We start from the raw sequence: 56,869 nt of genomic DNA on the forward strand, positions 1-56,869 counted from the left end.
CCGTTACTGTGCGCGATACTGGGATTGAACCAGTGACCCCTACCGTGTCAAGGTAGTGCTCTCCCGCTGAGCTAATCGCGCCTGATGTGGCGGTCCTGCAGCAAGCCCCGAGGGGCCTGACGTGCGCGATACTGGGATTGAACCAGTGACCCCTACCGTGTCAAGGTAGTGCTCTCCCGCTGAGCTAATCGCGCCTGGTGCGGCGGTGTTGCAGCAGACCCCGGAAGGCCCGTTACTGTGCGCGATACTGGGATTGAACCAGTGACCCCTACCGTGTCAAGGTAGTGCTCTCCCGCTGAGCTAATCGCGCCTGATGTGGCGGTCCTGCAGCAAGCCCCGAGGGGCCTGACGTGCGCGATACTGGGATTGAACCAGTGACCCCTACCGTGTCAAGGTAGTGCTCTCCCGCTGAGCTAATCGCGCCTGGTGCGGCGGTGTTGCAGCAGACCCCGGAAGGCCCGTTACTGTGCGCGATACTGGGATTGAACCAGTGACCCCTACCGTGTCAAGGTAGTGCTCTCCCGCTGAGCTAATCGCGCCTGATGTGGCGGTCCCGCAGCAAGCCCCGAGGGGCCTGACGTGCGCGATACTGGGATTGAACCAGTGACCCCTACCGTGTCAAGGTAGTGCTCTCCCGCTGAGCTAATCGCGCGGGGAGGCCTCCCGGAAGAACCGGGAGGACCTCTTGGAGGTGGAGACGGGATTTGAACCCGTGTACACGGCTTTGCAGGCCGTTGCCTCGCCTCTCGGCCACTCCACCAGGCAACACATGAAGAACGATCTTACACTGTTCTCCATCGAGCGGACGACGAGATTCGAACTCGCGACCCTCACCTTGGCAAGGTGATGCTCTACCAACTGAGCCACGTCCGCCTGTCTCCCGGGGGGCTTCACCGCTTTTCTTCGGCTGCGCTCCCTGGCGACGTGTTGAACTCTAGCGGATTCCCGGGCCAGCTAAAAATCCGTTCCCGCAGCATGCCGAGGGGATGGCCGGCGAGTGCCGTCCCGTCAGCCCTCCCGGCCGACCACCGGCCGCCACCTGCGCCGCTCCCGGACGATCATCCGCAGGCCACCCGGCGCACACCCGCACGACGCACGCGACTGCTCGTACGCGGGGGCGCGAGCCGGGCCGGGCCCACGCCCCCCGACCTACACTTCAGGCACCGCCCCCCAGCACCACCGCGCAGGAGAACCGTGTCCGGCCACCCCGCCCCCCGCACCCCGCTCGCCCGCTTCGGCGGCCGCCTCGCCACCGGACTGCGCGACGTCACCTCGGACCCGGCCGCCCTGGACTCCGCCGGCTACTGGGCCGTCGCCTACGACTTCGAGGGCCGCCTCACCTGCGCCCGCTTCGACGAGGTCCGCCCCGCCCCCGCCCCGCCCTCCGGCGCCGGCTGGCGCGGACCGGAGGCTGGCGGCTGGCACAGCTCCCTCGACCGCGCCGCCTACACCGCGGGCGTCCGCCGCATCCGCGAGCACATAGCCGCCGGCGAGGTCTACCAGGCCAACCTCTGCCGGGTGCTCTCCGCGCCACTGCCCGACCCGGACCGCAGCGACGTCGACGCCCTCACCGGCCTCCTCGCCCACGGCAACCCCGCCCCCTACGCCGGCACCGTCCGCCTGCCCGACCACGGCGTCGAGATCGCCACCGCCTCGCCCGAGCTCTACCTGCGCCGCACCGGCCGCACCGTCTCCTCCGGCCCGATCAAGGGCACCGGCCGCACCGAGGACGACCTCCTCGACAAGGACCACGCCGAGAACGTGATGATCGTCGACCTGGTCCGCAACGACCTCGGCCGGGTCTGCGGGACCGGCACCGTCACCGTCCCCGACCTCTGCGCCGTCGAGAAGCACCCCGGCCTGGTCCACCTCGTCTCCACCGTCGAGGGCACCCTGCGCGAGGGCGCCGGCTGGCCCGAACTCCTCGCCGCCACCTTCCCGCCCGGCTCCGTCACCGGCGCCCCCAAGTCCAGCGCCCTGCGGATCATCGACGCACTGGAGACCGCCCCCCGCGGCCCGTACTGCGGCGCCGTCGGCTGGGTCGACGCCGACCGCGGCGAGGCCGAACTCGCCGTCGGCATCCGCACCTTCTGGATCGACCGGACCGACCCCGCCGCACCCGTCCTGCGCTTCGGCACCGGCGCCGGCATCACCTGGGGCTCCGACCCCGAACGCGAATGGGCCGAAACCGAACTGAAGGCCGCTCGCCTGGTCGCGATAGCGTCGGGCGGCGAACCCGGTGGCGAGTCCGGCAGCGGATCCGACCCGACCGGGGCCTGAGCCCCCACCGCCTAGGAGCAGCACCCGATGCACAACCGCACCACGAGCTGGGTCAACGGGGCCCTCGTCGACTCCGCCGACGCGACCGTCTCGGTCCTCGACCACGGCCTCACCACCGGCGACGGCGTCTTCGAGACCCTGAAGACGGTCGACGGCCGGGCCTTCGCGGTCACCCGCCACCTCGACCGGCTCACCCGCTCCGCCCGCGGCCTCGGCCTGGCCGACCCCGACCACGACCTGGTCCGCGAGGCCTGCGACCAGGTCCTCGCCGCCAACCCCGCACCGCTCGGCCGGCTGCGCATCACCTACACCGGCGGCAACGGCCCGCTCAGCTCCGAGCGCGGCACCACCGGCCCCACCCTGGTCGTCGCCCTCAGCGCGATCGGCCACCGCCCCGACGAGACCGCCGTCGCCGTCGTCCCCTGGCGCCGCAACGAGCACAGCGCCGTCGCCGGCCTCAAGACCACCTCGTACGCCGAGAACGTCGTCGCCCTGGCCGCCGCCCACCGCGCCGGCGCCTCCGAGGCCCTGTTCGCCAACACCGCCGGCCTGCTCTGCGAGGGCACCGGCTCCAACGTCTTCGTGGTCCTCGGCGGCCGCCTGCTCACCCCCGCCCTCGTCTCCGGCTGCCTGGCCGGCATCACCCGGCGGCTCGTCATCGACTGGTGCGGCGCCGAGGAGGCCGACCTCCCGCTCACCGCCCTCCAGGACGCCGAGGAGGTCTTCCTGACCTCCACCACCCGCGACGTCCAGGCCGTCACCCGGGTCGACGACCGCGAACTGCCCGGCATCGGCCCCGTCACCGCCAAGGCCATGGCCGTCTTCGCCGAGCGCAGCGGCGACGACCTCGACCCGTGATCCCCGGCCGGGGAGCAGGCCGACCGCGTGGATAACCTCCCCCGCAACGGGAAGGGACCACCACATGACCACCACGCTGCGCCCCGAGGGCCCGGAGACACCCACCGCGGCCGGCGGCCGCACCAGACGCTGGCTGATCCTCTCGAACGGCCGCCCGGTCGGTGCGGTGCGCACCACCGCTGACCCGCAGGGCGGTCAACTCTTCGGGAGAATATCCGAGTTGGAAGTCACCGAGGGCCGCGGCCGGGGCCGCGGCACCTTCGGCGGGCTGGCCGCCGAGGAGGTGCTGCGCACCTGGGGCTGCACCCGGGTCGACGTCGCCGTCCCGGAGTCGGCCGCGGCGGCCCGGGGGCTCGCCGCGACCCTCGGCTACACCGAACGGGCCCTGGCCATGTCCAAGCCGCTGGTCGACGCCCCCGAGCTGCCCGTCGGGCTGAGCGCGCGCCCCTTCGACGACCCGGCCGAACTCCGGGCCTGGTACGAGGAGTCCGCGGACGACTACGTCCGCATGATGGTCGGTTCCGGCCTCACCGAGGAACAGGCCCGCGCCCGCATGGCCGCCGGGCCGCAGAGCCCGCCCCCGCCGGACCCGGAGGCCCCCGGCATGGTCGTGCGCCGCCTGTACGGCGCCGACGGCGGAGAGGGGCCGTACGGCCTGCTCTGGCTGCAGCCGCGCCTGCGCGACCAGCCGGACGGCGAACCGCTCGCCTGGGTGATGAAGGTCGAGGTGTCCCCGGCCCATCAGGGCCAGGGACACGGACGCACGCTGATGCTGCTCGCCGAGCGCGAGTGCCTGGCCGCCGGGGTGCGGCACCTCGGCCTCAACGTCTTCGCCGGCAACGAGGTCGCCATCCGGCTCTACACCTCGCTCGGCTACCGGGTCACCGAGCGCGTCTACGGCAAGCAGCTGTGACCGGGCGTGCGGTCAGGAGGACTTCGCCGCCTCGAGGACGGCCACGATCCGCTCGCGCAGCCCGTCCTGGCTCTGCCCGCCGTCGAGGCGCTTCCCGCCGATCACGTACGTCGGCGTGCCCGTGACCCCGATCGCCTTGCCCTCGGCCTGGTCGGCGTCGACGGTCAGCATGTGCCGGCCGTCGACCAGCGCGGTGTCGACCTCCTCGACGTCGGCCCCGACCTCCCGGGCCACCTCCAGCAGCACCTGATGCCCGCGCGCGTCCAGCTCCGCGGTGCGGGCCAGCAGGGCCTCCACGAAGGGCCAGCCCAGCCCCTGCGCGAACGCCTCCTCGGCCGCCTCCGCGGCGGCGTAGGCGTGCTTGTGCTTCTCCAGCGGGAAGTGCCGCACCTCCAGCGGCAGCGCGTCGCCGTACTGCGCGCGCAGCGCCCGTACGTCGTCCAGCGCGGTGTGGCAGTCCGGGCACTGGAGGTCGCACCAGAACTCGAGGCGGGGGAGGGAACCATCGATCATTCCCTCAGTGTTCCACTAGTGGGCGCCCGCTCCGGCCGGAGGTGCGCCCGAGGGCGGACCGAGAGGAAGGCACCGATGACCAGGACGACCGGACACGAAGGAGCGGCCCCGTGCTGAGCGCGGCGATCAGCTTCATCCTCACGGCGGGCGGAGTGGCCTTCGCGGGGCTGCGGGCCTACCGGCGGCGCTTCCTGTCGGCGACCCGCTGGTTCGCGGTGGCCCTGCTGCCCGCCGGGCTCTACCTCACCGGCCTGTTCCCGCTGGCGAGCACGATCGCCCGGGAGTTCGCGGACTGGGCGACCAGGCTGGTCTTCGACCCGCGGGTCTGGACCGGCATCGCCCTGCTCGGCGTCTCCGCGGTCCTGCTGGTCACCACCCGCTGGGTGGGCCGCCGGGGCGGTACGGCGGTGGAGAGCGCCCCGGAGCGCCCGGCCGCGGCCGGGCCGGCGCCCGAGCGGCCGGCGGTGGCGGCGCCGGCACCCAAGGCAGCGAAGAAGCCGGCCGCGGGCAAGCGGGAGGACGGCCTCGGCGACTTCGCCGACATCGAGGAGATCCTCCGCAAGCGCGGGATCTGAGCGGGACGGGTGGATCCGGCGGACCGGGCGGGCCCGGGCGGTCAGGCGGAGGGAACGGCCTCCGCCGACCGCTGCCGCGCCCGGTAGGCGGCGACGTGCAGCCGGTTGCCGCAGGTACGGCTGTCGCAGTAGCGCCGCGAGCGGTTCCGGGAGAGGTCCACGAAGACCCGCGCGCAGTCCGGCGCCTCGCAGCGGCGCAGCCGCTCCCGCTCGCCCGCCATGAGGATGAAGGCCAGCGCCATGCCCAGCTCGGCCGCCAGGTGGTCGCCGAGCGCGGCGTGCGGCGCGAAGTAGTGGATGTGCCAGTCGTGGCCGTCGTGGTTGGTCAGCCGGGGCGTCGTCCCGGCGGCCGCGACCATCGAGTTGACCAGCTCGGCGGCCTCCGCGGTGGACTCCGTCGCGAACACCTCGCGCAGCCGGGTGCGCAGCTCGTGCACCCGCCGCAGGTCGTCCTCGGTCAGCGAGTCGATCTCGCTGATCTCCTGGCGGACCACGAAGGCGTCCAGTGCGGCGATGTCCGGCAGCCGCTCGGCGCCGCACACCTCGGGCGCGGTGTTGAGCAGCTCCACGAGGAGGCTCAGCGCGCACTCGGTGTCATGGGTGATCAGCACGTTGGGGGCTCCTCGCACAGGGGGACTCCGATACCCCGCGTCCGCGGTTACCCCAGACCCTACCGGGCCTCGTACCGGTAGGGCGGTGCCTTCTTTCGAAGATGTGTGCGCAGTCCGGCAAGGCGTCCGAAACCGGACACCGCCCGGGCCGGACGGCCCCCGGGGCACCGTCCGTAGGGCCGCCGGAAGACGTCGGCGCCCGGCACCGAGGCCGGCCACCCGTGAGGATGACCGGCCTCGGTGCCGGGCGCCTGCGGTGCTGGGGCCCGCTCCGGGGGAGCGGGACCGCCTCACCGGCCCCGAGACCGCGTCGTGCGCGGCTGAGTCCGCTGCCGTGCCCCCGAGTAGGACGGCTGCGATGGCGGCAGGCGGTATGGCCCCGCCGACAGCGGGGCGTGACCGCCCTCCGGACGGGGTCAGCTTTCGGCGAGGATGTGGGACAGCTCCCGGTCGAGGTCGAAGTGACGGTGTTCGGTGCCGGGGGGCACCGCGGCGTCCGTCCGCTTGAGGAACGACTCAAGCGCTCGGGCCGGGGCCTCCAGCAGGGCTTCTCCTTCCGGAGAGCTCAGTGCGATGCAGACCACCCCTTGCCCGTGACTGCGGGACGGCCACACCCGGACGTCGCCGGTACCGGTGGGTCGGTGCAGCCCCTCCGCGAGGAGATCTCGGGCGAACACCCACTCCACGGTCTCGTCGGCGCCCGTGTGGAACGTGGCGTGCACGGCGTAGGGGTCGGCGGTGTCATAGCGCAGGCCCGCGGGGACGGGCAGTGAGGACTCGCTGGACACGATGAGGCGCAGGTGCAGCTCGCAGCTGACCGTGGTGTTCATAAGCGCCATGGCCTTTCGCTCAGTGTGCGCTCGGGGAATCGCACGTCGGCGAACGGACCATCCCACCCCCAAGACCGATGTAAACCCCTCTGTCCCGATTCGGGCGCGAGTCGTACCCCTTACGGCGCATTGCGGAATCGCCCCGCAGCGGCCGGGCCGGGCATTACCCGGGCGCTACTTGGTTAGTTTCCTGGCATGACTGTGCGAAACGACAAGAGGCGCGGGAACACGGGAACGGGTGAAGCGGCTGTGGCGGTTGACGCACCCGGTCCGGCGGGTGGTGATCTCCCTGGCCGGCCCCGCGAGGGTGCGCTCGGACCGGTCGCGCCGCCGCCCGGCTGGTGATCTTCCTGGGTGCGGGGACCGGCCCCGCACCGGATCCGCCGCGAGGTCACGGAGGCCGCCCGGCGGGCCGTGACCCGCGGGTGCGCCGCCGCGAACCGGGGCGGCCGGACGGGAGCCCAGGGGGCGACCGGGAGCGGGGTCGCGGGCGGGGAGGGTGGTCGGAGCACCCTCCGGGATGCGGTAATGTTTTCTCTGCACCCGGGCGATTAGCTCAGCGGGAGAGCACTTCGTTCACACCGAAGGGGTCACTGGTTCGATCCCAGTATCGCCCACCGGAATGCACAGTGATACGTGAGGCCCAGCCGATTATCGGCTGGGCCTCACGTGTATTTCCGGAATCCGCCCGAAGAGCCGTCGGTAATCGCCTGAGGCACAGTCATCTTCCGCGTGGGGCGCGAGTTCTGCGGAGGTGTCGGCAGTACCCGGAACGGGCGAGTTGTACGACCGGCCCCGAATGGTGCTACAGTTCTTCTCGTTGCCCGGGCGATTAGCTCAGCGGGAGAGCACTTCGTTCACACCGAAGGGGTCACTGGTTCGATCCCAGTATCGCCCACCCGGACAGCACGCAGGCCCTGACCAGGAAACAGGTCAGGGCCTGCGGCGCGTTCAGGCCCGGGATACCGGGGCCGCCCGTCTACGCCGCCGCCTCGCAGCCGTGCTCCGGCTCCAGCCGGCGCCCGCAGCCGCACCGGGCCGGCCGCAGCGGCCAGGACAGGTCCACCCGCTCCGCCTTCCCCGAGCGGTCGAACCAGTTCTGCAGCCCCCGCGCCTGCGCCGCGTGCCAGACCGCCTGCCGCAGGTGCAGCTCCGCCGCCGACAGCCCGCCCAGCGCCGCCGGGTAGCGGGCCCCGATCCGCCGGGTCAGCGCCAGCGCCGCCGCCGCGTCCGCCGCCGCGTCATGCGCCCCGGCCAGCTCCACGCCGTAGTGGGCGCACAGGTCGGTCAGCGTCCGGCGGCCCTTGCGGTAGCGGTCCACGTGCTTGTCCAGCACCCGCGGATCCAGCACCACCAGCCCGGCCGCCGCCGGCCCCCCGGCCAGCGTCAGCCCGTGATGACGGCGCAGCTCCCGGTCCAGCAGCGTCAGGTCGTAGGGCGCGTTCATCACCACCACCGGGTGCCCGGCCAGCGCCTCGGCCGCCAGCGCGTGGGCGACCTCCGCCACCACCGCGCGGGCCGGACGCCCGTGGGCGCGCACCCGCTCGTCGGTGATGCCGTGCACCGCGCGGGCGCCGTCCGGGATCGGAACCCCCGGATCGGCGAGCCAGGTGGTGGTCCGCGCCGGTGCGCCCGGCGCGAGCTGGACGACCAGGGCGGCGGAGACGATCCGGTCGTTCTCCACGTCCACGCCGGTCGTCTCGGTGTCGAAGGAGGCGAGCGGGCCGGTGTACCAGTGCTGCTGCATGACTGCCCCTCAGACGAGCGTTGCGCCCGGTTGATACCCGGTTCTGACGCCCCTTCAACCCGTTTGGCCCAAGCCCGACCGGGGATCCTGCCCATGACTGTCCCGATCGAATCGACCGACCCGTCCGGACACCGGGACGGGCCCGAGCCGGGGGAGGCCACGGGGCGATGGCACTGACCCAGCCGCAGCCCGAGGAGGCGGCGGCCGCACCGCGGGGGAACCTCGCGGTCACCGCCTGCATGGAGACGTTGCAGGTCGGCTACCTGCACGCGGTCGCCGCCGCGGCCGGCTGCTCGCTCTCCCAGCCGTTCCCGGACAACGGCATCGACTGGCACGTCAGCCACGGCTCCCGGGCGCACGAGGTGGACGACGAGGTCACCGTCAAGATCCAGCTCAAGGCCACCCAGCAGGTCGCGCCCGACCCGGCCGGACCGTTCTTCAGCTTCACCCTGGACAACGACCACCTGCGCAAGCTCGCCCGGCCCCGGGTCGCCGTGCCGCGGATCCTGGTCGTGATGCTGCTCCCGCGCCGGGTCGACCACTGGCTGCGGGCCCGCCCGGACGCCCTGGAACTGCGGCACTGCTGCTACTGGGTCAACCTGGCCGGCCACCCCGTCACCGGGCAGCGGCGCACCAACGTCCGGGTGCCCACCGACAAGGTCTTCGACGACCGCGCGCTCTGCGACATCATGGCCCGGATCGGCGCGGGCGGCAGCCCGTGACGGCCCGGCCGCGGCAGGGAGGAACCGGACCCATGACACCGCCGTACCCACCGGGCGAGCCGGCCCGGCCCCTGCCCGACCCGGCCGCCGTCGACCCCGCCGTGCTGGCCACCCTGCTCGCCCGGCACGGCTGGGTCCGCCGCGGCGGACCGGCCGCCCGGTACGGACGCTGGACCCCGCCCGACGAGGAGCCCGGCACCAGCCTGCTCGTCCCGGCCGGGGACGGCTTCGACGACGCCGTCGAACTCCTCACCGACGCCGTCGCCGCGCTCTCCCGCGCCCGTACCCCCTCCGCCCGCTCGATCCTGCTCGCCCTGGCCGTCCCCGGCGACGAACTGCGCTGGCACCGCGAGCCGCCCGGGCCCGCCGGGACCGTCTCCTGGGACGAGGCCGAGCGGCTCAGAGGGGCGGCCCGAGGGATGCTCGCCGCAGGCGCCAAGGCCGCCCGCACCAGGGTCGGCTACTTCGGAGCCCGGCTGGACGGCCTCGCCGGGGACTACCTGGACCGCGTCCTGCTGGTCGAACAGGGCGCCGCCCTCACCGCGCACACCCCCGCCCCCGAGGGCCGCGCCGCCGTCACCACCCTGGTCCGGGCCCTGGAGGCGCTGCGCGACGCGGTCGACTACCGGCGGGTCAGCGGCGGGCCCGAGGCCTTCGGGAACGCCGTCCGGGCCGGGGTCAGCCGCGAGCTCGTCCGGTCCGTCGAGGACCTGGTGCGCGACGCCACCGCCGCCCGGCTCAGCGTCGCCTGGTCACCCGCCGCCGGGACACCGGGCGGCTTCGGCGACCGCCGGATCGACCTCGACTTCTCACCCGGCGACCTGCCCGCCCTGGCGGAGGCCGCCGACCTGCTGGAACGGACCGAACCCGCCATCGCCGTCACCGTGCTCGGCGTGGTCACCCGGCTCAAGCGCGCCGACCCGGCCGGACCGGGCTCGGTACGGCTCCGGGTGCTGACCGGCGCCGACGTCCGCGAGCTCAAGCTCCGCCTGCCCGACCCCGACTACCGGCTCGCCGCCGAGGCCCACCTCGCGGGCCTGCCCGTCCGGGTCTCCGGCCGGCTGGACCGGCACGACGGCTTCCGCCGGCTCGTCCGCCCGCACGGACTGGAGCTCCGCGGCTGGGAGGACGGGGACCGCGAGCGGCTGCTGAAGTCGCTCGGAGAGAAGGCGGAGGAAGGGGGAGGAGGGGCGTAGGTGGACGGCAGGGGCGGCGCTCTCGGTACCATCGTCACGCGCAGCGCAGTGTTGCGTCCTCTGAAATCCAGCACGTCAGGAGAGACCGGTGACGGACGTCCGGGTAATCATCAGCCGCGAACCCGATCGGGAAGAGCGCGTGGTGACGACGGGCACCACGGCCGCCGAGCTCTTCGCCGACGACCGCTCGATCATCGCCGCCCGTGTCGGCGGCCAGCTCAAGGACCTCGCCTACGCCGTCCAGGACGGCGACGAGGTCGAGCCGGTCGAGATCGGCAGCAAGGACGGCCTCGACATCCTGCGCCACTCCACCGCGCACGTCATGGCCCAGGCCGTGCAGCAGCTCTACCCCGAGGCCAAGCTCGGCATCGGCCCGCCGGTCAAGGACGGCTTCTACTACGACTTCGACGTCGAGAAGCCCTTCCACCCCGATGACCTCAAGGCCATCGAGAAGCGCATGCAGGAGATCATCAAGCGCGGGCAGAAGTTCTCCCGCCGCGTGGTCACCGACGAGGCCGCCGCCGAGGAGCTGGCCGCCGAGCCGTACAAGCTGGAGCTGATCGGCCTCAAGGGCTCCGCCGCCACCGCCGGCGAGGGCGCCGACGTCGAGGTGGGCGCCGGCGAGCTCACCATCTACGACAACCTGGACGCCAAGACCGGCGAGCAGTGCTGGGGCGACCTCTGCCGCGGCCCGCACCTGCCCAGCACCCGCCACATCCCGGCGTTCAAGCTGATGCGCAACGCGGCCGCCTACTGGCGCGGCAGCGAGAAGAACCCGATGCTCCAGCGCATCTACGGGACCGCCTGGCCGACCAAGGACGAGCTCAAGGCCCACCTCGACTTCCTCGTCGAGGCCGAGAAGCGCGACCACCGCAAGCTCGGCAACGAGCTCGACCTCTTCTCCATCCCCGAGGAGATCGGCTCCGGCCTCGCCGTCTTCCACCCCAAGGGCGGCATCATCCGCCGGGCCATGGAGGACTACTCGCGCAAGCGGCACGAGGAGGAGGGCTACGAGTTCGTCTACACCCCGCACGCCACCAAGGGGAAGCTCTTCGAGAAGAGCGGTCACCTCGACTGGTACGCGGACGGTATGTACCCGCCCATGCAGCTCGACGAGGGCGTGGACTACTACCTCAAGCCGATGAACTGCCCGATGCACAACCTGATCTTCGACGCGCGCGGCCGCTCGTACCGTGAACTGCCGCTGCGCCTCTTCGAGTTCGGGACGGTGTACCGCTACGAGAAGTCCGGCGTCGTGCACGGCCTGACCCGGGCCCGCGGCTTCACGCAGGACGACGCGCACATCTACTGCACCCGCGAGCAGATGGCGGAGGAGCTCGACTCCACGCTGACCTTCGTGCTCAACCTGCTCCGCGACTACGGTCTGACCGACTTCTACCTGGAGCTGTCGACCAAGGACCCGGAGAAGTACGTCGGGACGGATGAGGCCTGGGAGGAGGCCACCGCCGTCCTGGCGAGCGTGGCCGAGAAGCAGGGCCTGCCGCTGGTGCCGGACCCGGGCGGCGCGGCCTTCTACGGCCCGAAGATCTCGGTGCAGGCGCGGGACGCCATCGGCCGGACGTGGCAGATGTCGACGATTCAGTTGGATTTCAACCTCCCCGAGCGCTTCGACCTGGAGTACACCGCCGCGGACGGCTCGCGTCAGCGGCCGGTCATGATCCACCGGGCGCTGTTCGGCAGCATCGAGCGGTTCTTCGCGGTGCTGCTGGAGCACTACGCCGGCGCCATGCCGCCGTGGCTCGCCCCGGTCACCGTCACCGGCATCCCGATCACCGACGAGCACGTGCCGTACCTGCTGGAGGTCGCGGCCGAGCTCAAGAAGCACGGGATCCGGGTCGAGGTCGACACCTCGGACGACCGCATGCAGAAGAAAATCCGCAACGCACAGAAGACCAAGACGCCGTTCATGCTGATCGCGGGCAACGACGATGTCGAGGCGGGTGCGGTGTCCTTCCGCTACCGCAACGGCGAGCAGAAGAACGGCGTGCCCCGTGACGAGGCCATCGCCGAGATCGTTGATGCTGTGGCGCGTCGTATCCAGGTGTGAGGTGGGCCCCGCCTGAGCGGGGGTAGTCCGAAGATTCGGAACGCGCACCGGAGGAAGGTGCCGTAGGCCCCGCGTTCGCGGGGTTGCGCGGGGCAGGCTCTCGATGAGTCTGCCCCGCGCGGCTTTGCAAGCCCTGTCGGGCGAATATGCTGATCAGCATGACGACTGAGCCGGAACTTCAGCGGGGCGTCGGCGAGCCGGACGGCTTCCGCCGCTTGTGGACGCCTCATCGGATGGCGTACATCCAGGGTGAGAACAAGCCCACCGGCCCGGCTCCGGACGACGGTTGTCCGTTCTGCTCGATCCCGTCGCTGAGCGACGAGGAGGGGCTGGTCATCGCCCGGGGGAGTGCCGTGTTCGCGGTGCTGAACCTGTACCCGTACAACGGTGGGCACCTGATGGTGGTCCCGTACCGGCACGTCGCCGACTACACGGACCTGGACGAGGCCGAGACGGCCGAGCTGGCGGACTTCACCAAGAAGGCGATGACGGCGCTGCGGGCGGCCTCCGGGGCGCACGGGTTCAACATCGGGATGAACCAGGGCGCGGCGGCCGGGGCCGGGATCGCGGCGCACCTGCACCAGCACGTGGTGCCGCGCTGGGGCGGGGACACCAACTTCATGCCGGTGGTCGGCCACACCAAGGTGCTGCCGCAGCTGCTGGCGGACACCCGGAAGATGCTGGCCGAGGTCTGGCCGCAGGGCTGATCCACAGCACGAGCGCAAGAGGGCCCCACCGAAGAGATCCCGGTGGGGCCCTTCCGCGTTCCGCGGGTCAGCCGGCGTTGAAGGTGTCGACGTCGTACGGGCGGGGGCTCTGCGCCTCGGACTTGATGATCGAGGTGCGGTTCTTGAAGAAGCGGTCGGCGTCCAGGTCGTGCTCCTCCAGGAACTCCAGGGTGGCCGCGTGGACGGCGGCGAGCACCGGGACGGAGGCGTTCTGGGCGTTGTCGACCATGGAGCGGTTCTCCCAGGCCCGGCCGGCCCAGATGTGCCGCAGCCCGAACGGCTCGGGCAGGCCGAGTCCGCCGCCGAGCCAGGTGAGCAGCCCGGGCATCCGGTAGAACGGGGCGCGGACGGCCTGGCGGACGACCTCGTCGTTGTCGATCAGGGGGAGCTTGACGGTGCGCTCCTCCCAGAACTTCACGGTCTTGGCGACCGACTTCTCCTTGTCCTTGGGCTTGTCGAAGAAGACGCCCTTGACCGGGCCGAGCGCGTAGCCGGACACGGTGATGTTGAGGACGTTGGCGAGCAGGGTGACGGTGACGGTGAAGGTGAGGACCAGCTTGCCGTCGTGGGTGATGAACTGGGTGGCGAGGTAGTGCCGGGGGCCGCCGGAGAAGGTCTGCTTGTCGGCGACGCTCTGGACGGCGAAGTCGCGCATCCGGTCGCCGTCCATGTCGGCGTTGCCGGGGCGGCTGATCTCGTCGGCGCCCTCGCCGATGTCGAAGACGACCCACTGCTTGATGGCGACGTTGGGCATGCCGCTGTTGGCGACGTGGCTGACGCCGAGGCCCTTCAGGTGGGAGGAGATCCGGCGGATCAGGTCCCAGGGGTGGAAGGCGCGGAAGTCGACGTGGCCCTCGGCGGGGTGGAGGGTGTCGGCGAGGCGCCATTCGCCCCAGCGGCGGCCGGCGCCGAGGATGCCCTTGGGGCCGGCGTAGTGGTGGATGTTGGTCTCCTGCTCGGCGTCCAGGCGGCCGAGCTTGTCGCGCAGGTCGGCGGCCTTCTTGTCGAGGTCGTCCCGGGGGACGGCCTTGGCGACGGTGGCGGCGACGGCGCTGCCCTCGACCAGGGCCTGCCAGCGGCTGCGCAGGTCCTTGGCGGAGCGCTCGACGATCCGGCGGGCGAGGTACCAGCCGATGACCGGCGCGAGCATGGTGACGCGCAGGTAGACGCCGATGAAGCCGGTGGCCGGCGGGCGCAGGGCGAGCAGGACGGCGAGGGCGGCGGCCGCGGCGAGCACGATGCCGCCGTAGACGGCCGCGTTCTTCGGGTTGTCCCGCTTGAGCCAGGCGCGGAGCTGGAAGGCGCCGAGCCAGACGAGGGTGCCGGGGAGGAAGAGCACGCCGGTGGCGATGGAGACGGTGCTGAGCTGCCGGTCGCGGGTGTTGCGCAGTTCCTCGGCGGCCAGGCAGTGCTCGACGACCTGGCGGGTGTCGACTCCGAAGGCCGGGACGAGGGGTTTGCGGGCGCCGCCCAGGGCGCGGGAGACCAGCGCCTTGCTGAAGGCCTCGCCGAGGTTGGGGCGGAAGAGCGCGAAGCGGCCCTTCTTCGCGGTGGCGTCGGTGACGGCGCCGACGAAGCCCTGGATCTCGCCGTCGCGGTAGGCGGTCGAGGAGAGTCCCTGGGTGATGGCGGTCTGCGGCCCGGTGTCGGTCCGGGGTATCTGCGCACCCGGGGTCATGTCGAGTGTGGTCACGGTGGCGTCCCCTCCTCCCCTTGTCAGCGGCAGGTTACCGTGCCGTGGCACCCCCGCGCGGATGATCGTCTGAAGTACCGTCACCGGAGGCCTGAGGGGCATGATGCCCAGCTTCGGGCGGGTCGATGCCCGCCGTGGGAGGGATGGGGGCGGTGGGGCAGGATGGGTGGTGGGAGTGACGAAAGGGGCGCGGCCGTGAAGGATCCGGTGCTGGTCTTCGACGGGGACTGTTCGTTCTGCTCGTCCTGCGTGCGCTGGGCGGAGCGGTACCTGCGGCAGACGCTGGCCTCGGGGGGCTGGGAGGCGGTGCCGTTCCAGTTCGCGGACCTGGCGGGGCTGGACGGGCGTGCGGGCGGGCGGGGCGAGGTGTCGGCGGAGCGGGCGGAGCGCGAGGTGCTCTGGGTGACGCCGACCGGCCGGGTGTACGGGGGCGCGCAGGGGGTTGCGCGGCTGCTGATGCGCTCCGGCGGGGCGTGGGCATATCTGGGCGCGGTGTTGACGGCGGCGCCGGTGCGGCCGGTGGCGGGGGTGGTCTACCGCTGGGTGGCGCGCAACCGGCACCGGATGCCGGGGGGTACGGCGGCGTGCGCGCTGCCGGCCCGGAAGCCCGTCCGGCCGTAGACCCGTCCGGCCGTGGTCGGGCGCGGTGCCGCTCAGTCGGTGTAGCGCTCGGCCAGGGCGGCGGGCATCGGCTCGTGGCGCAGGTAGGCGCGGGAGAACTCGGCGGTGCCGTGGGTGAGCGAGCGCAGGTCGACCGGGTAGCGGACGAGTTCGAGCTCGGGGACCTCGGCGCGCAGCAGGGTGAGGCCGGTGCCGCCGGTCTCGCTGCCGAGGACGCGGCCGCGGCGGGCGGAGAGGTCGCCGAGGACGGCGCCGAGGTAGTCGTCGGGGAGCAGGACGCTGACGGCGGCGACGGGCTCGAGCAGGCGGATGACGGCGTGCTCGGCGGCGTCGCGCAGGGCGAGGGCGGCGGCGTTCTGGAAGGACGCGTCGGAGGAGTCGACGGAGTGCGCCTTGCCGTCGGTGAGGGTGACCCGGACGTCGACGAGCGGGTAGCCGGTGGCGACGCCCTTGGCGAGCTGGGCGCGGACGCCCTTCTCGACGGAGGGGATGAAGTGCTTGGGGACGGCGCCGCCGACGACGTGCTCCTGGAACTCGAAGCCGGAGCCGGCCGGGAGCGGTTCGACCTCCAGGTCGCAGATGGCGTACTGGCCGTGGCCGCCGGACTGCTTGACCAGGCGGCCGTGGCCGGCGGCGGCGGTGCCGAAGGTCTCGCGCAGGGCGACCTTGGGTTCGACGGTGTCGACGTGGACGCCGTGGCGGGTGCGGAGGCGGTCGAGGACGACCTCGGCGTGGGCCTCGCCGGTGCACCAGAGGACGAGCTGGTGGGTGTCGGGGTTCTGTTCGAGGCGTAGGGCCGGGTCCTCGGCGGTGAGGCGGGCGAGGGCCTGGGAGAGCTTGTCGTCGTCGGCCTTGCTGTGGGCTTCGACGGCGATCGGGAGGAGCGGTTCGGGGAGGGTCCAGCCGTCGAGTTCGACGGGGTGGCCGGGGTCGTGGACGGTGTCGCCGGCGCGGGCGGTGGTGAGTTTGGCGGCGCAGACGAGGTCGCCGGCGACGGCGTGCGGGACGGGGCGCTGGAGTTTGCCGAAGGGGCTGGTGAGGGCGGTGACGCGTTCGTCGCCGTTCTGGTCGGCGGTGTGGGCGGTGCCGGTGAGGTGGATCCGGGTGTCGGGGCGCAGGGTGCCGGCGTAGAGGCGCAGCAGGCTGATCCGGCCGACGTAGGCGTCGCCGGTGACGCGGACGACCTGGGCGGCGAGCGGGGCGTCGGGGTCGCAGGCGGGGGCGGGGCGGGTGCGTTCGGTGGGGTCGGGGAAGGTGTGGGCGATGAGGTCGAGGAGTTCGGCGGCGCCGAGGCCGTTCTCGCTGGTGGGGACGGCGGGGTGGAGGGTGCAGGAGAGGACTTCGCGGCGCAGGCCGGCTTCGAGGGAGTCGGTGTCGAGGGGGTCGCCGGAGAGGTAGCGCTCCATGAGGGTGTCGTCCTGGCCGGAGATGGCCTCGACGAGGCTGTCGTGGGCGGGGGTGGTGTCGGGGAGGGGGTCGGTGTCGCCGTAGGTGTCGCCGGTGAGGAGGTCGACGCTGCCGTCGGGGTGTCCGTCGTGGAGGACGGGCAGGAAGAGCGGGCGGAGGGTGTCCGGGCCGAGGTCGAAGGCGTCGTGGCAGGCGGTGAGGATGTCGTCGAAGCCGGTGTGGGCGAGGTCGAGTTTGGCGACGGCGATGGCGCGGGGGATGCCTTCGGCGGCGCATTCGCGCCACAGGGCGCGGGTGGGGGCGGTGACCGGGTCGGTGGCGGAGACGACGAAGACGGCGGCGTCGGCGGCGTGCAGGGCGGCGCGCAGGTCGGCGGTGAAGTCGGGGTGGCCGGGCGGGTCGATCAGGTTGATCTTGACGCCCTTCCATTCGAGGGGGAGGAGCGCGAGCTGGACGGAGCGCTGCTGCTGGTGCTCGATGTCCTCGTGGTCGGAGACGGTGGTGCCGTCGGTGACGCGGCCGGCCCGGCCGGTGGCGCCGGAGGCGAGGGCGAGGGATTCGGCGAGGGTGGTCTTGCCCACACCGCTGGGGCCGATGAGGACGACGTTGCGCAGGTCCTTCGGGCCGTTGACGGGGGGTGCCTGGCCGGCTCGTGCCGTGCTGCGGTCGGGCATCGGGGTCTCCTCCCGTGGCGCCGAGGCTGTCTTTGGCAGTCTAGGGTCGGGTTCTGCTGGGCGCGTGTCGTAGGGGCCGGTCGGTGACGGTCCGTGTGTGGGTGGTGGCGGGGGCGCCGACCCGGCGGTGCGTGCGCCGGAGCGTGTCTCCGGCGTGGCTACGATGGGTGGGCCGGACGGGCTGATCCGCCCGGCCGTCTGCCGCGCGTTCCGCGCCAGGCGGTATCTGGGAGATCGGAGCGGCTGGGAAGGCCATGCTCAACAAATACGCGCGTGCCTTCTTCACACGTGTCCTGACCCCGTTCGCCGCGTTCCTGATCCGCCTCGGTGTGAGTCCGGACGCCGTGACGCTGATCGGTACCGCCGGTTCGGTGGCCGGTGCGCTGGTGTTCTTCCCGCGCGGGGAGTTCTTCTGGGGCACCATCACGATCACGCTGTTCATCTTCTCGGACCTGGTCGACGGGAACATGGCCCGCCAGTTGGGCCGGACCTCGAAGTGGGGGGCGTTCCTCGACTCCACCCTGGACCGGGTCGCGGACGCGGCGATCTTCGGTGGTCTGGCGATGTGGTACGCGGGCAAGGGTGACGACAACCTGCTCTGCGCGGTGGCGATCTTCTGCCTGGCGAGCGGTCTGGTGGTGTCGTACACGAAGGCGCGGGCGGAGAGCCAGGGTCTGCCGTGCGACGTGTCGGGGCTGGTGGAGCGGGCCGAGCGGCTGGTGGCCAGCCTGGTGGCGGCCGGGGTCGCGGGTCTGCACACGTTCGGTGTGCCGTACGTGGAGTGGCTGCTGCCGGTGGCGCTGTGGCTGGTGGCGGCGGGCAGCCTGGTGACGGTGTTCCAGCGCATGCTGACCGTGCGCCGGGAGGCGTTCGAGGCCGACCGAGCGGCGGCCGGGAGCTGATGGGGGGCGTCCTGCGGTGACGGACCGACTGGTGTACTGGGCGTACGCGCTGGGGTGGGGGCTGCTGAAGCACCTGCCGGAGCGGGTGGCCGCGGGGCTGTTCGACCGGCTGGCGGACTACGCGTGGCGCAAGCGCGGCAAGCGGGTGCTCCAGTTGGAGGCGAACCTGCGCCGGGTCCGTCCGGGCTTGGACGAGGCCGCGATGCGGGAGCTGTCGCGGGCCGGGATGCGCTCGTACCTGCGGTACTGGATGGAGTCGTTCCGGCTGCCGGTGTGGAGCCGGGAGCGGGTGGCCCGGGATGTCCAGGTGGACGGCTTCGAGCACCTGCGGGAGACGCTGGAGGCCGGTCGGGGCGCGGTGATAGCGCTGCCGCACATGGGCAACTGGGACCTCGCGGGGACCTGGGTGGCGCAGCAGGGCTACCCGTTCACCACGGTCGCGGAGCGGTTGAAGCCGGAGCGGCTGTTCGACCGGTTCGTGGAGTTCCGGGAGGGCCAGGGCATGGAGGTCCTGGCGCTGACCGGCGGTTCGGTGAACGTGATCGGGACGTTGGCGCGGCGGCTGCGCGAGGGCCGGCTGGTCTGCCTGGTGGGGGACCGGGACCTGTCGGAGGCGGGTATCGGGGTGACGTTCTTCGGTGAGGAGACCCGGATGCCGGCCGGTCCGGCGGCGCTGTGCCAGCGGACCGGGGCGGCGCTGATGCCGGTGACGCTCTGGTACGACGGTCCGGTGCTGCGGGGCCGGATCCACCCGGAGGTGCCGGTGCCCGAGGAGGGCGACCGCAAGGAGCGCACCCGGGCGATGACCCAGGCGATGGCGGGGGTGTGGGAGCGGGGCATCCGCGAGCACCCGCAGGACTGGCACATGCTGCAGAGGTTCTGGCTCGCCGACCTTCCGGTCCGTGAGACGGTGAAGGCGGCGCCCGCGGAGCGCGCGGAGGGGGCCCCGGAGCCGGTGGCCGAGGCCTCCGGGTCCTGATCCGTTCCGCCGTCCCGCCCGCACGACCGTCCGAAGGAGCTTGAGGAACCCGTGAAGATCGGCATCGTCTGCCCGTACGACTGGGACGTCCCCGGTGGGGTGCAGTTCCACATCCGGGACCTGGCCGAGCACCTGATCGGCCTGGGGCACGAGGTGTCGGTGCTGGCGCCGGCCGAGGACGACGAGGCGCTGCCGCCGTACGTGGTCCCGGCCGGGCGGGCGGTGGCGGTGCCGTACAACGGGTCGGTGGCGCGGCTGAGCTTCGGCATCCTGTCGGCGGCGCGGGTGCGGCGGTGGCTGCACGACGGCCGTTTCGACATCCTGCACGTGCACGAGCCGGCCGCGCCGAGCCTGTCGATGCTGGCCGCCTGGTCGGCGACCGGGCCGATGGTGGGGACGTTCCACACCTCCAACCCGCGGTCCCGGATGATGATCGCGGCCTCGCCGATCCTCCAGCCGGGGCTGGAGAAGATCCGGGCCCGGATCGCGGTGTCGGAGTACGCCCGGCGCACCCTGGTGGAGCACCTGGGCGGGGACGCGGTGGTGATCCCCAACGGCGTGGACGTGGGCTTCTTCGCCGAGGCCGAGCCGGACGAGCGCTGGACGGGCGGTGCGGCGAAGGGGGAGCCGGGCACGATCGGCTTCATCGGCCGGATCAACGAGCCGCGCAAGGGCCTGCCGACGCTGCTGGCGGCGCTGCCGAGGATCCTGGCGGAGCGGCCGGGGGTGCGGCTGCTGGTGGCGGGCAAGGGCGACGAGGAGGAGGCGGTCGCGGGCCTGGCGCCGGAGGTGCGCCGGCAGGTGGAGTTCCTCGGCATGGTGAGCGACCGGGACAAGGCCCGGCTGCTGCGCAGCGTGGACCTGTACGTGGCGCCGAACACCGGGGGCGAGAGCTTCGGGATCATCCTGGTCGAGGCGATGTCCGCGGGTGCGCCGGTGCTGGCGAGCGACCTGGACGCGTTCAAGCAGGTGCTGGACGGCGGGGACGCGGGCGAGCTGTTCCCGGTGGAGGACGCGGACGCGCTGGCCCGTACGGCGCTGCGGCTGCTGGGTGATCCGGCGCGGCTGGAGGAGCTGCGGGAGGCGGCTTCGCGGCACGTGCGGCGGTTCGACTGGTCGACGGTCGGCGCGGACATCCTGGCGGTGTACGAGACGGTGACGGCGGGCCAGGCGGCGGTGGTCGAGGAGGACGTGCGCAGCGGTCGGCGCGGCCGGTTCGGGCTGGCCCGGGACTGATCCCCGGGGCCGGTGGGGTTAGGGTCGGGCGTCCGTACCACTGCGATCCACGGGGGCGACGATGCCGCAGATCTCCGTCGACTACTCGGCCGACCTGGCCGGAACCTTCGACCGCCGGGGCCTCGGCCTGGCGATCAACCGGCTGGCCGAGGCGACGATCGACGCGAAGCCGGAGTCCTGCAAGACGGTGTTCCGGCAGAGCGAGCTGCTGGTGGTCGGGACCAGCGGGGCGGCCGGCGACACCCAGGTGTTCGTGGAGTTCCAGATCTTCCCGGGTCGTTCGCCGGAGGCGAAGGCGGCGCTGAGCGAGGGCGTGCTGGCGCTGCTGGCGCGGTTCGTCCGGCCGAGGCCGGGCACCCGGCTGTTCACGGCGGTGAACATCGCGGACATCGACCGGGAGAGCTACCGGAACGCGACCGCCCGGGGCTGAACCGGTGACACCGGGTAACGTAGCGGCCCGTGACTACCTGGATCTGGGCCGGCGTGGCCGTGGTGCTGTTCGGCATGTACCTGAGTTGGACGGCCGGTCGGTTGGACCGGCTGCACGCCCGGATCGACGCGGCGCGGGCGGCGCTGGACGCGCAGCTGGTGCGCCGGGCCTCGGTGGCGATGGAGCTGGCGACGTCCTCGCTGCTGGATCCGGCGGCCTCGCTGCTGCTGCTGGACGCGGCGCACGCGGCCCGGCAGGCCGATGACGAGCAGCGCGAGGTGGCGGAGAGCCAGTTGAGCCTGGCGCTGCGGGCGGTGTTCGAGGAGCCGGAGCAGATGGCGGCGCTGGTGGCGGAGCCGGGTGGCGAGGACGCGGTTCGTGAGCTGACGGCCGCGGTGCGGCGGGTGCCGATGGCCCGCCGGTTCCACAACGACGCGGTGCGGGCGGCGCGGGCGGTGCGCGAGCACCGGCTGGTGCGGTACTTCCGGTTGGCGGGGAAGGCGCCGTTCCCGTTGGCGTTCGAGATGGACGATGCACCGCCGCCCGCTCTCACGCCCGAAGGGGCGCCTGCTTAAGGTGTCACCCGGATACGGCCCGTTTGTCGTGTCCCGTCGTCCTGGCTGGACTTGGTGGCGCATGAGTGGGCCATCCGGTCTGCCTACCATAGGGCGATAGCACTGATTCATCTTCGAGTGAGGTCTCACGTGTCCACGACCCCCACCACCGCAGACCAGCCGCAGATCGGCACCGCCCGGGTCAAGCGCGGCATGGCCGAGCAGCTCAAGGGCGGTGTGATCATGGACGTGGTCAACGCCGAGCAGGCCAAGATCGCCGAGGACGCCGGCGCCGTGGCCGTCATGGCCCTGGAGCGGGTCCCGGCCGACATCCGCAAGGACGGCGGCGTGGCCCGCATGTCCGACCCCAACATGATCGAGGAGATCATCGAGGCGGTCTCCATCCCGGTGATGGCCAAGTCCCGCATCGGCCACTTCGTCGAGGCCCAGGTGCTCCAGTCGCTGGGCGTCGACTACATCGACGAGTCCGAGGTGCTGACCCCGGCCGACGAGGTCAACCACTCGGACAAGTGGGCCTTCACCACCCCCTTCGTCTGCGGCGCCACCAACCTGGGCGAGGCCCTGCGCCGCATCGCCGAGGGCGCGGCCATGATCCGCTCGAAGGGCGAGGCCGGCACCGGCAACGTCGTCGAGGCCGTCCGCCACCTGCGCCAGATCAAGAACGAGATCGGCAAGCTGCGCGCGCTGGACAACAACGAGCTGTTCGCCGCCGCCAAGGAGCTGCGCGCCCCGTACGAGCTGGTCAAGGAGGTCGCCGAGCTCGGCAAGCTGCCGGTCGTGCTGTTCTCCGCCGGTGGCGTGGCCACCCCGGCCGACGCCGCGCTGATGCGCCAGCTGGGTGCCGAGGGCGTCTTCGTCGGCTCCGGCATCTTCAAGTCGGGCGACCCGGCCAAGCGTGCCGCCGCGATCGTGAAGGCCACCACCTTCTTCGACGACCCGAAGGTCATCGCGGACGCCTCCCGCAACCTGGGCGAGGCCATGGTCGGCATCAACTGCGACACCCTGCCGGAGACCGAGCGCTACGCCAACCGCGGCTGGTAACCACCCGCAGTTTCCGAGCCGGCCCGCCGCCGCGCCGCGGCGCGCGGCGGGCCGCGCCACGTAGTCCGTCGTAACGATCGATAGAGGTTGAAGACCGTGAGCACTCCTGTCATCGGCGTCCTCGCCCTCCAGGGCGACGTCCGCGAGCACCTGGTGGCGCTGGCCGAGGCCGACGCGCTCGCCCGTCCGGTGCGCCGCGCCGAGGAGCTGGCCGAGGTCGACGCGCTGGTGATCCCCGGCGGGGAGTCCACCACCATGTCCAAGCTGGCGCTGCTGTTCGGCGTGATGGAGCCGCTGCGCGAGCGGGTCGCCGACGGGATGCCGGTCTACGGCACCTGCGCGGGCATGATCATGCTGGCGGACAAGATCCTGGACGGCCGCGACGACCAGCAGACCGTCGGCGGCATCGACATGACGGTGCGCCGCAACGCCTTCGGCCGCCAGAACGAGTCCTTCGAGTCCGGGATCGAGTTCGCGGGCCTGGACGACGCGCCGGTGCACGGCGTCTTCATCCGCGCCCCCTGGGTCGAGGGGGTCGGCGCGGGCGTCAAGGTGCTGGCCGAGCTGCCCGCCGCGGACGGCCCGGAGAGCCGGATCGTCGCCGTGCGCCAGGGCAACCTGCTGGCCACCTCCTTCCACCCCGAGCTGACCGGCGACCACCGGGTCCACGCGTACTTCGTGCGGATGGTCGAGGAGCACCTCGCCGGTCGGTAGACCGCCGCCCACCGTGTGCGCCCCACCGCCGGCGACACCGGTAAGATCTCATCTGTTCATTTCCCTTTGGCGACGTAAAGGAGCTGGCGATGTCCGGCCACTCTAAGTGGGCTACCACCAAGCACAAGAAGGCCGTGATCGACGCCAAGCGCGGCAAGCTCTTCGCCAAGATGATCAAGAACATCGAGGTGGCGGCGCGCACCGGCGGACCCGACCCGGCGGGCAACCCGACCCTCTACGACGCCATCCAGAAGGCGAAGAAGAGCTCGGTCCCGATCGACAACATCAACCGCGCCGTCAAGCGCGGTGGCGGCCTGGAGGCCGGCGGCGCCGACTACCAGACCATCATGTACGAGGGCTACGGCCCGAACGGTGTCGCGGTCCTGATCGAGTGCCTCACCGACAACCGCAACCGCGCCGCCTCCGACGTGCGCGTCGCGATGACCCGCAACGGCGGCTCGATGGCCGACCCGGGCTCGGTCTCGTACCTGTTCACCCGCAAGGGTGTCGTCATCGTCCCCAAGGCCGACGGCGTGGACGAGGACAAGCTGTTCGAGGTCGTCCTGGACCAGGAGCCGGAGGAGATCAACGACCTCGGCGACTCGTTCGAGATCGTCTCCGAGGCCTCGAAGATGGTCGCCGTGCGCACCGCGCTGGTCGACGCCGGCGTCGACTACGACTCGGCCGAGGCCAACTTCCTCCCCAGCATGCAGGTCGAGCTGGACGTCGACGGCGCCCGCAAGATCCTGAAGCTGATCGACGCGCTCGAGGACAGCGACGACGTGCAGAACGTCTTCGCCAACTTCGACATCTCCGACGAGGTCGGCGCGCAGCTCGACGCCGAGTGATCACCGCCCAGTGATCGTCGGTGGGTGACCGGTCCCACTGCCCGGCCCGGTGGTCCCTGGACCACCGGGCCGGTGTCGTCGGCGGGGTTGTCGGACCCGGGCGGTAGCCTGCGGAGGTCCTTCGTGGCGAGTGGCAGGGAGACGGGCGAGTGGTGCGGGTACTGGGCGTGGACCCGGGGCTGACCAGGTGCGGGGTCGGCGTGGTCGAGGGCGCGCCGGGCCGGCCGCTGCGGATGGCCGGGGTCGGTGTGGTGCGCACCCCCGCCGAGGCGGAGATCGGGGAGCGGCTGCTCCAGGTCGAGCAGGGCATCGAGGCCTGGCTGGACGAGCACCGGCCCGACCTGGTCGCCGTCGAGCGGGTCTTCGCCCAGCACAACGTCCGCACCGTGATGGGCACCGCCCAGGCCAGCGCCGTCGCGATGCTCTGCGCCACCCGGCGCGGCATCCCCGTCACCCTGCACACCCCCAGCGAGGTCAAGGCCGCCGTCACCGGCTCCGGCCGGGCCGACAAGGCGCAGGTCACCGCCATGGTGCAGCGCCTGCTGCGGCTGGACGCGCCGCCCAAGCCCGCCGACGCCGCCGACGCGCTGGCGCTGGCCATCTGCCACATCTGGCGCGGCGGGGCGACCAACCGGCTGGAGGCCGCCGTCCGGGCCGCCCGCGCCACCTCCCGCTCCACTCCTCCGAAAGGCACCGTCCGATGATCGCCTTCGTGCAAGGGCCCGTGGCGGCCGTCTCCTCCGGGATCGCGGTGGTCGAGGTCGGCGGGGTCGGCATGGCCGTGCAGTGCACCCCGAACACCCTGGCCGGGCTGCGGCTGGGCGAGCCGGCCCGGCTGGCCACCTCGCTGGTGGTCCGGGAGGACTCGCTGACCCTGTTCGGCTTCGCGGACGACGACGAGCGCGCCGTGTTCGAGATCCTCCAGGCCGCGCCCGGCGTCGGCCCCAAGCTGGCGCAGGCGATCCTGGGCGTGCACAGCCCCGACGCGCTGCGCGCCGCGATCGCGGGCGGCGACGAGAAGGCGCTGGTCGCGGTGCCGGGCATCGGCAAGGCCAAGGCGGCCAAGCTGCTGCTGGAGTACAAGGACAAGCTCGGCGCCCCGCACGGGGCGGTGCCCGCGCAGAAGCCGGTCGCGAGCGGCCCGGCGCCGTGGAGCGAGCAGCTGCACTCCGCGCTGACCGGCCTCGGCTACGCCCCGCGCGAGGCGGACGAGGCGGTCGCGGCCGTCACCCCGGAGGCCGAGGCGCAGGCGGTGACGGACGTCGGCGCCCTGCTCAGGCTCGCCCTGCGCGGCCTCAACCGCGCCCGCTGACCAACTGACGATCTGTCCTTTTGTCGACACCGGAGACTCTGGAGCCCGCGACGATGTACGACCCGGAACCCACCGACCGGCTGGTCACGGCCGCCGCCGACGGTGAGGACCAGGCGGTGGAGGCGGCGCTGCGCCCCAAGCTGCTGGACGAGTTCATCGGCCAGGAGCGGGTGCGCGAGCAGCTGTCGCTGGTGCTCCAGGCTGCCCGCCAGCGCGGCAGCGCGCCTGACCACGTGCTGCTGAGCGGCCCGCCCGGGCTCGGCAAGACCACCCTGTCCATGATCATCGCCGCCGAGCTGGGCGCCCCGATCCGGATCACCTCCGGCCCGGCCATCCAGCACGCGGGGGACCTCGCGGCGATCCTCTCCTCGCTCACCGAGGGCGAGGTGCTCTTCCTCGACGAGATCCACCGGATGTCCCGGCCGGCCGAGGAGATGCTCTACATGGCGATGGAGGACTTCCGGGTCGACGTGATCGTCGGCAAGGGCCCGGGCGCCACCGCCATCCCGCTGGAGCTGCCGCCCTTCACCCTGGTCGGCGCCACCACCCGGGCCGGCCTGCTGCCGCCCCCGCTGCGCGACCGCTTCGGCTTCACCGGGCACATGGAGTTCTACGCCCCGGCCGAGCTCCAGCGGGTGGTGCACCGCTCGGCCGCGCTGCTGGACGTGGAGATAGACCCGGCCGGCGCGGCCGAGATCGCCGGGCGCTCGCGCGGCACCCCGCGCATCGCCAACCGGCTGCTGCGCCGGGTCCGCGACTACGCCCAGGTCCGGCACGACGGCGTGGTCGACGCCGGGATCGCCGCCCAGGCGCTGGAGGTCTACGAGGTGGACGCCCGCGGGCTGGACCGGCTGGACCGCGCGGTGCTGGACGCGCTGCTGCGGCTGTTCGGCGGCGGTCCGGTCGGTTTGTCGACACTAGCGGTCGCCGTGGGTGAGGAGTCGGAGACGGTCGAGGAGGTCGCCGAGCCCTTCCTGGTCCGCGAGGGCCTGCTCGCCCGCACCCCGCGCGGCCGGATCGCCACCGCGGCCGCCTGGCAGCACCTCGGCCTGACCCCGCCGGTCCAGACCACCCGCGGGCGTGTTCCGGCGCAGCCGGAGCTGTTCCCCGCCGACGAAAGTTGACCGCCATCGGCTGAACGGGTGAGTCGGGCCGGTCGGTTCCCGGCCGGTGCTCCCGTGGTGGCGCACGGGAGAGCCGGGAGTGGCGTCCGGGGAAACTGTGCAGGCGGAGGGTCGCCACTTTCGGCGGCATGATGCGATGCTTGGCGTTGTCCGATCGATTCGGGGTCGCCTAGACTCCGCCGGACCGCCCCTCTCACCTGACGGGCCGACCAATACCACACAGGCCGCCGGCCGGCGGCCCGTAAAGGACCCTGGCTGCAGTGAACCTCATCATCCTTCTCCTCCCGATCATCGCGATCGTGCTCATGTTCCGGTCGCAGAAGAAGCGCCAGTCGCAGATGCAGCAGATGCAGACGGCGCTGGAGCCGGGGGCCGGTGTGCGCACCATCGGCGGTCTGTACGCCCAGGTGAAGGCGGTCAACGACGAGACCGTCGAGCTGGAGATCGCGCCCGGCGTGGTCACCCACTTCACCAAGAGCGCCATCGCGGCCGTCCTGGACCCCCAGGAGTACGACGCGATCATCAACGGCCGCCCCGCCGATGACGAGCTGCCCGAGCCGGAGGCCGAGGAGGCCGACGCCGAGCCGGTCGAGGACAAGCCGCTGTCGCTCTCCAAGGACAGCGCCGAGAAGGGCGACGTCGAGGGCGGGGCTCCCGCGAGCAAGTAGTACGGACGGGCAACCCGCCCGGCCGCGCGGCACAGTGCCGCGAGCCCACAGGACCTCAGGGCCGCAGAACCGCCGGACCCCTGTCCCGCCACGAGCCGGACGGGGGTCCGGTCGGGGAAGTGGCATGGACAGGGAGAAACGAGCAAGGTGGCAACACCCAAGTCGCGCCCGCGCGACGGCTACCCAGGGCGGGCGCTGGCCCTCATCCTGGTCGTCACCGTCGGACTGGTCGCCCTCATGTTCGGGACGGGCACCACCAAGCCCCGGCTCGGGATCGATCTCGCCGGTGGCACCAGCATCACGCTGACCGCGAAGTCGACCGACCCCAAGGCGATCACCAAGTCCAACATGGACATCGCCACCGGGATCATCGAGCGCCGCGTCAACGGTATGGGTGTCTCCGAGGCGGAGGTCCAGACCCAGGGCGACAACACGATCATCGTGAACATCCCCAAGGGCGGGAACCAGCAGAACGCGGCGGACCAGGTGGGTACCACCGCCAAGCTGTTCTTCCGTCCGGTCCTGGCCGTGGCGCCCAGCGGCGTCACCGCCCCGGCTCCCACGGGCACCCCGTCCGCCGCCGCCACCGGCACCCCGGGCGCGACCCCGCCCGCCGCCACGGCCGGCTCCCCGTCGCCGGGCGCGAGCGCCACCAAGCAGGGCCGCCCCGAGAGCGAGGCGCTGGCCGCCGAGGGCGCCAGCCCGACCGCCGCGGCCACCGGCGCGAGCACCGCGCCCACCGCCCCCGCCACCGGCGCCCCGAGCGCCGCGGCCACCCCGCCGAGCGCCGCCGACCTCAGCGCCGCGATGACCCAGGGCACCGTGCCGCCGGAGCTGAGCGCCGCGTTCGCCGCCCTCGACTGTTCCAAGCCCGAGGTCCGCACCGCCCAGACCGGCCCCGACGACAAGGCCGTCGTCGCCTGCTCGCAGAAGCCCGAGAACGGCTACTACGAGAAGCTCGCCCTCGGCCCCGTCGCCGTGAAGGGCTCGGACGTCTCCAAGGCGCAGCCGACCCTCGACACCCAGACGGGTGCCGGCTGGCAGGTCCAGCTGCAGTTCAACGGCAACGGCACCGACGACTTCACCAAGGTCACCGGCCAGCTCGCCACCCAGGCCCCGCCGAACAACCAGTTCGCGATCGTCCTGGACAACCAGGTCGTCTCGCACCCCGAGGTCAAGAACGCGATCCCCGGCGGCAGCGCCGTGATCACCGGCCGCTTCACCCAGGCCGAGGCGCAGGACCTGTCCAACGTGCTCGGCTACGGCGCCCTGCCGCTGGAGTTCGTCAAGAGCGACATCACCACCGTCTCCCCGGCGCTCGGCAGCGACCAGCTCAAGGCCGGCCTGGTGGCCGGCGCGATCGGCATGCTGCTGGTGGTCGCCTACTCGCTGGTCTACTACCGCGGCCTCGGCCTGGTCTCGATCGCCGGTCTGCTCGTCTCGGCGGCCCTGACCTACTCGATCATGAGCCTGCTCGGCAACGCGATCGGCTTCGCGCTGAACCTGCCGGCGGTCTGCGGTGCGATCGTCGCGATCGGCATCACCGCCGACTCCTTCATCGTGTACTTCGAGCGCATCCGCGACGAGGTCCGCGAGGGCGCCCCGCTGCGCCCGGCGGTCCAGCGGGCCTGGCCGCGCGCCCGGCGCACCATCCTGGTCTCGGACTTCGTGTCCTTCCTCTGTGCCGCCGTCCTCTACGTGGTCTCGGTCGGCAAGGTCCAGGGCTTCGCCTTCACCCTGGGTCTGACCACCGCGCTCGACGTCGTGGTGATCTTCCTCTTCACCAAGCCGCTGATCACGCTGCTGGCCCGCCGCAAGTTCTTCCTGAACGGCCACCCGTGGTCCGGCCTGGACCCGAAGCGACTGGGCGCCCGCCCGCCGCTTCGCAGCAGCCGTCGCCGTAACCCCTCCTCTGCCGCCGTGAAGGAGGCCTGACACCGTGTCACGCTTCTCCAACCTGGGCCACCGGCTCTACCAGGGCGAGGTCAGCTTCGACTTCGTCGGTCGCCGCAAGCTCTGGTACTCCATCTCCGGCGTGATCGTGCTGGTCGCGGCGATCGGCCTGGCCATGGGCCTGCACCTGGGCATCGAGTTCAAGGGCGGCTCGGTCTACACCGTGGCCAAGCCCGGCCTGACGGTCTCCCAGGCGCAGGAAACCGCCGACGGGGTCGTCTCCTCGCACCCGTTGGTGCAGTCGACCGACAACGGCAAGATCCGCATCCAGGTCAGCACCGAGGAGCCGAAGAGCTCCGACGAGATCCGCTCCGAGCTCTCCCAGAAGCTCGGCGTGCCGCTGGACACCGTCGAGGCCCAGGTGATCGGCCCCAGCTGGGGCAAGCAGATCTCCCAGAAGGCGCTCACCGGCCTGGTCGTCTTCATGGTCCTGGTGACGGTCTACCTGGCGATCGCCTTCGAGTGGCGGATGGCGCTGGCCGCGCTGGTCGCCCTCATCCACGACCTCCTGATCACCATCGGCGTGTACGCCCTGGTGGGCTTCGAGGTCACCCCGGGTACGGTGATCGGCTTCCTGACGATCCTCGGTTACTCCCTCTACGACACGGTCGTCGTCTTCGACACCGTGAAGGAGAACACCAAGGGGATCACCAAGCAGAACAAGCTCACCTACAGCGAGGCCGCCAACGCGGGCCTCAACCAGACCCTGGTGCGCTCGCTCAACACCACCGTGGTGGCGCTGCTTCCGGTCGCCGCGCTGCTGTTCATCGGCGGCGGCTTCCTGGGCGCCGGCACCCTGAACGACATCTCGCTCGCGCTGTTCATCGGTCTCGCGGCCGGTGCCTACTCCTCGATCTGCGTCGCCACCCCGCTGCTGGCGCAGCTCAAGGAGGAGCAGCCGGAGATGAAGGCGCTGCGCAAGCGGGTCCTCCAGCACCGGGCCTCGGCCGCCGCCAAGGCGGAGGCCGGGGACGCCGTCACGGCGGACGGGGAGCCGGACGACGAGGAGCAGCCTGCGGGTATGGTCGGACAGCGTGGCCGCTCGGCCGGCACCCGTGCCAAGGGCCGTCCGTCCACCAAGCGCTGAACCCGACCACGAACCCGAGGAACCCACCGTGACCACCGCCGACACCGCACTGGCCGAGCTGCTGAACAGCCGGATCCGGGACGTCCCGGACTACCCGAAGCCGGGTGTGCTGTTCAAGGACATCGCGCCGCTGCTCGCCGACGCCGAGGCCTTCGGCGCCCTCACCCGGGCGCTGGCGGACCGGGCCGCGGAGCTCGGTGCGACCAAGGTCGTGGGCCTGGAGGCGCGCGGCTTCGTGCTGGCGGCCCCGGCGGCCTTCGCGGCCGGGCTCGGCTTCGTGCCGATCCGCAAGCAGGGCAAGCTGCCCGGCGAGGTGTTCCGGCGCTCGTACGAGCTGGAGTACGGCTCGGCGACGCTGGAGGTGCAGTGCGACGCCTTCACGCCCGGTGAGCGGGTGCTGGTGGTGGACGACGTGCTGGCCACCGGTGGCACCATCGGCGCCTCGCTGGACCTGGTGAAGGAGGCCGGGGCCGAGCTGGCGGGCGTCGTGGTGCTGATGGAGCTGGGCTTCCTGGACGGCCGCGAGCGGCTGGCCGGGCACCTGGGCGGCGCTCCGCTGGAGACGCTGGTCACGGTCTGAGGGACTCGTCGGGAGGACGGCGGTCGGGACATCCGACCGCCGTCCTTCCGTTTCCTGGCCCGGCCGGATGAACACCCCGGCGCCCGGCTCGGTACCATGAAGATTCATCCCCTCCCGGTTGTCCCGGACCGTTCGGGCCTCGGCAGGGGTCGGCCCCGGTGCCCCGAGGAGTAGTCCTTGCCCGACGAGGTTGTGCCCACGGCCGAAGCGGCCACCCCCGAAAACCGTCCCACGCCCTCGGGGGCCACCCCGGCACGCCCGGCGCCGACCTCCTCGCGTTCGCTCGGCCCCTCCGGCCGCGGTTCCACCGGTGGCATGCGGGCCCGGCTGGCCCGCCTGGGCGGCCAGCGCTCCAGCGTGCTCAACCCCGTCCTGGAACCGCTGTTCCGCTCGATCCGGGCCAACGACCCCAAGGCCGACCCGGCTCTGCTGCGCGACATCGAGAAGGCGTACGCGGTGGCCGAGAAGTGGCACCGCGGGCAGAAGCGCAAGAGCGGCGACCCGTACATCACCCACCCGCTGGCCGTCGCGACGATCCTGGCCGAGCTCGGCATGGACGCCCCGACGCTGATGGCCGGGCTGCTGCACGACACCGTCGAGGACACCGACTACGGCCTGGAGACCCTGCGCAAGGACTTCGGCGACTCGGTGGCCCTGCTGGTGGACGGCGTCACCAAGCTGGACCGGGTCAAGTTCGGCGAGGCCGCGCAGGCCGAGACCGTCCGCAAGATGGTCGTGGCGATGGCCAAGGACCCGCGGGTCCTGGTGATCAAGCTGGCCGACCGCCTGCACAACATGCGCACGATGCGCTACCTCAAGCGGGAGAAGCAGGAGAAGAAGGCCCGCGAGACGCTGGAGATCTACGCCCCGCTGGCGCACCGGCTGGGCATGAACACCATCAAGTGGGAGCTGGAGGACCTCGCCTTCGCGATCCTCTACCCCAAGATGTACGACGAGATCGTCCGGCTGGTCGCCGAGCGCGCCCCCAAGCGGGACGAGTACCTGGCGACCGTCATCGACCAGGTCCAGGGGGACCTGCGGGGCGCCCGGATCACCGCCTCCGTCACCGGCCGGCCGAAGCACTACTACTCGGTCTACCAGAAGATGATCGTCCGGGGCCGGGACTTCGCCGAGATCTACGACCTGGTGGGCATCCGGGTCCTGGTCGACACCGTCCGCGACTGCTACGCGGCGCTGGGCACCATCCACGCGCGGTGGAACCCGGTGCCGGGGCGGTTCAAGGACTACATCGCGATGCCCAAGTTCAACATGTACCAGTCGCTGCACACCACGGTGATCGGCCCCGGGGGCAAGCCGGTCGAGCTGCAGATCCGCACCTTCGACATGCACCGGCGGGCCGAGTACGGCATCGCCGCGCACTGGAAGTACAAGCAGCGCGCGGTGGCCGGGGCCTCCAAGGTCCGCACCGACACCCCGACCCAGGTCCGCAAGGACGACAAGGCCGGCGCCGTCAACGAGATGGCCTGGCTGCGGCAGCTGCTGGACTGGCAGAAGGAGACCGCCGACCCGGGCGAGTTCCTGGAGTCGCTCCGCTTCGACCTGGCCAGCAACGAGGTCTTCGTCTTCACCCCCAAGGGCGACGTGATAGCCCTGCCGGCCGGGGCGACCCCGGTCGACTTCGCCTTCGCGGTGCACACCGAGGTCGGCTACCGGACGATAGGCGCCCGGGTCAACGGGCGGCTGGTGCCGCTGGAGTCGACCCTGGAGAACGGCGACACCGTCGAGGTGTTCACCTCCAAGGCGGAGAACGCCGGCCCGTCCCGGGACTGGCTGGGCTTCGTCAAGTCGCCGCGCGCCCGCAACAAGATCCGCGCCTGGTTCTCCAAGGAGCGCCGCGAGGAGGCGATCGAGCACGGCAAGGAGGCGATCGTCCGGGCGATGCGCAAGCAGGGCCTGCCGATCCAGCGGATCCTGACCGGCGACTCGCTGGTCACCCTGGCCCACGAGATGCGCTACCCCGACATCTCCTCGCTCTACGCCGCGATCGGCGAGGGCCACGTCGCCGCGCCGAACATCGTGCAGAAGCTGGTCCAGGCGCTCGGCGGCGAGGAGGGCGCGACCGAGGACCTGGCGGAGACCGCCACCCCGACCCACGACAACCGGCGCGCGGTGCGCCGCCGGGCCAAGGGCGACCCGGGCGTGATCGTCAAGGGCGTCGAGGACGTCTGGGTCAAGCTCTCCCGCTGCTGCACCCCGGTGCCGGGCGACCCGATCGTCGGCTTCGTGACCCGCGGCAACGGCGTCTCGGTGCACCGCGCCGACTGCGTCAACGTGGAGGCGCTGAACCAGCAGCCGGAGCGCATGATCGACGTCGAGTGGGCGGCCACCCAGTCCTCGGTCTTCCTGGTGGCCATCCAGGTCGAGGCGCTGGACCGCTCGCGGCTGCTGTCGGACGTCACCCGGGTGCTCTCCGACCAGCACGTCAACATCCTGTCGGCGGCGGTGCAGACCTCCCGGGACCGGGTGGCGATGAGCCGCTTCACCTTCGAGATGGGCGACCCGAAGCACCTGGGCCACGTGCTCAAGGCGGTGCGTGGCGTCGAGGGCGTGTACGACGTCTACCGCGTCACCTCCGCCCGCAAGTAGCGGCGGGCCCCCGCCGGCAGCACGGCGGGGGAACGCGGAAGGCCCCCGGGAACGGTCCCGGGGGCCTTCGCCGTCCAGCGTGCCGGGGCGATCAGCCGCTGAACTCCTCCTGGCTCTTGTGCGCCTGGTCCAGCAGGGTCCGCACGCCGTCCAGCTCGGACTCCAGCTTGGCGATCCTGGAGGCGTTGCCGGCCGCGCGGGCCTTGTCCAGGTCGGCCTGGATCTTGTCGGCCTTCGCCTGGAACAGGCCCACCATGCCGGCCGCGCGGGCCTTGGCCTCCGGGTTGGAGCGCGACCACTCGGCCTCCTCGGCCTCGCGGATCGCCCGCTCGACCGCGTTCAGCCGGCCGTCCAGCTTCGGACGGACCTCGCGCGGCACGTGCCCGATCGCCTCCCAGCGCTCGTTGACCTCGCGCAGCGCGGCCTTGGCGGCCTTGAGGTCGGTGATCGGCAGGATCGTCTCGGCCTCGGCGGCCAGCGCCTCCTTGAGCTTCTGGTTCTCCACCTGCTCGGCGTCCCGCTCGCTGAACACCGCGGAGCGGGCCTGGAAGAAGACGTCCTGGGCGCCGCGGAACCGCGCCCACAGCTCGTCCTCGATGTCCCGCTGGGCCCGGCCGGCGGCCTTCCAGCGCGCCATCAGGTCGCGGTAGGCGGCCGCGGTGCTGCCCCAGTCCGTGGACGAGGACAGCGCCTCGGCCTCGGACACCAGCGCCTCCTTGGTCTGCCGGGCCTTCTCGCGCTCGGCGTCCAGGGTGGCGAAGTGCGCCTTGCGGTGCTTGGAGAAGACCGAGCGGGCGTGCGAGAAGCGGTGCCAGAGCTCGTCGTCGCTCTTGCGGTCCAGCCGCGGCAGGCCCTTCCAGGTGTCCACCAGGGCGCGCAGCCGGTCCCCGGCCTCCCGCCACTGGGTGGACTCGGCGAGCTGCTCGGCCTCGGTGACCAGGGCCTCCTTGGCCGCACGGGCCTCGTCCTGGGCCTTGGCGCGGGCGGCCTTGCGCTCCTCGCGCCGGCTCTCGATCTCGCCGGTGAGCGTGTCCAGCCGCTTGGCCAGACCCTCCAGGTCGCCGACCGCGTGCCCCTCGACCACCTGGGCGCGCAGGTGCTCCAGCGCGGCCAGGGCGTCCTTGGCGGCCAGGTCGGTGGTCCGCACCCGCTTCTCCAGCAGGCCGATCTCCACCTCGATGCCCTGGTACTTGCGCTCGAAGTAGGCGAGGGCCTCCTCGGGCGAGCCGGCCTGCCAGGAACCGACGACTCGTTCGCCGTCGGCCGTCCTGACGTAGACCGTGCCCTGCTCGTCCACACGGCCCCACGGGTCGCTGCTCATAGCGCGTCCTCCACATGACGTCGCGCCCGCGCCGGGGCGGCGCGCGTCCGTCGTCCACAGTTGATGTGCGACGGACCGAAAGAGTCCGCCGTCCCCGTCCGCCGTGCCTTGCTGCCGAGGGTGACGGCTAGGCGGGTCCGGGCACCCTATACAACGCCAACATAGGCGACCAGGCCCGGTGCTGTCCGCATCCGGGCCGGGCGATTTCGGTCCGGGGCCGTGCGGGGGCGGCGCGCAGGCCACCCGCCGACGACCCCGGAGTCGGTCAACCCTTCGCCACCGTAACGGAGTTGAAGGTGACGTCGGCCATCGGGTGGCCGTCCGACGAGCCCTCCAGGGTGCCCGCGGCGGCGATCTTCTGCACCACGTCCAGGCCGCCGGTGACCTTGCCGAAGGGGGTGTAGTTCGGGGGCAGCTTGGTGTCCTTGTAGACCAGGAAGAACTGGCTGCCGTTGGTGCCCGGACCGGAGTTGGCCATCGCCACGGTGCCGGCTGGGTAGGTCGCGCCGGTCAGGTTCTCGTCCGCGAACTTGTAGCCGGGGCCGCCGGAGCCGCCCGGGACGGTCGCGCTGGCGGTCGGGTCGCCGCACTGCAGCACGAAGATGCCGTCGGTGGTGAGGCGGTGGCACTTGGTGTGGTCGAAGTACTGCTCACCGGCCAGGAAGGCGAAGGAGTTCACGGTGTGCGGGGCCTTCGCCGCGTCCAGCGCGATCGTCACCTTGCCGCAGTTGCTGTCCAGCGTCATGGCGTACGAGCCGCCCGCGTCGATCGTCATGGCCGGCTCGGCCTGCCACTGCTTGCCGTTGGGCGCGCCCGGCGCCGGGGCGGCGCAGCCCTCGACCGGCTTGCGGGTCGGGGCGGACGGCTCCTCGGTACCGGTCGGCGCGGCCTGGGCGCTGTTCGAGGCCTTCTTGTCGCCCTTGTCGTCCGAGCTGAACGCGCCGGTGGCGATCAGGGTGCCACCGCCGGCCAGGACCACGACGGCGAGCGAGGCGCCCAGGATCGTGTTGCGCCGCCTGCGCGCGGCCTGGGCCTCGACCCGGCGCTCCAACTGGCGCTCGTACTTCTCTCGGGCGAGCTGCCGCCGCCGCTGTTCGCTGCTGACCACCGGCCGTGTCTCCTACGGATGTGCGGGAAAAGTGGATGGATTCCGGAGCGGATCATCGCATCCCTCGGCGGCCAAGTGTAGGGACCGGGCCTGTAAGAACCCGGTGAACCTGCCGGGCCGCGGCGCCCCGCCGCCCGTATCTGGTTCGCAACCGGACCCGCGGCGCCGGTAGGCTGCACCTGAATCACCACTGGTGGCATCACCACTGGCAGCCGCCGCAGCCGACCGCCACACACCCGAAGGACGCGCGTGTTCATCGCCGGATTCCCCGCTGGAGCCTGGGGCACCAACTGCTACCTGGTCGCTCCGGCGGCCGGCGAGGAGTGCGTCATCGTCGATCCCGGCCACCAGGCGGCCCGCGGCGTCGAGGAGATGGTCCGCGAGCACCGGCTGAAGCCCGTCGCCGTGCTGCTCACCCACGGCCACATCGACCACGTGGCCTCGGTGGTCCCGGTCTGCGGCGCCCGCGGCGTCCCGGCCTGGATCCACCCCGAGGACCGGTACATGATGTCCGACCCGGAGAAGGCGCTCGGCCGCTCCCTGGGCACCCAGCTGATGGGCGAGCTCACCGTCGGCGAGCCCGACGACGTGCGCGAGCTCACCGACGGCGGCGTGCTGGAGCTGGCCGGCCTGAAGCTCACCGTGGACCACGCCCCGGGCCATACCGGGGGGTCGGTGACCTTCCGGACGCCCGGTGCCGAGGACCTCCCCCCGGTGCTGTTCTCGGGCGACCTGCTGTTCGCCGGCTCCATCGGGCGTACCGACCTCCCGGGCGGGGACAGCGAGGCGATCATGAACTCGCTGGCCCGGGTGTGCCTGCCCCTCGACGACTCCACCGTGGTCCTCTCCGGCCACGGCGGTCAGACCACCATCGGCCGCGAGCGCGCCACCAACCCCTACCTCCGACAGGCAGCAGGGGCGGCAGGCGCCCCGGCTTTCCCGCGACGAGGAATGTGACGGAAGAGAAGTTGAGCACCTTCACCGCCCCCAAGGGCACCTACGACCTGCTGCCCCCCAGCTCCGCGACCTTCCTGGCGATCCGCGAGCGCATCGCCGCGCCCGCCCGCCGGGCCGGTTACGGCTACGTCGAGACCCCGGTCTTCGAGGACGTGAAGCTGTTCTCCCGCGGCGTCGGCGAGTCCACCGACATCGTCTCCAAGGAGATGTACACCCTCACCACCAAGGGCGGCGACGAGCTCGCGCTGCGCCCCGAGGGCACCGCCTCGGTGCTGCGCGCCGCGCTCCAGGCCAACCTCCACAAGCAGGGCAACCTGCCGGTCAAGCTCTGGTACTCGGGCTCGTACTACCGCTACGAGCGCGCCCAGAAGGGCCGCTACCGCCAGTTCTCCCAGGTCGGCGCCGAGGCGATCGGGGCCGAGGACCCGGCGCTGGACGCCGAGCTGATCATCCTGGCCGACGACGCCTTCCGCTCGCTGGGCCTGAGCGACTACTCGCTGCTGCTCAACAGCCTCGGCGACAAGCAGTGCCGCCCGGTCTACCGTGCCGCGCTGATCGACTTCCTCTCCGGCCTGGACCTGGACGAGGAGACCCGCCGCCGCGCCGAGATCAACCCGCTGCGCGTCCTCGACGACAAGCGCGAGTCGGTGCAGGCCCAGCTGGTCGGCGCCCCGATGCTGCGCGACTACCTGTGCGAGGCCTGCAAGGCGTACGACGAGAAGGTCCGCGAGCTGCTCACCGCGGCGGGCGTGGCCTTCGTGGACGACCCCAAGCTGGTGCGCGGCCTGGACTACTACACCCGCACCACCTTCGAGTTCGTGCACAACGGCCTCGGCGCCCAGTCCGCGATCGGCGGCGGCGGCCGCTACGACGGCCTGTCCGAGATGATCGGCGGCCCGGCGCTGCCGTCCGTCGGCTGGGCGCTCGGCGTGGACCGCACCTACCTCGCACTGGAGGCCGAGGGCGTCGCCCTCGACCTGCCGGCGGCCACCTCCGTCTACGCCGTCGCGCTCGGCGAGGAGGCCAAGAACACCCTGTTCGCCAAGGTGGTCGAGCTGCGCCGGGCCGGCGTGGCCACCGACCTCGCCTTCGGCGTCAAGAGCATCAAGAACGCCATGAAGTCCGCCGACCGGTCCGGCGCCCGCTTCGCCCTGATCGCCGGGGACCGGGACCTCGCCGAGGGCGTCGTCCAGCTCAAGGACATGAGCACCGGCGAGCAGACCCCCGTCGCCCTCGACGCACTCGTCACCACCCTGAAGGAGAAGCAGCTGTGATCCGCACGCACGACGCGGGCACGCTCCGCCCGGAGCACGCAGGCACCACCGTCACCCTGGCCGGCTGGGTCGCCCGCCGCCGCGACCACGGCGGCGTCGCCTTCATCGACCTGCGCGACGCCTCCGGCACCGTGCAGATCGTGGTCCGCGACCTCGACTCGGTACACGGCCTGCGCGCCGAGTACTGCGTCAAGGTCGTCGGCGACGTCCGGGTCCGCCCCGAGGGCAACGAGAACCCCGACATCCCGACCGGCGCCGTCGAGGTCGTCGTCAGCGCGATCGAGGTGCTCTCCGAGGCCGCCCCGCTGCCCTTCCCGGTCGCCGAGTACGAGCCGGGCACGGTCAACGAGGAGGTCCGGCTGCGCTACCGCTACCTGGACCTGCGCCGCGAGGGCCCGGCCAAGGGCCTGCGCCTGCGCTCCAAGGTCAACAACATCATCCGCCGGGTGATGGAGGAGAACGACTACCTCGACATCGAGACGCCGTACCTCACCCGCTCCACCCCCGAGGGCGCCCGCGACTTCCTCGTCCCGGTCCGCCTCCAGCCCGGCCACTGGTACGCCCTGCCGCAGTCGCCCCAGCTGTTCAAGCAGCTGCTGATGGTGGCCGGCATGGAGCGCTACTACCAGATCGCCCGCTGCTTCCGCGACGAGGACTTCCGCGCCGACCGGCAGCCGGAGTTCACCCAGCTGGACATCGAGGCCTCGTTCGTCGACCAGGAGGACGTCCTGGCCCTCGGCGAGAAGATCGTCGGCTCCATCTGGCGCGAGGTGCACGGGTACGAGATCCCGAACCCGCTGCCCCGGATGACCTACGCGGACGCCATGGGCCGCTACGGCTCGGACAAGCCGGACGTCCGCTTCGGCCAGGAACTCACCGACCTGACCGAGTACTTCAAGGGCACCGAGTTCCGCGTCTTCCAGGCCCCGTACGTCGGCGCCGTGGTCATGCCCGGCGGCGCCTCGCAGCCGCGCAAGCAGCTGGACGCCTGGCAGGACTGGGCCAAGGCGCGCGGCGCCAAGGGCCTGGCCTACGTGCTCATCGACGCCGAGACCGGCGAGCTGCGCGGCCCGGTCGCCAAGAACCTCTCCGCGGAGCACCTGGCCGGCCTCGCCGCCGCCGCGGGCGCCAAGAACGGCGACGCGGTCTTCTTCGCGGCCGGCAAGGAGCGCGCCTCCCAGGAGCTGCTCGGCGCCGCCCGCCTGGAGATCGGCCGCCGCTGCGAGCTGATCGACGAGTCCCAGTGGGCCTTCCTCTGGGTCGTCGACTTCCCGATGTTCGAGCCGATCGAGGACGACAAGGGCCAGTTCCAGGGCTGGCACGCGGTGCACCACCCGTTCACCGCCCCGACCGCGGAGTCGCTGGCCACCTTCGACACCGACCCGGGCTCGGCGCTCTCCAACGCCTACGACCTGGTCCTCAACGGCTCGGAGCTGGGCGGCGGTTCGATCCGTATCCACCAGCGCGACGTGCAGAAGCGGGCGTTCGACGCGATCGGCCTCTCCGAGGAGGAGGCGGCCTCGCAGTTCGGCTTCCTGCTGGACGCCTTCAACTACGGCCCGCCGCCGCACGGCGGTGTCGCCTTCGGCCTGGACCGCATCGTCACCCTGCTGGGCGGGTACGACACCATCCGGGACGTCATCGCCTTCCCGAAGACGTCCACCGGCGGCGACCCGCTGACCGGCGCCCCGACCCCGATCACCCCGGCGCAGCGCCGCGAGGCCGGCGTGGACGCCAAGCCGAAGGTCCGTGAGGACGCCAAGGGCGAGGCCCAGCCCCAGTCCTGACACCGCGTCATCCGCTAACCTGCAACGGCCCCGGACGGCTCACCCGCCGTCCGGGGCCGGTCCACAACGGTGTGTGACACAGGGAGGGTTGACTCTTGCAGGTGACCACAAGAATCGAATGTCCGGAGGACGCCCCGGCGACCAGACGCGTCCACATGGCCGCGTTCCCCGGCCCGGACGAGGCGGACCTGGTGGACGCGCTGCGCCGCGATCCCGCCTGGCTGCCCGGGCTGTCCGTGGTGGCGGTCGACGGGGCCGGGCTGGTGATCGGCCACGCGCTGCTCACCCGGCTGCTCGTCGGCGACGGCAAGGCGCTGGCGCTCGGGCCGGTCGCGGTGGCGCCCGAGTGGCAGCGCCGGGGCGTCGGCGAGCTGGTCGTCCGGGCCGCGCTGGCGGCGGCCGAGGACGCGGGCGAGAAGCTCGTGGTCGTCCTCGGCGACCCGGAGTACTACGCGCGGTTCGGCTTCGCGCCGGCCGGGCGGCACGAGGTCACCGGCCCGTTCGAGGTGCCGGAGGCGTACTTCCAGGTGCTGCCGCTGCCGTCGTACGACGGCAGCCCGCGCGGGCTCTGCCGCTACCCCGAGCCCTTCGTCGCCGTCTGACCTCTCCCGGCACCTCTCCCCAGGGCCGGTCCACGAGACCGGCCCCGGTTGCCACGCCCCCCGCCGACCTGCGGAACCGGCCGTGGGCGCCTACGGTGAGTGCTGATCAGCATTCAGCCGGACGGAGGAACCGAGGGTGGCCGAGCAGCAACGGACCGGGAAGCCGGAGCGACTGGCCAGGAAGCCGTACGAGCGGGAGCTGCTGCGCCTCCAGGAGGAGCTGGTGAAGCTCCAGGAGTGGGTGCGCGTCGAGGGCGCCCGGCTGGTGGTGGTCTTCGAGGGGCGCGACGCCGCGGGCAAGGGCGGGGCGATCAAGCGGGTGACGGAGTACCTCAACCCCCGCATCGCCCGGGTCGCGGCGCTGCCCACACCGACCGAGCGGCAGAAGACCCAGTGGTACTTCCAGCGGTACGTCGAGCACCTGCCGGCCGCCGGGGAGATCGTCCTGTTCGACCGCAGCTGGTACAACCGCGCGGGCGTCGAGCGGGTGATGGGCTTCTGCACCGACGAGGAGTACTGGCAGTTCCTGCACCAGTGCCCGACCTTCGAGCGGATGCTCACCGAGTCGGGCGTCCTGCTGCGCAAGTACTGGTTCTCGGTGAGCGACACCGAGCAGCAGCGGCGCTTCCGGGACCGGCTGGAGGACCCGATGAAGCGCTGGAAGCTCTCCCCGATGGACGTCGAGTCGATCACCCGCTGGGAGGACTACTCGCGGGCCAAGGACGAGATGTTCATCCACACCGACACCCCGGACTCGCCCTGGCACGTGGTGGAGAGCGACGACAAGCGCCGGGCCCGGATCAACATGATCGCCCACCTGCTGTCCACCGTGCCGTACCACGAGATCAGGGAGCCGCGGGTGCAGCTGCCGCCCCGCCCCGCCTCGCGCGGCTACGAGCGGCCCCCGCGGGACCTCCAGAAGTACGTCCCGGACCACGCCGCCGGGCTGGAGTAGGACGGGCCCCGCGCAGCTCTTGGCGGGCTGTCCGAGCCCTCGCATAGGCTTCCGGTGTGGACGAACCGGACCTCTTCACCGCCGCCGCCGAGGAACGCCAGACCAGGGAGCCCGGCCGGGCGCCCCTGGCCGTACGGATGCGTCCGCGCACCCTGGACGAGGTGGCCGGGCAGCGGCAGCTGCTGAAGCCCGGCTCGCCGCTGCGCCGCCTGGTCGGGAGCTCGCGCGGCCCGGCGGCGACCAGCTCGGTGATCCTCTGGGGCCCGCCCGGCACCGGCAAGACCACCCTGGCGCACGTGATCAGCCAGGCGGTCGAGGGCCGCTTCGTGGAGCTGTCCGCGATCACCGCCGGGGTCAAGGAGGTCCGGGCGGTGATCGACGGCGCCCGGCGGGCGGTCGGGATGTCCGGCCGGGAGACGGTGCTCTTCCTGGACGAGATCCACCGCTTCTCCAAGGCCCAGCAGGACTCGCTGCTGCCCGCCGTGGAGAACCGCTGGGTCACCCTGATCGCGGCGACGACCGAGAACCCGTACTTCTCGGTGATCTCCCCGCTGCTGTCCCGCTCGCTGCTGCTCACCCTGGAGTCGCTGACCGACGAGGACATCCGGGCGCTGCTGCGCCGCGCGGTGGCCGACGAGCGCGGGCTGGAGGGCGCGCTGGAGCTGACCGCGGAGGCCGAGGACCACCTGGTGCGCCTGGCCGGCGGGGACGCCCGGCGGGCGCTCACCACGCTGGAGGCGGCGGCCGGGGCGGCGCTGGAGAAGGGCGAGCCGAGCATCACGCTGGCCACCACCGAGACGGCGGTCAACCAGGCGGCGGTGCGCTACGACAAGGACGGCGACCAGCACTACGACGTGGCGAGCGCGCTGATCAAGTCGATCCGCGGCAGCGACGTGGACGCCACCCTGCACTACCTGGCCCGGATGATCGAGGCGGGGGAGGACCCGCGGTTCATCGCCCGCCGGCTGATGATCTCGGCGAGCGAGGACGTCGGCCTGGCCGACCCGACGGCCCTGCAGACGGCGGTGGCGGCGGCCCAGGCGGTGGCCCTGATCGGCTTCCCGGAGGCCCGGATCATCCTCTCCCAGGCGGCCATCGCGCTGGCCCTGGCGCCCAAGTCCAACGCCGCCTACCTGGCGATCGACGCGGCGCTGGCGGACGTCCGGCAGGGCCTGGCGGGCGCCGTCCCGTCCCACCTGCGGGACGCGCACTACGGCGGCGCGGGCAAGCTCGGCCACGGCAAGGGCTACCGCTACCCGCACGACCTGCCGGAGGGCATCGCCGCCCAGCAGTACGCGCCGGACGCGGTGCACGGCAGGGAGTACTACCAGCCGACCAGGCGCGGCGGCGAGGCCCGGTACGCGGAGGTCGTGGAGTGGACGCGCGGGCGGCTGCGCGGGGAGCGCAGGGTGGAGAAGAAGGCCGAGCAGAAGCCCGAGCAGAAGCCGCGGAAGGCGGCGGCGGGGGCCGAGGAGCAGCCCGGGGAAAAGGGCGAGTGATCCACCGGTATACTCGATCGGAGTGCCATGTCCCGGGACGGCGGCGGGGGAGACCCCACCGACCGGCCGCACCAGCGGGACACCGGCCGTAGGCCCCCTCGAGGGGCCCGCACCAGGAGCGTCGCGCACCGTTTCGGTGTCGCGGACGGGCCCGGATTCCGGGCCGGTCCGTGTGACCAGCACTTCCGTGCCCGGCTCCGGAGAGCGGCTGACCGCATCGCCTCGGCGATGGGTTGTCTCCGGGTCGCGAGATGCGACCTCCGTCAACACCTGGTGAAGCCGTATTCGTAAGCAAGGAAGGTTTGGTTCATGGCGAACCAGAAGCGTCCCAAGGTCAAGATCGCGCGTGCGCTCGGCGTGCCGCTGACCCCGAAGTCCGTCAAGTACTTCGAGGCCCGCCCGTACCCGCCCGGCCAGCACGGCCGTGGCCGCAAGCAGAACTCGGACTACAAGGTCCGTCTGCTCGAGAAGCAGCGTCTGCGCGCCCAGTACGACCTGAGCGAGAAGCAGATGGCGCGCGCGTTCGACCGCGCGAAGAAGGCCGAGGGCAAGACCGGTGAGGCGCTCGTCGCCGACCTGGAGACCCGTCTGGACTCCCTGGTCCTGCGTTCGGGCATCGCCCGCACCATCTACCAGGCCCGCCAGATGGTCGTCCACGGCCACATCGAGGTCAACGGCGGCAAGGTCAACAAGCCGTCGTTCCAGATGAAGCCGGGCTTCGTGGTCACCGTCCGCGAGCGCTCCAAGGAGAAGGTCCCCTTCCAGGTCGCCCGTGAGGGTGGCTACGCGGGTGAGGGCCAGACCCCGAAGTACCTCGAGGTCAACCTGAAGGCCCTGGCCTTCCGCCTGGACCGTGCGCCGCAGCGCAAGGAGGTCCCGGTGATCTGTGACGAGCAGCTGGTCGTCGAGTACTACTCGCGCTGACCCGGTTCCGCTCTTCGCGACACCACGAGCGAGCCCCCGCCGCCTTTCGAGGCGACGGGGGCTCGCCCCTTTTCCGCTGTTCCCGCGGTTCCTCCCGCTGCCGTCAGATGCTCTCGCCGGCCATCGCGGCGGCCAGCCGCAGGTGCGGGCGGGCCTCCTCGGCGCGGCCCTGGCGCTCCAGGGTGCGGCCGAGCATCAGCCGGGCGTAGTCCTCGGCCGGGTCGGCCTCCAGGATCCGCAGCAGCTCGGCCTCGGCGCGCCGCAGCTGGGCCGAGTGGAAGTAGCTGCGGGCCAGCAGCATCCGGACCGAGAGGTTGGTCGGCTCCTCGGCCAGGACGCCTTCGAGCATGCGGGCCGCGTCGGTGTACGCCTTGGAATCGAAGTAGAACTTCGCCATGCGGTACTCGTTGGCGGCGTTGTGGACGGCCATGGTGCTCCTTCCGAGCAGTTCCTTGCCTCCTCAAGCAATCGGCAAGTTTCAACTATTCCGCACCGCCGAGGGCGCCGGCGCGGGCGGCACCGCGCGGGGGCCCGGCACCGGCTCCGCGCCCTCCGCCGTGCCCCCGCCGCCGAGCGCCCGGGCGACCGCCGCGTCCAGGTCCAGCAGGGTGCCGGCCTCGTAGCACTCCTCGTACTCTTGGGCGCTCAGCCCGGCCAGGGCCCGCTCCGCGCACTCCTGGTGCGGGCCGAAGAAGTTCCGCGAGCCCAGGAACGGGTTGCCGACCGCGCGCCAGATCCGGTGCGCGGCCCCCTGGAGCACCCGCGCCTCGCGCAGGTCGCCCGGCTCGCCCGGGCGGCTCGGCTCGGTCTCCAGCAGCGCCAGCAGGTCGATGCCCAGCACGATGCCGAGCAGGTCGCGGAAGAGGTGGTTCAGCCGCACGCACTCCCGGGCCAGCATCCGGGCGGGCTGGACCGCGCCGTCCAGCCAGTGCGAGTACGCCATCGCGTAGAGCACGTACCCGTAGGCCCACTGCTCGCCGTGCTCCTCGCACAGCTCGCGGGCCTGGCCGAACCAGAGCTCGCCGCTGTCCAGGTCGCCCTGGAACAGGTAGGCCAGGCCCAGCTCCAGCATGGCCATCACCACGTTGCTGTTGAGCTCGCCGATGGTCCGGTAGTGCCAGAGCGCCTCCTCGAACAGCTCGGCGGCCCGGTCGGGGTCGTCGCCGACCAGGGCGACGCAGCCCTGGCGGTGGACGGCATGGGCCAGGGCCCGGTCGTCGCCGGTGTTCAGGGCCTGGCGGCGGCACTCCTCCAGCGCCGGGCGGGCGAAGCCGAGGTCGCCCTGGAGGGTGGCCGTGTAGCCGGTCACCCAGAGCGCCTTGGCCCGGGCCTCGGTGGGCTCGCGGTCCAGGGCGAGCGCCCGGTCCAGCCAGTGCCGGCCCTCGCCGAGGTGGCCGCAGCCGATCCAGTAGAACCAGAGGGTGCCGGCCAGCAGCAGGGCGATCTGCTCCTCGCCGGGCTCGGCGAGGCAGAACTCCAGCGCCGCGCGGAGGTTGCCGTGGGCCAGCTGGGTGCGCTCGGCGGTCTCCGCCTGCCGGGGGCCGAACCACTCGACCTCGCCCCAGGTGGCGACGCCCAGGTACCAGTCCCGGTGGCGGCGCAGCAGCCGCGGCTCCTCGCCTGCGGCCCGCAGCCACTGGCCGCCGTACTCGCGCAGGGTGTCCAACAGCCGGAAGCGCACGCCGAAGGCGCTGTCCTCGCGCAGCACCACGGACTTGGCGACCAGCTCGTCGAGCAGGTCGAGCACCTCTTCGGCCTCGATGCCCTCGCCGGCGCAGACGTACTCGGCGGCCTCCAGGTCGAAACCGCCGGCGAAGACCGACAGGCGGGCCCAGAGTAAACGTTCCTGCACGGTGCAGAGCTCATGGCTCCAACCGATCGTCGTGCGCAGCGCCCGGTGCCGGGGCAGAGCCGTCCGGGAGCCGCCGGTGAGCAGCCGGAAGCGGTCGTCCAGCCGGGCGGTGACCTGCTCCACCGACAGCGCGCGGAGCCGGCCGGCGGCCAGCTCCATGGCCAGCGGGATGCCGTCCAGCCGGCGGCAGAGCAGCGCGACCGCCTCCGCGTTGTCCTCCGTCACCTCGAAGGACGGCAGCACCGCCCGGGCCCGGTCGGCGAACAGCCGCACCGCGTCCGGCAGCGCGCCCGACCGCACCGGGCCGGCGGGCGCCGGGCCGACCGGCAGCGGCGCGAGGGTCAGCAGGTGCTCGCCCGAGGCCCGCAGCGCGGTGCGGCTGGTGGTCAGCAGCCGCAGCTCGGGCAGCGCCCGCAGCAGCGCGTCGGCCAGCTCGGCGCAGGCCTCCACCAGGTGCTCGCAACCGTCCAGCACCAGCAGCAGGCGCCGGCCGTCCAGCCGGTCGGTCAGGACGTCCAGCGGCGGACGGGCGCCGCCGTCGGTGAGCCGCAGCGCCTCCAGGACGGCGTGGCCGAGCAGCAGCCGGTCCTGCACGGGGGCCACGTCCACCAGCCAGGTGCCGTCCGGGAACGCGTCGGCCGCCCGGGCCGCCGCGCGCAGCGCCAGCCGGCTCTTGCCCACGCCGCCGGGCCCGGTGACCGTCACCAGCCGGGCCGTGGCCAGCAGGCCGGCCAGCTCGGCCAGCTCGCCCCGCCGCCCGACGAAGCCGGTCAGCTCGGCCGGCAGCCGGCCGGGCTCCGGCTCGGGCGGCCCCGCCTCGGGCTCCCCGGGCTCCGCTCTCCAGTCCCCGGCCAAGGGCTGCTCCCCGTGCTCCAGGCCGGACCGTCGCGGTCCGGACGTGCGTCGGGCCGTACGGGCGACGGCCTGCCAGGCAGAACGAGGTGACCGGCCGGTAGGTTACGCGCGCCGATCGCACACCCGACCGGATCGCCGGGGAGAGAACCCGGTCCGGAAACCGGGCGTCGGCGCGATAGGGTTCCCTCTGAAGAGCTGCAAGGCGAGGGAGCGCGCAAAGGTGTCCGTGGGAGAGCTGGCCGGATTGCTCGTCGCCGTCTTCTGGGCGGTCCTGGTCACCCTGCTCGCCGTGGTGCTGGTCCGCCTCTCCCGGGTCCTCAAGGAGGCCGCCGTCCTGGTCTCCGCCGTCACCGAGCAGGCCGTCCCGCTGCTGACCGACGCGGGCGCCGCGGTGCGCAGCGCCAACGAGCAGCTGGAGCGGGTGGACGAGATCACCGCCAACGTGCAGGACGCCGCCGCCAACGCCAACGCGCTCTCCTCCACCGTGGCCGCCACCCTGGGCGGACCGCTGGTGAAGGTCGCGGCGTTCAGCTACGGCGTGCGCAAGGCCGTCGCCCGGCAGCAGGGCGGCGTGCCGCCGGTGCCCTCGCAGGCCGGCGAGCGCGAGGAGCTGGCCCGGCTGATCCGGGCCGAGGTCCGCGCCGCGACGGCGCCCAGGAGCGGACTGTTCTCCCGGGTCCGGCGCGCGGTGAGGGGCTGACGGCATGGTGCGACGCATCTTCTGGATGGCGGTCGGCGCCGGCGCCACCGTCTGGGCCATGAACAAGGCCAACGAGGCCGTGCACCGGCTGACCCCGGACAGCCTCTCCGGCACCGCCGCCCGCGGTGCGCTGCACCTGGGCGACCTGGCCAAGCAGTTCGCCCAGGACGTGAGGGCCGGCATGGCCGAGCGCGAGGAGCAGCTGAAGGACGACCTCGGGCTGCACGGCACCGCCGTGGTGGAGCCCCGCGGCGACCGCCGGGTCCTGCGCGGCGAGCCGCAGTACCGAGCTATCTCGGCGGTGCCCGGTAGCCCGGCCGCCGCCCTGCCTCCGTCCCGCAGCGCCCGTACCACCCCCCAGACCACTGAAGAAACGCCCCGCCGCGCCCTGCCGCCGCGGGGCGGCACCCCGAACCGGAAGGACCACTAATGGAGTCGGCTGAGATCCGCCGCCGCTGGCTGCGCTTCTTCGAGGAGCGCGGCCACACCGTCGTTCCGTCGGCGTCCCTGGTCGCCGACGACCCCACCCTGCTGCTCGTCAACGCCGGCATGGTGCCGTTCAAGCCCTACTTCCTGGGCGAGGTCAAGCCGCAGTTCTCGCGCGCCACCAGCGTCCAGAAGTGCGTGCGCACCCTGGACATCGAGGAGGTCGGGAAGACCACCCGGCACGGCTCCTTCTTCCAGATGTGCGGCAACTTCTCCTTCGGCGACTACTTCAAGGAAGGAGCCATCAAGTTCGCCTGGGAGCTGCTCACCACTCCCGTCGCGGACGGCGGCTACGGCCTGGAGAAGGAGAAGCTCTGGATCACCGTCTACAAGGACGACGACGAGGCCGAGCAGATCTGGCGTGACGTCATCGGCGTGCCCTCGGAGCGCATCCAGCGCCTCGGCATGAAGGACAACTTCTGGTCGATGGGCGTCCCCGGCCCGTGCGGCCCGTGCTCGGAGATCAACTACGACCGCGGCCCCGCGTACGGCGAGGAGGGCGGCCCGGCCGTCAACGGCGAGCGCTACCTGGAGATCTGGAACCTGGTCTTCATGCAGTACGAGCGCGGCCACGGCGACGGCAAGGACGGTTTCGAGATCCTCGGCGACCTGCCGAGCCGGAACATCGACACCGGCCTCGGCCTGGAGCGCCTCGCCGCCATCCTGCAGGGCGTCGACAACCTCTTCGAGATCGACACCAGCCGGATGATCCTCGACCGCGCCGCCGAGCTCACCGGCCACACCTACGGTGCCGACCACAAGGCGGACGTCTCGCTGCGCGTGGTCACCGACCACATCCGCACCGCGCTGATGCTGATCGGCGACGGCGTCACCCCCGGCAACGAGGGCCGCGGCTACGTGCTGCGCCGCATCCTGCGCCGCGCCATCCGCAACATGCGCCTGCTGGGCGCCACCGGCGTGGTGGCCAAGGACCTCACCGACATCGCCATCAAGGCGATGGCCCCGCAGTACCCGGAGCTGGAGAGCGACCGCAAGCGCATCGAGACGGTCGTCGTCGGCGAGGAGGCGGCCTTCCTCCAGACCCTGAAGGCCGGCACCAACCTGCTGGACGCCGCGGTCACCGAGACCAAGCAGTCCGGCGGCGCGGTGCTCTCCGGCGACCAGGCGTTCAAGCTGCACGACACCTACGGCTTCCCGATCGACCTGACCCTGGAGATGGCCGAGGAGCAGGGCCTCCAGGTGGACGAGGCCGGCTTCCGCCGCCTGATGCAGGAGCAGCGGGACCGCGCCAAGGCCGACGCCAAGGCCAAGAAGATGGGCCACGCCGACGTCGCCGCGTACCGCGAGGTCGCCGACACGTCCGGTGCCAGCGTCTTCACCGGCTACTCGCTCACCGAGGGCGAGGCCACCGTGGTCGGCCTGCTGGTGGACGGCGTCCCGGCGCCGGCCGCCTCCGAGGGCGACGAGGTCGAGATCATCCTCGACCGCACCCCGTTCTACGCCGAGGGCGGCGGCCAGCTCGCCGACCAGGGCCGGATCCGGCTGGAGTCCGGCGCGGTGGTGGAGATCCGCGACGTGCAGCAGCCCGTCCCGGGCGTCATCGTGCACTCCGGCGGGGTGCTGTTCGGCGAGGTCGTGCTGGGCGCCTCGGCGTACGCCACGATCGACACCGAGCGCCGCCGGGCGATCGCCCGCGCCCACTCGGCCACCCACCTGACCCACCAGGCGCTGCGCGACGCGCTCGGCCCGACGGCCGCCCAGGCCGGCTCCGAGAACGCCCCCGGCCGCTTCCGCTTCGACTTCGGCTCGCCCGCCGCCGTTCCCGGCAGCGTGCTGGTCGACGTCGAGCAGAAGATCAACGACGTGCTGACCCGCGAGCTGGAGGTCACCGCCGAGGTCATGACGATGGACCAGGCCCGCAAGGCCGGCGCCATCGCGATGTTCGGCGAGAAGTACGGCGACGAGGTCCGGGTCGTCACCATCGGCGACTTCTCCAAGGAGCTGTGCGGCGGCACCCACGTCGGCAACACCGCCCAGCTGGGCCTGGTGAAGCTGCTCGGCGAGTCCTCGATCGGCTCCGGCGTGCGCCGCGTCGAGGCGCTGGTCGGCAGCGACGCCTACCGGTTCCTGGCCCGTGAGCACACCGTGGTCGCCCAGCTCACCGAGCTGGTCAAGGGCCGCCCGGAGGAGCTGCCGGAGAAGATCTCGGGCATGCTCGCCAAGCTCAAGGACGCCGAGAAGGAGATCGAGCGCTTCCGCGCCGAGAAGGTGCTGGCCGCCGCGGCGGGCCTGGCCGACTCGGCCGAGGACGTGCACGGCATCGCCGTGGTCGCCGCGCAGGTCGCCGACGGCGTGGGCGCGGACGAGCTGCGCAAGCTGGTCCTGGACGTGCGCGGCCGCCTCGGCTCGCGCCCGGCCGTGGTCGCCGCCTTCACCGTGGCGAACGACCGCCCGCTGACCGTGATCGCCACCAACGAGGACGCCCGCGGCCGCGGCATCAAGGCCGGCGAGCTGGTCCGGACCGCCGCCAAGACCCTCGGCGGCGGCGGTGGCGGCAAGGACGACGTCGCCCAGGGCGGCGGCTCCAACCCGGCCGCGGTCGGCGAGGCCATCGCCGCGGTGCTCGGCCTGGTCGCGGAGCGCGCCAGCTGATGGAGCTCGAGGAGAGGCCCTTCCGACGGGGGCGGCGGATCGCCGTCGACGTCGGGGACGCCCGGATCGGGGTCGCGTCCTGCGACCCCGACGGGGTGCTCGCCACGCCCGTGGAGACCGTCCCGGCCGGGGTGAAGTCGCAGGCCAGGATCGCCGCCATCGTCGAGGAGTACGACGCGATGGAGGTGATCGTCGGGCTGCCGCGTTCGCTCAGCGGCAAGGAGGGCCCGGCGGCGGAGAAGGTCCGGGCGTACGCGACCCGGCTGGCGAACCGGCTCTACCCGGTGCCGGTGCGGCTGGTGGACGAGCGGATGTCGACCGTCACCGCGACCCACGGGCTGCGCGCCTCGGGGGTCAAGGCGAAGAAGGGCCGCTCGGTGGTCGACCAGGCCGCCGCGGTGGTGATCCTGCAGACCGCCCTTGAGTCCGAACGGGTGAGCGGGCGCCCGCCCGGTGAGAGCGTCGAGGCGGTCGGCTGACCGGTCTGATCTAACGTCCCGTTGAGGGGTCCGTGCGGACGCGTCCGCACGGACCCCTTTTCGTTCGCTTCCTTGTCTGTTTTGGATCGATTCATGTCGATCCGGATCGATCTGGGACCGCCGAAGGGGGCGCGAGCCATGACCGACCAGGACTTCCACCCGGGTCTCACGCCCGGGCATCTGGGCGCACCGGTGCCGGAACCGGAGGGCCGTCCGCCGGGTGCGCCCCGTCCGCGCTTCGATGCGCCCGATCCGCACCGACGGCGCAACGGGCTGGCCTGCGGGCTCACCGCGCTCGCGCTGATCGCGGTGTTCGGCGGGGTCGGGCTGACCGGGTACACCTGGATCCAGGCGCAGCGCAAACCCCCGGCCGCCGCCGACTTCGCCGGGCAGGGCACCGGCAGCGTGCAGGTCTCGGTGCCGGAGGGCGCCGGCCTCTCCCAGATCGCCTCCGCGCTGGTCCGCAACGGCGTGGTGGCCAGCTCGCTCGCCTTCACCCGGGCCGCGAAGGGCAGTGCGGCGGCGGCCGGGCGGATCCAGCCCGGGACGTACACGCTGAAGCAGCGGATGTCGGCCGCGGCGGCGCTGGCGGTCCTGATCGACCCGGCCAACGCCAACGGCCTGACCATCCCCGAGGGCTGGCGCGGCTACCAGATCTACGCGGCCATCGACAAGAAGCTGAACCTGCCCGCGGGCACCGCCCAGAAGACCGCCCAGGACCAGGGCGCCGAACTCGGCCTGCCGGACTTCGCCAACGGCAGCCCGGAGGGCTACCTGTTCCCGGCGACGTACAGCGTCACCGAGGGCACCACCGCCTTCGACCTGCTGAAGCAGATGGTGGACCGGGCCGGCCGGGAGTTCGGCCGGGACGACGCCACCGTGGTCGCGCAGAACCTCGGGCAGAGCGTGTACGGGCTGATCACCGTGGCCAGCATGGTCCAGGGCGAGGCAGACAACACCGAGGACATGGGCAAGGTGGCCCGGGTGATCTACAACCGGCTGGCCAAGGGCATGCCCCTGCAGCTGGACTCCACCATCAACTACGCGCTCGGCCGCTCGACCCTGAACACCTCGGTGACCGACACCAGGCTGGACTCCCCGTACAACACCTACCTGCACGCCGGGCTGCCGCCGAGCCCGATCTCCAACCCCGGGCGGCAGGCGATCATGGCCGCGCTGGACCCGACGCCGGGGGACTGGCTGTACTTCGTCACCGTGAAGCCGGGGGACACCCGCTTCACCGACAGCTTCGACGTCCAGCAACGCAACGTGGCGGAGTTCAACGCCAACCGGGCGGCGGCCAAGCCGAGCGGCCCGGCGTCGGGCGCGCCCTCCGACCCGGCGGCGACGGCCCCGGGGGCCCCGGGCGGGGCCGGTGCGCCTTCCGCTCCCGGTGCGGGGACGCCGTAACGGAGTTGTGTGCCGTCGGTGAGATCGCTCACTGACGGTGCGTCCGCCCGGCCGGGGGTAAGGCTGCGGTACGGTAACGTCTCCCTCCAGGCGCTGCGCTAGCACGCCGGTTCGAGAATCAGCCGGGACCGCGTCGTCCCGGACGGCCGGTTTGATCCTCCGGTCGTCACCGTCGGTTAAGGGGATCAATGACCGATCTGGGCGGGGGCTACAACCCCCAGGGCGAGCCGTGGCACCCCGGTGATCCCGGGTACGACGGCCGGCAGCCGGTCCCCGGCCAGCAGGACGGCCAGTGGCAGCAGCAGTACCCGCAGCAGGGCCAGCAGGTCCAGCAGCAGTACGGGGACGTGCAGCAGGGGTACGCGCAGCAGCAGATGGCGCCGCAGATGCAGCAGCAGATGATGGCGCAGCAGGGCTACCAGCAGCAGGCCCCCCAGCAGCAGATGCCGCAGCAGGGCTACCCGGGCGGTCAGCAGGGCTACCAGCAGCAGATGGCGCAGCAGCAGGCGCCGGTGCAGCAGCAGGGCTACCCCCAGCAGGGGTACGTGCCGCAGCAGCCGCAACCGCAGCAGCCGATGCAGCAGGGGTACGCGCAGCAGCAGCTGCCCCAGCAGCAGGCGCCGGTGCAGCAGCAGGGTTACCAGCAGCAGGCTCCGCAGCAGGTCCAGCCCCAGCAGGTCCAGGCACAGCAGCCCCTCCAGCAGCAGCCCCCGCAGCAGCCGGCCCCCGAGCAGCAGGCTCCGCAGCGGCAGGTGCCGAGACGCCGGGCCAAGCCGCAGCCGGCCCCGGAGCCGGTGCCGGCCTCCGGCCCCGGCCCCGGCCCGGACGGGATCGACTGGGAGGCCGAGGCCGCCGCGCTGGAGGCCGGCGCCGACCCGGTCGGCGCCGCGCGCGAGGGCGGGACGGACGAGTGGGACGGCCACGCGGACGGCGGCCGCCACGAGGACGACGGGTACCCCGACGAGCACGCCGAGGCCGGGGAGGCCGGCTTCCTCGGCGAGCAGGACGACTCCCGCGAGGCCCAGAAGAAGCGCAAGGAGAAGGGCAAGAAGTCGGGCCGCCGCAACGGCGGCGCCTGCCTGCTGGTCGCCGCGGTGCTGCTCGGCGCCGTCGGCGGGGCCGGCTGGTGGGGCTACGGCTTCTACCAGGACCACTTCGGCCCGGCGCCGGACTTCACCGGCGAGGGCACCGGCACCGTCCAGGTCGAGGTCAAGAAGGGCGCGGTCGGCGGGCAGATCGGCCTGGCGCTGAAGAACGCCGGCGTGGTCAAGAGCGTCGACGCGTTCAACACGGCCTGCAAGGCCGAGCCCAAGTGCGGCACCATCCAGTACGGCTTCTACGGGATGAAGAAGGAGATGCCGGCCGCGGCCGCGCTCAAGGAGCTGCTCGCCCAGGCGGGCGGCGCGGCGATCGTCGTACCGGAGGGCAAGAACTCCACCGAGATCTACACCCTCATCGACACCAAGCTGAAGCTGCCGCCGGGCACCACGGCGGGCGTCGCCAAGGCGCAGGTCAACGACCTCGGCCTGCCGCCGTACGCGAACGGCAACATCGAGGGCTTCCTCTGGCCGACCCGCTACAACATCGCCGAGGGCATGAAGCCCGAGGACCTGCTCAAGCAGATGGTGAAGAACGCCACCGAGAAGTACGCCGGCCTGGACGCCCAGGCGGCCTCGGTGGGGCTGAAGACCGGCTACGAGGTGCTCATCGAGGCGAGCATCCTCCAGCGCGAGGGCAACAACCCGGAAGACTTCGCCAAGATGGCCAAGACCATCCAGAACCGGCTGGCCGCCGGCGGCGAGATCAACCACCGGCTCGGCATGGACACCACGCTCCAGTACTCGCTGGGCCGCAAGGACCTCGACAAGAAGGACATGGACGACGCGAACAACAAGTACAACACCTACGTGAACCAGGGCCTGCCGCCCGGTCCGATCTCCAACCCCGGCGACGAGGCGCTCAACGCGACGCTGCACCCGGCGGACGGAAAGTGGCTGTACTTCATCGCGATGTCCCCGACCCAGACCCGGTTCGCCGAGACGAGCAAGGAGCACTACGCCAACGTCAAGGAGTACTGCCAGTCGGCCGGGCAGGGCTTCGACGAGGCGCGCGGCCACTGCACCACCAAGAAGTAGCCGCACCACCAGGAAGTGGCCGCGGCACCAGGAAGCAGCCGCGGCCGGACGACAGTTCGCCAGTTCGCGGAGAGAAGCGTTGACCAGCAAGCACCGGGCGGCCGTTCTCGGCTCGCCGATCGCCCACTCGCTCTCGCCGGACCTGCACCGGGCCGCCTTCGCGGCGCTCGGGCTGGACGGCTGGCGCTACGACGGCTTCGAGGTCGACGAGGCCGGGCTGCCCGGGTTCGTCGCCGCGCTGGACGAGGCCGAGTGGGCCGGGCTGTCGCTCACCATGCCGCTGAAGCGGGCGGTCATCCCGCTGCTCGACGAGGTCAGCGCGACGGCCCGCTCGGTGGACGCGGTGAACACCGTGGTGTTCACCGCCGACGGCCGGCGCACCGGGGACAACACCGACGTCCCCGGGCTGGTCAACGCGCTGCGCGAGCGCGGGATCACCGAGGTGCCCGAGGCGGCCGTCCTGGGCGCCGGGGCCACCGCCTCCTCGGCACTGGCCGCGCTCGCCCAGATCTGCACCGGCGAGGTGACGGTCTACGTGCGCAGCGCCGAGCGGGCCCGGGAGATGGCCGAGCTGGGCGAGCGGCTGGGCGTGGCCGTCCGCACCGCCGACTGGGAGCTCGGGGCGCAGGCGCTGGCCCGGCCGCTGACGATCTCCACCACGCCGGTCGGCGCGACCGACGTCTTCGCCGAGGCGCTGCCCGCCGAGCCGGGCGCGCTGTTCGACGTGCTGTACCACCCGTGGCCGACGGCGCTGGCCGCCGCCTGCGCCGGGCGCGGGGCGACCGTCCTGGGCGGGCTGGACCTGCTGGTGCACCAGGCGGTGCTGCAGAACGAGGCCTTCACCGGGCGGACGCCCGGGCCGCTGGCGGCGATGCGCGAGGCGGGGGAGAAGGCGCTCGCCGGGCACTGAGCCCGGCCCCGGCGGACTCGGGCGGGCCCGGTCCCACGGCCGGGTGCCCGCCCGCCGTCCGGTTTCCCGGGCGGTTCCCGGCCGGATCGTGGCCGGTTGCTGTCCGTCACGCGGACTGTGCCCCCGGGTGCCGCTGGGGCATGAAAGGATTCAGGTACAAAAGGCACGCCCGGGGCGGGCCCCGGCGGTGCCGTGGTCCGGTCCGCTGATGAAGGAGCTCCGTTGGGTACGTTGCGCTGGCTGACGGCGGGGGAGTCGCACGGCCCCGCACTCGTCGCGACGCTGGAAGGCCTGCCCGCCGGTGTACCGGTCACCACCGACGTGGTGGCCGACGCGCTGGCGCGCCGCCGGCTCGGTTACGGCCGCGGGGCGCGGATGAAGTTCGAGCAGGACGAGGTGACCTTCCTCGGCGGCGTCCGGCACGGTCTGACCATGGGCAGCCCGGTCGCGATCATGGTCGGCAACACCGAGTGGCCGAAGTGGGAGCAGGTCATGTCGGCCGACCCGGTCGACCCCGAGGTCCTGGCGGGCCTGGCCCGCAACGAGGCGCTCACCCGCCCCCGGCCCGGCCACGCCGACCTGGCCGGCATGCAGAAGTACTCGATCGACGAGGCCCGGCCGATCCTGGAGCGCGCCAGCGCCCGCGAGACGGCCGCCCGGGTCGCGCTGGGCGCCGTCGCCCGCGCCTACCTCCGCGAGGTGGCCGGGATCGAGATCGTCAGCCACGTGGTCGAGCTGGCCGCCGCCAAGGCGCCGGCCGGCGTGGTGCCGCTGCCCTCGGACGAGGCCAAGCTGGACGCCGACCCGGTGCGCTGCCTGGACGCCGACGCCTCGAAGGCGATGGTCGCCGAGATCGACCAGGCCCACAAGGACGGCGACACCCTCGGCGGCGTGGTCGAGGTGCTGGCGTACGGCGTGCCGGTGGGCCTCGGCTCGCACGTGCACTGGGACCGCCGGCTGGACGCGCGGCTGGCCGCCGCGCTGATGGGCATCCAGGCGATCAAGGGCGTCGAGGTCGGCGACGGCTTCGACCTGGCCCGGGTGCCGGGCTCCCAGGCCCACGACGAGATCGTCCCGACCGCCGAGGGCGTCAAGCGCACCTCCGGCCGCTCCGGCGGCACCGAGGGCGGCCTGTCCACCGGCGAGCTGCTGCGGGTGCGCGCCGCGATGAAGCCGATCGCCACCGTGCCGCGGGCGCTCCAGACCCTGGACGTGCGCACCGGCGAGCCGGCCAAGGCGCACCACCAGCGCTCGGACGTCTGCGCGGTCCCGGCCGCGGGCATCGTCGCCGAGGCGATGGTCGCGCTGGTGCTGGCGGACGCGGTGAACGAGAAGTTCGGCGGCGACAACGTCTCCGAGACCCGCCGCAACGTGCAGGGCTACCTCGACAACCTGATCATCCGATGACGAACCCCGTTGTCGTGCTGGTCGGCCCGCCCGGCAGTGGCAAGTCCACCGTCGGGCGGATGCTGGCCGAGCGCCTGGGCGTCGGCTTCCGGGACACCGACGC

At 72.4% G+C, this 56,869-nt stretch carries 51 protein-coding genes and 10 tRNA genes (1 of these 61 running past the window's edge); 43 read left to right on the forward strand and 18 right to left on the reverse strand.

The window, feature by feature from the left end:
• Positions 1–9: 9 nt before the first annotated feature.
• From ACFCY1_RS31215 to ACFCY1_RS31250, 8 genes are all read right to left on the reverse strand, one after another.
• Positions 10–81 (reverse strand) — tRNA-Val (locus tag ACFCY1_RS31215).
• A 41-nt stretch (positions 82–122) separates the two neighbouring features.
• A tRNA-Val gene (locus ACFCY1_RS31220) sits at positions 123–194 on the reverse strand.
• Between the two features lie 44 nt (positions 195–238).
• Positions 239–310: transfer RNA gene (locus ACFCY1_RS31225), tRNA-Val, on the reverse strand.
• 41 nt (positions 311–351) lie between these two features.
• Positions 352–423 (reverse strand) — tRNA-Val (locus ACFCY1_RS31230).
• Between the two features lie 44 nt (positions 424–467).
• Positions 468–539: transfer RNA gene (locus ACFCY1_RS31235), tRNA-Val, on the reverse strand.
• Between the two features lie 41 nt (positions 540–580).
• Positions 581–652: transfer RNA gene (locus tag ACFCY1_RS31240), tRNA-Val, on the reverse strand.
• Between the two features lie 34 nt (positions 653–686).
• Positions 687–760: transfer RNA gene (locus ACFCY1_RS31245), tRNA-Cys, on the reverse strand.
• 40 nt (positions 761–800) lie between these two features.
• Positions 801–873, reverse strand: a tRNA-Gly gene (locus ACFCY1_RS31250).
• Between the two features lie 321 nt (positions 874–1,194).
• On the opposite strand from ACFCY1_RS31250, the gene ACFCY1_RS31255 reads away from it, so the two are divergent.
• From ACFCY1_RS31255 to ACFCY1_RS31265, 3 genes are all read left to right on the forward strand, one after another.
• Positions 1,195–2,280 carry a chorismate-binding protein gene (locus tag ACFCY1_RS31255; protein WP_375876747.1) on the forward strand — a complete coding sequence of 362 codons (1,086 nt, stop codon included), beginning with the start codon at positions 1,195–1,197 and terminating at the stop codon, positions 2,278–2,280.
• Between the two features lie 27 nt (positions 2,281–2,307).
• Positions 2,308–3,138: an aminotransferase class IV gene (locus tag ACFCY1_RS31260; protein ID WP_375876748.1), complete on the forward strand. Its 831-nt coding sequence runs from the start codon at positions 2,308–2,310 to the stop codon at positions 3,136–3,138.
• Between the two features lie 64 nt (positions 3,139–3,202).
• On the forward strand, positions 3,203–4,051 hold the full coding sequence (locus ACFCY1_RS31265; protein ID WP_375876749.1) for a GNAT family N-acetyltransferase: 849 nt from the start codon (positions 3,203–3,205) through the stop codon (positions 4,049–4,051).
• Between the two features lie 12 nt (positions 4,052–4,063).
• Here ACFCY1_RS31265 and ACFCY1_RS31270 read toward each other — a convergent pair whose 3' ends face one another.
• Entirely contained in the window at positions 4,064–4,564 is a 501-nt protein-coding gene (locus tag ACFCY1_RS31270) for a DsbA family protein (protein WP_375876750.1), read from the reverse strand.
• A 110-nt stretch (positions 4,565–4,674) separates the two neighbouring features.
• Here ACFCY1_RS31270 and ACFCY1_RS31275 point away from each other — a divergent pair, with 110 nt between their 5' ends.
• Complete coding sequence (locus ACFCY1_RS31275; RefSeq protein WP_117487167.1) at positions 4,675–5,139, forward strand: hypothetical protein; 465 nt, start codon at positions 4,675–4,677, stop codon at positions 5,137–5,139.
• A 41-nt stretch (positions 5,140–5,180) separates the two neighbouring features.
• Here ACFCY1_RS31275 and ACFCY1_RS31280 read toward each other — a convergent pair whose 3' ends face one another.
• Both ACFCY1_RS31280 and ACFCY1_RS31285 read right to left on the reverse strand, forming a co-directional pair.
• Positions 5,181–5,750 (reverse strand): CGNR zinc finger domain-containing protein, encoded by a 570-nt coding sequence (locus ACFCY1_RS31280; RefSeq protein WP_375876751.1) that lies wholly within the window; start codon positions 5,748–5,750, stop codon positions 5,181–5,183.
• Between the two features lie 416 nt (positions 5,751–6,166).
• Positions 6,167–6,580, reverse strand: a complete 414-nt coding sequence (locus ACFCY1_RS31285) for an SsgA family sporulation/cell division regulator (protein WP_030056266.1) — start codon at positions 6,578–6,580, stop codon at positions 6,167–6,169.
• A gap of 545 nt (positions 6,581–7,125) precedes the next feature.
• On the opposite strand from ACFCY1_RS31285, the gene ACFCY1_RS31290 reads away from it, so the two are divergent.
• A tRNA-Val gene (locus ACFCY1_RS31290) sits at positions 7,126–7,197 on the forward strand.
• A 209-nt stretch (positions 7,198–7,406) separates the two neighbouring features.
• A tRNA-Val gene (locus tag ACFCY1_RS31295) sits at positions 7,407–7,478 on the forward strand.
• Between the two features lie 81 nt (positions 7,479–7,559).
• Here ACFCY1_RS31295 and ACFCY1_RS31300 read toward each other — a convergent pair.
• Positions 7,560–8,327 carry an exonuclease domain-containing protein gene (locus tag ACFCY1_RS31300; protein WP_074002368.1) on the reverse strand — a complete coding sequence of 256 codons (768 nt, stop codon included), beginning with the start codon at positions 8,325–8,327 and terminating at the stop codon, positions 7,560–7,562.
• A gap of 167 nt (positions 8,328–8,494) precedes the next feature.
• On the opposite strand from ACFCY1_RS31300, the gene ACFCY1_RS31305 reads away from it, so the two are divergent.
• The 4 genes from ACFCY1_RS31305 to ACFCY1_RS31320 all read left to right on the forward strand — a co-directional run bounded on the left by ACFCY1_RS31305 (position 8,495) and on the right by ACFCY1_RS31320 (position 13,020).
• A complete protein-coding gene (locus ACFCY1_RS31305; protein ID WP_049651441.1) occupies positions 8,495–9,049 on the forward strand; it encodes a DUF4365 domain-containing protein in 555 nt (184 codons plus the stop codon).
• Positions 9,050–9,081: 32 nt separating this feature from the next.
• The gene (locus ACFCY1_RS31310) at positions 9,082–10,245 is read left to right on the forward strand and encodes a hypothetical protein (RefSeq protein ID WP_375876752.1); all 1,164 of its coding nucleotides are present in this window, start codon (positions 9,082–9,084) and stop codon (positions 10,243–10,245) included.
• A gap of 88 nt (positions 10,246–10,333) precedes the next feature.
• Complete coding sequence (gene thrS / locus ACFCY1_RS31315; RefSeq protein WP_375876753.1) at positions 10,334–12,313, forward strand: threonine--tRNA ligase; 1,980 nt, start codon at positions 10,334–10,336, stop codon at positions 12,311–12,313.
• 146 nt (positions 12,314–12,459) lie between these two features.
• Positions 12,460–13,020 carry an HIT domain-containing protein gene (locus tag ACFCY1_RS31320; protein ID WP_049651438.1) on the forward strand — a complete coding sequence of 187 codons (561 nt, stop codon included), beginning with the start codon at positions 12,460–12,462 and terminating at the stop codon, positions 13,018–13,020.
• Between the two features lie 67 nt (positions 13,021–13,087).
• Here the strand turns inward: ACFCY1_RS31320 and ACFCY1_RS31325 are convergent, their stop codons facing one another.
• A complete protein-coding gene (locus tag ACFCY1_RS31325) occupies positions 13,088–14,734 on the reverse strand; it encodes a hypothetical protein (RefSeq protein ID WP_079272097.1) in 1,647 nt (548 codons plus the stop codon).
• A gap of 195 nt (positions 14,735–14,929) precedes the next feature.
• On the opposite strand from ACFCY1_RS31325, the gene ACFCY1_RS31330 reads away from it, so the two are divergent.
• Entirely contained in the window at positions 14,930–15,355 is a 426-nt protein-coding gene (locus ACFCY1_RS31330; RefSeq protein ID WP_234348356.1) for a thiol-disulfide oxidoreductase DCC family protein, read from the forward strand.
• Between the two features lie 32 nt (positions 15,356–15,387).
• On the opposite strand, the gene ACFCY1_RS31335 is transcribed toward ACFCY1_RS31330, so the two are convergent.
• Positions 15,388–17,436, reverse strand: coding sequence for an elongation factor G-like protein EF-G2 (locus ACFCY1_RS31335; RefSeq protein ID WP_375876754.1), 2,049 nt, complete (start codon positions 17,434–17,436; stop codon positions 15,388–15,390).
• A 254-nt stretch (positions 17,437–17,690) separates the two neighbouring features.
• On the opposite strand from ACFCY1_RS31335, the gene pgsA reads away from it, so the two are divergent.
• The 16 genes from pgsA to ACFCY1_RS31415 all read left to right on the forward strand — a co-directional run bounded on the left by pgsA (position 17,691) and on the right by ACFCY1_RS31415 (position 33,492).
• Complete coding sequence (pgsA, locus tag ACFCY1_RS31340; RefSeq protein WP_049651434.1) at positions 17,691–18,338, forward strand: phosphatidylinositol phosphate synthase; 648 nt, start codon at positions 17,691–17,693, stop codon at positions 18,336–18,338.
• A 16-nt stretch (positions 18,339–18,354) separates the two neighbouring features.
• On the forward strand, positions 18,355–19,317 hold the full coding sequence (locus ACFCY1_RS31345) for a phosphatidylinositol mannoside acyltransferase (RefSeq protein ID WP_241852867.1): 963 nt from the start codon (positions 18,355–18,357) through the stop codon (positions 19,315–19,317).
• Positions 19,318–19,368: 51 nt separating this feature from the next.
• Positions 19,369–20,553 carry a glycosyltransferase family 4 protein gene (locus tag ACFCY1_RS31350; RefSeq protein ID WP_049651432.1) on the forward strand — a complete coding sequence of 395 codons (1,185 nt, stop codon included), beginning with the start codon at positions 19,369–19,371 and terminating at the stop codon, positions 20,551–20,553.
• A gap of 61 nt (positions 20,554–20,614) precedes the next feature.
• Positions 20,615–20,983 (forward strand): 5-carboxymethyl-2-hydroxymuconate Delta-isomerase, encoded by a 369-nt coding sequence (locus ACFCY1_RS31355; protein ID WP_049651431.1) that lies wholly within the window; start codon positions 20,615–20,617, stop codon positions 20,981–20,983.
• 29 nt (positions 20,984–21,012) lie between these two features.
• Entirely contained in the window at positions 21,013–21,558 is a 546-nt protein-coding gene (locus ACFCY1_RS31360; RefSeq protein ID WP_049651430.1) for a membrane protein, read from the forward strand.
• Between the two features lie 129 nt (positions 21,559–21,687).
• Positions 21,688–22,599 (forward strand): pyridoxal 5'-phosphate synthase lyase subunit PdxS, encoded by a 912-nt coding sequence (gene pdxS / locus ACFCY1_RS31365; RefSeq protein ID WP_049651429.1) that lies wholly within the window; start codon positions 21,688–21,690, stop codon positions 22,597–22,599.
• A gap of 96 nt (positions 22,600–22,695) precedes the next feature.
• The gene (gene pdxT, locus ACFCY1_RS31370) at positions 22,696–23,313 is read left to right on the forward strand and encodes a pyridoxal 5'-phosphate synthase glutaminase subunit PdxT (RefSeq protein WP_049651445.1); all 618 of its coding nucleotides are present in this window, start codon (positions 22,696–22,698) and stop codon (positions 23,311–23,313) included.
• 89 nt (positions 23,314–23,402) lie between these two features.
• Positions 23,403–24,161 carry a YebC/PmpR family DNA-binding transcriptional regulator gene (locus tag ACFCY1_RS31375; protein ID WP_049651428.1) on the forward strand — a complete coding sequence of 253 codons (759 nt, stop codon included), beginning with the start codon at positions 23,403–23,405 and terminating at the stop codon, positions 24,159–24,161.
• Positions 24,162–24,313: 152 nt separating this feature from the next.
• Positions 24,314–24,865 carry a crossover junction endodeoxyribonuclease RuvC gene (gene ruvC, locus ACFCY1_RS31380; protein ID WP_049651444.1) on the forward strand — a complete coding sequence of 184 codons (552 nt, stop codon included), beginning with the start codon at positions 24,314–24,316 and terminating at the stop codon, positions 24,863–24,865.
• Entirely contained in the window at positions 24,862–25,473 is a 612-nt protein-coding gene (gene ruvA, locus ACFCY1_RS31385) for a Holliday junction branch migration protein RuvA (RefSeq protein WP_074002376.1), read from the forward strand. The genes ruvC and ruvA overlap by 4 nt, the downstream gene beginning before the upstream one ends.
• 53 nt (positions 25,474–25,526) lie before the next feature.
• Positions 25,527–26,597, forward strand: coding sequence for a Holliday junction branch migration DNA helicase RuvB (gene ruvB, locus ACFCY1_RS31390; RefSeq protein WP_375876755.1), 1,071 nt, complete (start codon positions 25,527–25,529; stop codon positions 26,595–26,597).
• A 260-nt stretch (positions 26,598–26,857) separates the two neighbouring features.
• Positions 26,858–27,265, forward strand: a complete 408-nt coding sequence (gene yajC / locus ACFCY1_RS31395) for a preprotein translocase subunit YajC (protein ID WP_053112055.1) — start codon at positions 26,858–26,860, stop codon at positions 27,263–27,265.
• A gap of 147 nt (positions 27,266–27,412) precedes the next feature.
• Complete coding sequence (gene secD / locus ACFCY1_RS31400) at positions 27,413–29,200, forward strand: protein translocase subunit SecD (RefSeq protein ID WP_375876756.1); 1,788 nt, start codon at positions 27,413–27,415, stop codon at positions 29,198–29,200.
• A 4-nt stretch (positions 29,201–29,204) separates the two neighbouring features.
• Positions 29,205–30,305, forward strand: a complete 1,101-nt coding sequence (secF, locus tag ACFCY1_RS31405; protein WP_049651823.1) for a protein translocase subunit SecF — start codon at positions 29,205–29,207, stop codon at positions 30,303–30,305.
• Positions 30,306–30,333: 28 nt separating this feature from the next.
• Positions 30,334–30,885 carry an adenine phosphoribosyltransferase gene (locus tag ACFCY1_RS31410; protein WP_049651822.1) on the forward strand — a complete coding sequence of 184 codons (552 nt, stop codon included), beginning with the start codon at positions 30,334–30,336 and terminating at the stop codon, positions 30,883–30,885.
• Positions 30,886–31,062: 177 nt separating this feature from the next.
• Entirely contained in the window at positions 31,063–33,492 is a 2,430-nt protein-coding gene (locus tag ACFCY1_RS31415) for a bifunctional (p)ppGpp synthetase/guanosine-3',5'-bis(diphosphate) 3'-pyrophosphohydrolase (RefSeq protein WP_181970527.1), read from the forward strand.
• A gap of 91 nt (positions 33,493–33,583) precedes the next feature.
• Here ACFCY1_RS31415 and ACFCY1_RS31420 read toward each other — a convergent pair whose 3' ends face one another.
• Positions 33,584–34,813: a DUF349 domain-containing protein gene (locus tag ACFCY1_RS31420; protein WP_049651821.1), complete on the reverse strand. Its 1,230-nt coding sequence runs from the start codon at positions 34,811–34,813 to the stop codon at positions 33,584–33,586.
• Between the two features lie 265 nt (positions 34,814–35,078).
• The gene (locus tag ACFCY1_RS31425; RefSeq protein WP_049651820.1) at positions 35,079–35,921 is read right to left on the reverse strand and encodes a peptidylprolyl isomerase; all 843 of its coding nucleotides are present in this window, start codon (positions 35,919–35,921) and stop codon (positions 35,079–35,081) included.
• Positions 35,922–36,170: 249 nt separating this feature from the next.
• Between ACFCY1_RS31425 and ACFCY1_RS31430 the strand changes: the two genes are divergently transcribed.
• The 7 genes from ACFCY1_RS31430 (at position 36,171) to rpsD (ending at position 43,919) form a co-directional block, all read left to right on the forward strand.
• Positions 36,171–36,878: an MBL fold metallo-hydrolase gene (locus ACFCY1_RS31430; RefSeq protein WP_049651819.1), complete on the forward strand. Its 708-nt coding sequence runs from the start codon at positions 36,171–36,173 to the stop codon at positions 36,876–36,878.
• A gap of 11 nt (positions 36,879–36,889) precedes the next feature.
• Positions 36,890–38,152 (forward strand): histidine--tRNA ligase, encoded by a 1,263-nt coding sequence (hisS, locus tag ACFCY1_RS31435; protein ID WP_049651818.1) that lies wholly within the window; start codon positions 36,890–36,892, stop codon positions 38,150–38,152.
• A complete protein-coding gene (aspS, locus tag ACFCY1_RS31440) occupies positions 38,149–39,939 on the forward strand; it encodes an aspartate--tRNA ligase (protein WP_049651817.1) in 1,791 nt (596 codons plus the stop codon). Before hisS ends, aspS begins: the two co-directional genes overlap by 4 nt.
• Before the next feature lie 101 nt (positions 39,940–40,040).
• Positions 40,041–40,541, forward strand: coding sequence for a GNAT family N-acetyltransferase (locus tag ACFCY1_RS31445; protein WP_375876757.1), 501 nt, complete (start codon positions 40,041–40,043; stop codon positions 40,539–40,541).
• Positions 40,542–40,677: 136 nt separating this feature from the next.
• Positions 40,678–41,496, forward strand: coding sequence for a polyphosphate kinase 2 (gene ppk2 / locus ACFCY1_RS31450; protein WP_049651815.1), 819 nt, complete (start codon positions 40,678–40,680; stop codon positions 41,494–41,496).
• Between the two features lie 56 nt (positions 41,497–41,552).
• On the forward strand, positions 41,553–42,995 hold the full coding sequence (locus tag ACFCY1_RS31455; RefSeq protein WP_234348384.1) for a replication-associated recombination protein A: 1,443 nt from the start codon (positions 41,553–41,555) through the stop codon (positions 42,993–42,995).
• Positions 42,996–43,304: 309 nt separating this feature from the next.
• Positions 43,305–43,919, forward strand: a complete 615-nt coding sequence (gene rpsD, locus ACFCY1_RS31460; RefSeq protein ID WP_030240707.1) for a 30S ribosomal protein S4 — start codon at positions 43,305–43,307, stop codon at positions 43,917–43,919.
• A gap of 103 nt (positions 43,920–44,022) precedes the next feature.
• Here rpsD and ACFCY1_RS31465 read toward each other — a convergent pair whose 3' ends face one another.
• Positions 44,023–44,349 carry a tetratricopeptide repeat protein gene (locus ACFCY1_RS31465; RefSeq protein WP_049651814.1) on the reverse strand — a complete coding sequence of 109 codons (327 nt, stop codon included), beginning with the start codon at positions 44,347–44,349 and terminating at the stop codon, positions 44,023–44,025.
• A gap of 48 nt (positions 44,350–44,397) precedes the next feature.
• Complete coding sequence (locus ACFCY1_RS31470) at positions 44,398–46,626, reverse strand: regulator (protein ID WP_375876758.1); 2,229 nt, start codon at positions 46,624–46,626, stop codon at positions 44,398–44,400.
• 220 nt (positions 46,627–46,846) lie between these two features.
• Here ACFCY1_RS31470 and ACFCY1_RS31475 point away from each other — a divergent pair, with 220 nt between their 5' ends.
• The 9 genes from ACFCY1_RS31475 to ACFCY1_RS31515 form a co-directional block, all read left to right on the forward strand.
• Entirely contained in the window at positions 46,847–47,326 is a 480-nt protein-coding gene (locus ACFCY1_RS31475) for a DUF948 domain-containing protein (protein ID WP_049653994.1), read from the forward strand.
• Between the two features lie 4 nt (positions 47,327–47,330).
• Positions 47,331–47,756: a DUF6167 family protein gene (locus ACFCY1_RS31480; protein WP_375876759.1), complete on the forward strand. Its 426-nt coding sequence runs from the start codon at positions 47,331–47,333 to the stop codon at positions 47,754–47,756.
• Entirely contained in the window at positions 47,756–50,425 is a 2,670-nt protein-coding gene (gene alaS / locus ACFCY1_RS31485) for an alanine--tRNA ligase (RefSeq protein WP_049653992.1), read from the forward strand. The genes ACFCY1_RS31480 and alaS overlap by 1 nt, the downstream gene beginning before the upstream one ends.
• Positions 50,425–50,904 (forward strand): Holliday junction resolvase RuvX, encoded by a 480-nt coding sequence (ruvX, locus tag ACFCY1_RS31490; protein ID WP_049653990.1) that lies wholly within the window; start codon positions 50,425–50,427, stop codon positions 50,902–50,904. The genes alaS and ruvX overlap by 1 nt, the downstream gene beginning before the upstream one ends.
• 138 nt (positions 50,905–51,042) lie before the next feature.
• Positions 51,043–52,314 (forward strand): endolytic transglycosylase MltG, encoded by a 1,272-nt coding sequence (gene mltG / locus ACFCY1_RS31495; protein WP_375876760.1) that lies wholly within the window; start codon positions 51,043–51,045, stop codon positions 52,312–52,314.
• A 188-nt stretch (positions 52,315–52,502) separates the two neighbouring features.
• A complete protein-coding gene (gene mltG / locus ACFCY1_RS31500; RefSeq protein WP_375876761.1) occupies positions 52,503–54,449 on the forward strand; it encodes an endolytic transglycosylase MltG in 1,947 nt (648 codons plus the stop codon).
• Positions 54,450–54,528: 79 nt separating this feature from the next.
• The gene (locus ACFCY1_RS31505; RefSeq protein ID WP_074002383.1) at positions 54,529–55,359 is read left to right on the forward strand and encodes a shikimate dehydrogenase; all 831 of its coding nucleotides are present in this window, start codon (positions 54,529–54,531) and stop codon (positions 55,357–55,359) included.
• 222 nt (positions 55,360–55,581) lie between these two features.
• A complete protein-coding gene (gene aroC, locus ACFCY1_RS31510; protein WP_117487152.1) occupies positions 55,582–56,766 on the forward strand; it encodes a chorismate synthase in 1,185 nt (394 codons plus the stop codon).
• Positions 56,763–56,869, forward strand: partial view of a shikimate kinase gene (locus ACFCY1_RS31515; protein WP_049653982.1) — the 5' end (the start) only. Its footprint extends 415 nt past the window's final position; the window shows 107 of its 522 coding nt (coding positions 1–107); the start codon lies at positions 56,763–56,765; the stop codon falls past the right edge of the window. The genes aroC and ACFCY1_RS31515 overlap by 4 nt, the downstream gene beginning before the upstream one ends.

The organism is Kitasatospora sp. NPDC056273, from assembly GCF_042268845.1.
In the GTDB taxonomy this organism is placed as follows: Bacteria; Actinomycetota; Actinomycetes; order Streptomycetales; family Streptomycetaceae; genus Kitasatospora.

Excerpts from the sequence above, each read along its gene's own strand:
- pgsA (WP_049651434.1), top strand. The coding sequence starts at position 17,691 with ATGCTCAACAAATACGCGCGTGCCTTCTTCACACGTGTCCTGACCCCG.
- ruvX (WP_049653990.1), top strand. The coding sequence starts at position 50,425 with ATGGAGCTCGAGGAGAGGCCCTTCCGACGGGGGCGGCGGATCGCCGTC.
- ACFCY1_RS31375 (WP_049651428.1), top strand. The coding sequence starts at position 23,403 with ATGTCCGGCCACTCTAAGTGGGCTACCACCAAGCACAAGAAGGCCGTG.
- ACFCY1_RS31320 (WP_049651438.1), top strand. The coding sequence starts at position 12,460 with ATGCTGATCAGCATGACGACTGAGCCGGAACTTCAGCGGGGCGTCGGC.
- ACFCY1_RS31355 (WP_049651431.1), top strand. The coding sequence starts at position 20,615 with ATGCCGCAGATCTCCGTCGACTACTCGGCCGACCTGGCCGGAACCTTC.
- rpsD (WP_030240707.1), top strand. The coding sequence starts at position 43,305 with ATGGCGAACCAGAAGCGTCCCAAGGTCAAGATCGCGCGTGCGCTCGGC.
- ACFCY1_RS31465 (WP_049651814.1), bottom strand. The coding sequence starts at position 44,349 with ATGGCCGTCCACAACGCCGCCAACGAGTACCGCATGGCGAAGTTCTAC.
- ACFCY1_RS31285 (WP_030056266.1), bottom strand. The coding sequence starts at position 6,580 with ATGAACACCACGGTCAGCTGCGAGCTGCACCTGCGCCTCATCGTGTCC.
- ruvB (WP_375876755.1), top strand. The coding sequence starts at position 25,527 with ATGTACGACCCGGAACCCACCGACCGGCTGGTCACGGCCGCCGCCGAC.
- ACFCY1_RS31305 (WP_049651441.1), top strand. The coding sequence starts at position 8,495 with ATGGCACTGACCCAGCCGCAGCCCGAGGAGGCGGCGGCCGCACCGCGG.
- mltG (WP_375876761.1), top strand. The coding sequence starts at position 52,503 with ATGACCGATCTGGGCGGGGGCTACAACCCCCAGGGCGAGCCGTGGCAC.
- ruvA (WP_074002376.1), top strand. The coding sequence starts at position 24,862 with ATGATCGCCTTCGTGCAAGGGCCCGTGGCGGCCGTCTCCTCCGGGATC.
- ACFCY1_RS31310 (WP_375876752.1), top strand. The coding sequence starts at position 9,082 with ATGACACCGCCGTACCCACCGGGCGAGCCGGCCCGGCCCCTGCCCGAC.
- ACFCY1_RS31480 (WP_375876759.1), top strand. The coding sequence starts at position 47,331 with ATGGTGCGACGCATCTTCTGGATGGCGGTCGGCGCCGGCGCCACCGTC.
- ACFCY1_RS31270 (WP_375876750.1), bottom strand. The coding sequence starts at position 4,564 with ATGATCGATGGTTCCCTCCCCCGCCTCGAGTTCTGGTGCGACCTCCAG.
- ACFCY1_RS31260 (WP_375876748.1), top strand. The coding sequence starts at position 2,308 with ATGCACAACCGCACCACGAGCTGGGTCAACGGGGCCCTCGTCGACTCC.
- alaS (WP_049653992.1), top strand. The coding sequence starts at position 47,756 with ATGGAGTCGGCTGAGATCCGCCGCCGCTGGCTGCGCTTCTTCGAGGAG.
- ACFCY1_RS31265 (WP_375876749.1), top strand. The coding sequence starts at position 3,203 with ATGACCACCACGCTGCGCCCCGAGGGCCCGGAGACACCCACCGCGGCC.
- ACFCY1_RS31335 (WP_375876754.1), bottom strand. The coding sequence starts at position 17,436 with ATGCCCGACCGCAGCACGGCACGAGCCGGCCAGGCACCCCCCGTCAAC.
- ACFCY1_RS31300 (WP_074002368.1), bottom strand. The coding sequence starts at position 8,327 with ATGCAGCAGCACTGGTACACCGGCCCGCTCGCCTCCTTCGACACCGAG.
- ACFCY1_RS31420 (WP_049651821.1), bottom strand. The coding sequence starts at position 34,813 with ATGAGCAGCGACCCGTGGGGCCGTGTGGACGAGCAGGGCACGGTCTAC.
- mltG (WP_375876760.1), top strand. The coding sequence starts at position 51,043 with ATGACCGACCAGGACTTCCACCCGGGTCTCACGCCCGGGCATCTGGGC.